This window comes from Halorarum salinum, from assembly GCF_013402875.1.
Lineage (GTDB): Archaea > Halobacteriota > Halobacteria > Halobacteriales > Haloferacaceae > Halorarum > Halorarum salinum.
On the sequence record NZ_CP058579.1, the window covers coordinates 2,301,102 to 2,355,371 of the forward strand.

General features: G+C 67.4%; 60 protein-coding genes (2 of these 60 running past the window's edge). 28 read left to right on the plus strand and 32 right to left on the minus strand.

Translation table 11 applies throughout. From position 1 onward, the window contains the following. Both HUG12_RS11300 and HUG12_RS11305 read right to left on the minus strand, forming a co-directional pair. Positions 1-387: the 5' portion of a cupredoxin domain-containing protein gene (locus HUG12_RS11300; RefSeq protein WP_179268865.1), read on the minus strand. 216 nt of this gene lie to the left of the window's left edge; only the first 387 of its 603 coding nucleotides appear in the window; the start codon lies at positions 385-387; its stop codon lies off the left edge, out of view. Positions 388-404: 17 nt separating this feature from the next. Beyond that, entirely contained in the window at positions 405-758 is a 354-nt protein-coding gene (locus HUG12_RS11305) for an SHOCT domain-containing protein (protein ID WP_179268866.1), read from the minus strand. Between the two features lie 220 nt (positions 759-978). Between HUG12_RS11305 and HUG12_RS11310 the strand changes: the two genes are divergently transcribed. Then, entirely contained in the window at positions 979-2,040 is a 1,062-nt protein-coding gene (locus HUG12_RS11310; protein ID WP_179268867.1) for a succinylglutamate desuccinylase/aspartoacylase family protein, read from the plus strand. 87 nt (positions 2,041-2,127) lie between these two features. Here HUG12_RS11310 and HUG12_RS11315 read toward each other — a convergent pair whose 3' ends face one another. Beyond that, positions 2,128-2,397: a hypothetical protein gene (locus HUG12_RS11315; RefSeq protein ID WP_179268868.1), complete on the minus strand. Its 270-nt coding sequence runs from the start codon at positions 2,395-2,397 to the stop codon at positions 2,128-2,130. 14 nt (positions 2,398-2,411) lie between these two features. Next, positions 2,412-2,936, minus strand: a complete 525-nt coding sequence (locus tag HUG12_RS11320) for a DoxX family membrane protein (RefSeq protein ID WP_179268869.1) — start codon at positions 2,934-2,936, stop codon at positions 2,412-2,414. A 574-nt stretch (positions 2,937-3,510) separates the two neighbouring features. Here HUG12_RS11320 and HUG12_RS11325 point away from each other — a divergent pair. After that, positions 3,511-4,212, plus strand: coding sequence for a DUF2270 domain-containing protein (locus HUG12_RS11325; protein WP_179268870.1), 702 nt, complete (start codon positions 3,511-3,513; stop codon positions 4,210-4,212). Between the two features lie 34 nt (positions 4,213-4,246). On the opposite strand, the gene HUG12_RS11330 is transcribed toward HUG12_RS11325, so the two are convergent. The 7 genes from HUG12_RS11330 to HUG12_RS11355 all read right to left on the minus strand — a co-directional run bounded on the left by HUG12_RS11330 (position 4,247) and on the right by HUG12_RS11355 (position 8,624). Next, positions 4,247-4,639, minus strand: coding sequence for a DUF302 domain-containing protein (locus HUG12_RS11330; RefSeq protein WP_179268871.1), 393 nt, complete (start codon positions 4,637-4,639; stop codon positions 4,247-4,249). A 93-nt stretch (positions 4,640-4,732) separates the two neighbouring features. Next, positions 4,733-5,137, minus strand: a complete 405-nt coding sequence (locus tag HUG12_RS11335; RefSeq protein ID WP_179268872.1) for a helix-turn-helix domain-containing protein — start codon at positions 5,135-5,137, stop codon at positions 4,733-4,735. Positions 5,138-5,236: 99 nt separating this feature from the next. Then, entirely contained in the window at positions 5,237-6,205 is a 969-nt protein-coding gene (locus HUG12_RS11340; protein ID WP_179270630.1) for a sulfite exporter TauE/SafE family protein, read from the minus strand. A gap of 29 nt (positions 6,206-6,234) precedes the next feature. Beyond that, the gene (locus tag HUG12_RS22200; protein WP_449405248.1) at positions 6,235-6,384 is read right to left on the minus strand and encodes a DUF7512 family protein; all 150 of its coding nucleotides are present in this window, start codon (positions 6,382-6,384) and stop codon (positions 6,235-6,237) included. A 94-nt stretch (positions 6,385-6,478) separates the two neighbouring features. Then, a complete protein-coding gene (locus tag HUG12_RS11345) occupies positions 6,479-6,943 on the minus strand; it encodes a YeeE/YedE family protein (protein WP_179268873.1) in 465 nt (154 codons plus the stop codon). Beyond that, positions 6,943-7,434 (minus strand): YeeE/YedE family protein, encoded by a 492-nt coding sequence (locus HUG12_RS11350; protein ID WP_179268874.1) that lies wholly within the window; start codon positions 7,432-7,434, stop codon positions 6,943-6,945. The genes HUG12_RS11345 and HUG12_RS11350 overlap by 1 nt, the downstream gene beginning before the upstream one ends. A 5-nt stretch (positions 7,435-7,439) precedes the next feature. Next, entirely contained in the window at positions 7,440-8,624 is a 1,185-nt protein-coding gene (locus tag HUG12_RS11355) for an MBL fold metallo-hydrolase (protein ID WP_179268875.1), read from the minus strand. A 203-nt stretch (positions 8,625-8,827) separates the two neighbouring features. Between HUG12_RS11355 and HUG12_RS11360 the strand changes: the two genes are divergently transcribed. The 4 genes from HUG12_RS11360 (at position 8,828) to HUG12_RS11375 (ending at position 12,399) form a co-directional block, all read left to right on the plus strand. Beyond that, complete coding sequence (locus tag HUG12_RS11360) at positions 8,828-9,070, plus strand: sulfurtransferase TusA family protein (protein ID WP_179268876.1); 243 nt, start codon at positions 8,828-8,830, stop codon at positions 9,068-9,070. Between the two features lie 3 nt (positions 9,071-9,073). After that, positions 9,074-9,676 (plus strand): DsrE/DsrF/DrsH-like family protein, encoded by a 603-nt coding sequence (locus HUG12_RS11365; RefSeq protein WP_179268877.1) that lies wholly within the window; start codon positions 9,074-9,076, stop codon positions 9,674-9,676. A 247-nt stretch (positions 9,677-9,923) separates the two neighbouring features. Then, positions 9,924-11,039, plus strand: a complete 1,116-nt coding sequence (locus HUG12_RS11370; RefSeq protein WP_179268878.1) for an MBL fold metallo-hydrolase — start codon at positions 9,924-9,926, stop codon at positions 11,037-11,039. 70 nt (positions 11,040-11,109) lie between these two features. Next, positions 11,110-12,399 carry an MFS transporter gene (locus tag HUG12_RS11375; protein WP_179268879.1) on the plus strand — a complete coding sequence of 430 codons (1,290 nt, stop codon included), beginning with the start codon at positions 11,110-11,112 and terminating at the stop codon, positions 12,397-12,399. An 863-nt stretch (positions 12,400-13,262) separates the two neighbouring features. On the opposite strand, the gene HUG12_RS11380 is transcribed toward HUG12_RS11375, so the two are convergent. The 3 genes from HUG12_RS11380 to HUG12_RS11390 are packed head-to-tail and all read right to left on the minus strand — an operon-like array spanning position 13,263 to position 15,331. Next, positions 13,263-14,108, minus strand: a complete 846-nt coding sequence (locus HUG12_RS11380; protein ID WP_179268880.1) for a VOC family protein — start codon at positions 14,106-14,108, stop codon at positions 13,263-13,265. A gap of 30 nt (positions 14,109-14,138) precedes the next feature. Then, positions 14,139-14,630, minus strand: a complete 492-nt coding sequence (locus HUG12_RS11385; protein ID WP_179268881.1) for a DoxX family protein — start codon at positions 14,628-14,630, stop codon at positions 14,139-14,141. Then, entirely contained in the window at positions 14,630-15,331 is a 702-nt protein-coding gene (locus HUG12_RS11390; protein ID WP_179268882.1) for an SDR family NAD(P)-dependent oxidoreductase, read from the minus strand. The genes HUG12_RS11385 and HUG12_RS11390 overlap by 1 nt, the downstream gene beginning before the upstream one ends. Before the next feature lie 61 nt (positions 15,332-15,392). Between HUG12_RS11390 and HUG12_RS11395 the strand changes: the two genes are divergently transcribed. From HUG12_RS11395 to HUG12_RS11405, 3 genes are all read left to right on the plus strand, one after another. Then, positions 15,393-15,749 carry a winged helix-turn-helix transcriptional regulator gene (locus HUG12_RS11395; RefSeq protein WP_179268883.1) on the plus strand — a complete coding sequence of 119 codons (357 nt, stop codon included), beginning with the start codon at positions 15,393-15,395 and terminating at the stop codon, positions 15,747-15,749. A 222-nt stretch (positions 15,750-15,971) separates the two neighbouring features. Continuing rightward, on the plus strand, positions 15,972-16,376 hold the full coding sequence (locus tag HUG12_RS11400) for a zinc-binding dehydrogenase (protein ID WP_246308038.1): 405 nt from the start codon (positions 15,972-15,974) through the stop codon (positions 16,374-16,376). 1,064 nt (positions 16,377-17,440) lie between these two features. After that, positions 17,441-17,854 (plus strand): VOC family protein, encoded by a 414-nt coding sequence (locus HUG12_RS11405; protein ID WP_179268884.1) that lies wholly within the window; start codon positions 17,441-17,443, stop codon positions 17,852-17,854. A gap of 91 nt (positions 17,855-17,945) precedes the next feature. Here HUG12_RS11405 and HUG12_RS11410 read toward each other — a convergent pair whose 3' ends face one another. The 5 genes from HUG12_RS11410 to HUG12_RS11430 are packed head-to-tail and all read right to left on the minus strand — an operon-like array spanning position 17,946 to position 21,512. Further along, the gene (locus HUG12_RS11410) at positions 17,946-18,239 is read right to left on the minus strand and encodes a chorismate mutase (protein WP_179268885.1); all 294 of its coding nucleotides are present in this window, start codon (positions 18,237-18,239) and stop codon (positions 17,946-17,948) included. Continuing rightward, positions 18,236-19,108 carry a shikimate kinase gene (locus HUG12_RS11415; protein WP_179268886.1) on the minus strand — a complete coding sequence of 291 codons (873 nt, stop codon included), beginning with the start codon at positions 19,106-19,108 and terminating at the stop codon, positions 18,236-18,238. Before HUG12_RS11415 ends, HUG12_RS11410 begins: the two co-directional genes overlap by 4 nt. A 57-nt stretch (positions 19,109-19,165) precedes the next feature. After that, positions 19,166-19,810: a hypothetical protein gene (locus HUG12_RS11420; protein WP_179268887.1), complete on the minus strand. Its 645-nt coding sequence runs from the start codon at positions 19,808-19,810 to the stop codon at positions 19,166-19,168. After that, positions 19,807-20,286: a hypothetical protein gene (locus tag HUG12_RS11425; RefSeq protein WP_179268888.1), complete on the minus strand. Its 480-nt coding sequence runs from the start codon at positions 20,284-20,286 to the stop codon at positions 19,807-19,809. Before HUG12_RS11425 ends, HUG12_RS11420 begins: the two co-directional genes overlap by 4 nt. Continuing rightward, positions 20,283-21,512 carry a hypothetical protein gene (locus tag HUG12_RS11430; RefSeq protein WP_179268889.1) on the minus strand — a complete coding sequence of 410 codons (1,230 nt, stop codon included), beginning with the start codon at positions 21,510-21,512 and terminating at the stop codon, positions 20,283-20,285. The genes HUG12_RS11425 and HUG12_RS11430 overlap by 4 nt, the downstream gene beginning before the upstream one ends. A 100-nt stretch (positions 21,513-21,612) precedes the next feature. Here HUG12_RS11430 and HUG12_RS11435 point away from each other — a divergent pair, with 100 nt between their 5' ends. From HUG12_RS11435 to HUG12_RS11445, 3 genes are all read left to right on the plus strand, one after another. Beyond that, positions 21,613-22,113, plus strand: a complete 501-nt coding sequence (locus HUG12_RS11435) for a DUF5796 family protein (protein ID WP_179268890.1) — start codon at positions 21,613-21,615, stop codon at positions 22,111-22,113. Then, complete coding sequence (locus HUG12_RS11440) at positions 22,110-22,343, plus strand: DUF7508 domain-containing protein (RefSeq protein ID WP_179268891.1); 234 nt, start codon at positions 22,110-22,112, stop codon at positions 22,341-22,343. Before HUG12_RS11435 ends, HUG12_RS11440 begins: the two co-directional genes overlap by 4 nt. Before the next feature lie 113 nt (positions 22,344-22,456). Then, positions 22,457-22,888, plus strand: coding sequence for a universal stress protein (locus tag HUG12_RS11445; protein WP_179268892.1), 432 nt, complete (start codon positions 22,457-22,459; stop codon positions 22,886-22,888). 9 nt (positions 22,889-22,897) lie between these two features. On the opposite strand, the gene HUG12_RS21880 is transcribed toward HUG12_RS11445, so the two are convergent. Continuing rightward, positions 22,898-23,032, minus strand: a complete 135-nt coding sequence (locus tag HUG12_RS21880) for a DUF7128 family protein (protein WP_281362294.1) — start codon at positions 23,030-23,032, stop codon at positions 22,898-22,900. Between the two features lie 41 nt (positions 23,033-23,073). After that, positions 23,074-23,526 carry a hypothetical protein gene (locus HUG12_RS11450; RefSeq protein WP_179268893.1) on the minus strand — a complete coding sequence of 151 codons (453 nt, stop codon included), beginning with the start codon at positions 23,524-23,526 and terminating at the stop codon, positions 23,074-23,076. Between the two features lie 139 nt (positions 23,527-23,665). On the opposite strand from HUG12_RS11450, the gene HUG12_RS11455 reads away from it, so the two are divergent. Beyond that, the gene (locus HUG12_RS11455; protein WP_179268894.1) at positions 23,666-24,733 is read left to right on the plus strand and encodes a S1C family serine protease; all 1,068 of its coding nucleotides are present in this window, start codon (positions 23,666-23,668) and stop codon (positions 24,731-24,733) included. Between the two features lie 83 nt (positions 24,734-24,816). Here the strand turns inward: HUG12_RS11455 and HUG12_RS11460 are convergent, their stop codons facing one another. The 4 genes from HUG12_RS11460 to HUG12_RS11475 form a co-directional block, all read right to left on the minus strand. Further along, positions 24,817-25,308 carry an acyl-CoA thioesterase gene (locus tag HUG12_RS11460; RefSeq protein ID WP_179268895.1) on the minus strand — a complete coding sequence of 164 codons (492 nt, stop codon included), beginning with the start codon at positions 25,306-25,308 and terminating at the stop codon, positions 24,817-24,819. Positions 25,309-25,372: 64 nt separating this feature from the next. Next, entirely contained in the window at positions 25,373-26,797 is a 1,425-nt protein-coding gene (locus HUG12_RS11465) for a methyl-accepting chemotaxis protein (protein WP_179268896.1), read from the minus strand. 99 nt (positions 26,798-26,896) lie between these two features. Further along, positions 26,897-27,367, minus strand: coding sequence for a bifunctional nuclease family protein (locus HUG12_RS11470; protein WP_179268897.1), 471 nt, complete (start codon positions 27,365-27,367; stop codon positions 26,897-26,899). 87 nt (positions 27,368-27,454) lie between these two features. Next, a complete protein-coding gene (locus HUG12_RS11475; RefSeq protein ID WP_179268898.1) occupies positions 27,455-28,855 on the minus strand; it encodes a glycerate kinase type-2 family protein in 1,401 nt (466 codons plus the stop codon). 692 nt (positions 28,856-29,547) lie between these two features. Here HUG12_RS11475 and HUG12_RS11480 point away from each other — a divergent pair. The 6 genes from HUG12_RS11480 (at position 29,548) to HUG12_RS11505 (ending at position 36,946) form a co-directional block, all read left to right on the plus strand. Then, the gene (locus HUG12_RS11480; protein ID WP_179268899.1) at positions 29,548-31,263 is read left to right on the plus strand and encodes a TraB/GumN family protein; all 1,716 of its coding nucleotides are present in this window, start codon (positions 29,548-29,550) and stop codon (positions 31,261-31,263) included. Continuing rightward, the gene (locus HUG12_RS11485) at positions 31,260-31,892 is read left to right on the plus strand and encodes a zinc metalloprotease (protein WP_179268900.1); all 633 of its coding nucleotides are present in this window, start codon (positions 31,260-31,262) and stop codon (positions 31,890-31,892) included. Before HUG12_RS11480 ends, HUG12_RS11485 begins: the two co-directional genes overlap by 4 nt. 146 nt (positions 31,893-32,038) lie before the next feature. Continuing rightward, on the plus strand, positions 32,039-33,439 hold the full coding sequence (locus HUG12_RS11490; RefSeq protein ID WP_179268901.1) for an NAD-dependent succinate-semialdehyde dehydrogenase: 1,401 nt from the start codon (positions 32,039-32,041) through the stop codon (positions 33,437-33,439). Further along, a complete protein-coding gene (locus tag HUG12_RS11495; protein ID WP_179268902.1) occupies positions 33,436-35,028 on the plus strand; it encodes an acetolactate synthase large subunit in 1,593 nt (530 codons plus the stop codon). The genes HUG12_RS11490 and HUG12_RS11495 overlap by 4 nt, the downstream gene beginning before the upstream one ends. Before the next feature lie 492 nt (positions 35,029-35,520). Then, on the plus strand, positions 35,521-36,555 hold the full coding sequence (purM, locus tag HUG12_RS11500) for a phosphoribosylformylglycinamidine cyclo-ligase (RefSeq protein WP_179268903.1): 1,035 nt from the start codon (positions 35,521-35,523) through the stop codon (positions 36,553-36,555). 136 nt (positions 36,556-36,691) lie between these two features. Beyond that, positions 36,692-36,946: a hypothetical protein gene (locus tag HUG12_RS11505; RefSeq protein WP_179268904.1), complete on the plus strand. Its 255-nt coding sequence runs from the start codon at positions 36,692-36,694 to the stop codon at positions 36,944-36,946. 24 nt (positions 36,947-36,970) lie between these two features. On the opposite strand, the gene HUG12_RS11510 is transcribed toward HUG12_RS11505, so the two are convergent. The 3 genes from HUG12_RS11510 to HUG12_RS11520 form a co-directional block, all read right to left on the minus strand. Next, positions 36,971-37,363, minus strand: coding sequence for a pyridoxamine 5'-phosphate oxidase family protein (locus HUG12_RS11510; RefSeq protein ID WP_179268905.1), 393 nt, complete (start codon positions 37,361-37,363; stop codon positions 36,971-36,973). Between the two features lie 84 nt (positions 37,364-37,447). Then, positions 37,448-37,987 carry a CBS domain-containing protein gene (locus tag HUG12_RS11515; protein ID WP_179268906.1) on the minus strand — a complete coding sequence of 180 codons (540 nt, stop codon included), beginning with the start codon at positions 37,985-37,987 and terminating at the stop codon, positions 37,448-37,450. A gap of 77 nt (positions 37,988-38,064) precedes the next feature. Continuing rightward, positions 38,065-38,427: a DUF555 domain-containing protein gene (locus tag HUG12_RS11520; RefSeq protein ID WP_179268907.1), complete on the minus strand. Its 363-nt coding sequence runs from the start codon at positions 38,425-38,427 to the stop codon at positions 38,065-38,067. Positions 38,428-38,774: 347 nt separating this feature from the next. On the opposite strand from HUG12_RS11520, the gene HUG12_RS11525 reads away from it, so the two are divergent. Continuing rightward, positions 38,775-38,960 (plus strand): hypothetical protein, encoded by a 186-nt coding sequence (locus tag HUG12_RS11525; RefSeq protein WP_179268908.1) that lies wholly within the window; start codon positions 38,775-38,777, stop codon positions 38,958-38,960. Positions 38,961-39,108: 148 nt separating this feature from the next. Beyond that, entirely contained in the window at positions 39,109-39,843 is a 735-nt protein-coding gene (psmB, locus tag HUG12_RS11530) for an archaeal proteasome endopeptidase complex subunit beta (protein ID WP_179268909.1), read from the plus strand. Positions 39,844-39,967: 124 nt separating this feature from the next. On the opposite strand, the gene HUG12_RS11535 is transcribed toward psmB, so the two are convergent. Beyond that, a complete protein-coding gene (locus tag HUG12_RS11535; protein ID WP_179268910.1) occupies positions 39,968-40,954 on the minus strand; it encodes an MBL fold metallo-hydrolase in 987 nt (328 codons plus the stop codon). A 203-nt stretch (positions 40,955-41,157) separates the two neighbouring features. Beyond that, the gene (locus tag HUG12_RS11540; RefSeq protein WP_179268911.1) at positions 41,158-42,705 is read right to left on the minus strand and encodes a hypothetical protein; all 1,548 of its coding nucleotides are present in this window, start codon (positions 42,703-42,705) and stop codon (positions 41,158-41,160) included. Positions 42,706-42,800: 95 nt separating this feature from the next. Between HUG12_RS11540 and HUG12_RS11545 the strand changes: the two genes are divergently transcribed. The 5 genes from HUG12_RS11545 to HUG12_RS11565 all read left to right on the plus strand — a co-directional run bounded on the left by HUG12_RS11545 (position 42,801) and on the right by HUG12_RS11565 (position 47,095). Beyond that, the gene (locus HUG12_RS11545; RefSeq protein ID WP_179268912.1) at positions 42,801-43,268 is read left to right on the plus strand and encodes a DUF6884 domain-containing protein; all 468 of its coding nucleotides are present in this window, start codon (positions 42,801-42,803) and stop codon (positions 43,266-43,268) included. Between the two features lie 87 nt (positions 43,269-43,355). Then, entirely contained in the window at positions 43,356-45,161 is a 1,806-nt protein-coding gene (ligA, locus tag HUG12_RS11550; RefSeq protein WP_179268913.1) for an ATP-dependent DNA ligase LigA, read from the plus strand. A gap of 68 nt (positions 45,162-45,229) precedes the next feature. Then, on the plus strand, positions 45,230-45,433 hold the full coding sequence (locus HUG12_RS11555; RefSeq protein ID WP_179268914.1) for a hypothetical protein: 204 nt from the start codon (positions 45,230-45,232) through the stop codon (positions 45,431-45,433). 25 nt (positions 45,434-45,458) lie between these two features. After that, on the plus strand, positions 45,459-46,169 hold the full coding sequence (locus HUG12_RS11560; protein ID WP_179268915.1) for an MBL fold metallo-hydrolase: 711 nt from the start codon (positions 45,459-45,461) through the stop codon (positions 46,167-46,169). 74 nt (positions 46,170-46,243) lie between these two features. Next, positions 46,244-47,095 carry a zinc ribbon domain-containing protein gene (locus tag HUG12_RS11565; protein ID WP_179268916.1) on the plus strand — a complete coding sequence of 284 codons (852 nt, stop codon included), beginning with the start codon at positions 46,244-46,246 and terminating at the stop codon, positions 47,093-47,095. Here HUG12_RS11565 and HUG12_RS11570 read toward each other — a convergent pair. Both HUG12_RS11570 and HUG12_RS11575 read right to left on the minus strand, forming a co-directional pair. Then, a complete protein-coding gene (locus HUG12_RS11570; RefSeq protein WP_179268917.1) occupies positions 47,092-48,210 on the minus strand; it encodes a DNA topoisomerase IV subunit A in 1,119 nt (372 codons plus the stop codon). The genes HUG12_RS11565 and HUG12_RS11570 overlap by 4 nt on opposite strands. Beyond that, entirely contained in the window at positions 48,211-50,619 is a 2,409-nt protein-coding gene (locus HUG12_RS11575) for a DNA topoisomerase VI subunit B (RefSeq protein ID WP_179268918.1), read from the minus strand. Positions 50,620-50,933: 314 nt separating this feature from the next. Here HUG12_RS11575 and gyrB point away from each other — a divergent pair, with 314 nt between their 5' ends. Both gyrB and gyrA read left to right on the plus strand, forming a co-directional pair. Next, entirely contained in the window at positions 50,934-52,868 is a 1,935-nt protein-coding gene (gyrB, locus tag HUG12_RS11580; RefSeq protein ID WP_179268919.1) for a DNA topoisomerase (ATP-hydrolyzing) subunit B, read from the plus strand. Between the two features lie 7 nt (positions 52,869-52,875). Further along, positions 52,876-54,270: the 5' portion of a DNA gyrase subunit A gene (gyrA, locus tag HUG12_RS11585; RefSeq protein WP_179268920.1), read on the plus strand. The gene runs 1,173 nt beyond the window's last position; only the first 1,395 of its 2,568 coding nucleotides appear in the window; it begins with the start codon at positions 52,876-52,878; the stop codon falls past the right edge of the window.

A 54,270-nucleotide genomic window follows, 5' to 3' on the forward strand; every position in this document is an offset into this window, starting at 1 on the left:
ATTGCGTTCATTGGCTACTTCGAGCAGTTCATGGAGATCGCCGCCCGAAGGCTCCGGGATGGCCCCCTCGTTTCGTTCCTCGAGCGCTTCGTGCTCGGGTAGCGCATCTCTGATGGACCGGGGGAGACGTTCGGTGGCTGCCGCGTTGACGTTGAATGCCACGAGCCGAACCGTGGTTCCCCGGTTGAGGCGGAGTTGCTCGATCTCCTGCCCGTCTTCGCGTAGCAAAACGAATCCCCAGTGGAACGACCCGATGTAGACGGTCCTTTGTACACCGATCGGAGTTCCCGGGAAGCGAACGGACGTACAGCCGGCGAGTCCCGCCAGAGAGGCGGCTCCAACCGAAGCAAGAAACGATCGCCGGGTTTCGTTGGCAGTCGAGACCATGGTTCGGTCCGCGTCCGCTACTCCGAGCGTTCGAGGCGTTCTCGCCGGCGTTCGAACTCCTCGTCGGAGAGGTCACCGCGAGCGTAAGCGTGGCGGAGTTCCTCGAGCGCCCGGTCCCGATTTGTGACGGGCCCGTGGGCGACGGCGCGATAGATGAGGTAGCCGATAGCGAGGAGGACGGCGAGCCAGACGAGCATCATGCCGACGCCCCACCACGGCGAGAAGCCGCCGCCGAACTGCCCCATCCCCCACCAGCCCATCCCCATCATGGGCATCGCGAACGCCATCATCAACAGTGGGAGCAGGATGATGATTCCGAGGACGAGGAACACGACCCGGACGAGTGAGTCGTCGCTTCTGTAGGTTGCCATAGGTGTATACCTACGTCGAACAATCCCTTAAGGAGTACGTCTAACGTATGACCAGTACGGGAACTGGCTCAGATGGTCTTGATTCGCGATTCGTGGGGTGAGTATACGCGAAGAACACACCCGATCGATCGGAGGTACTTATGCATGGAAATACAGTTTGTACAACCCATTCCACATCTAGGAATCGGGATCCGTACTCCATGACCAACGGAGGTAACCCATGACCAGGAAGACGTCACAGTTGATCGAAATCGGCGAGAGGACCGTCTCTCCGGGTGAGAAGTCCCAGTTCCGGTACGACGCTGCGACGACGTATCACGGTGACGCCGTCGAAATCCCGGTTACAGTCATTAATGGTGACAAAGCGGGTCCCACGGTCTTTCTGAGCGCCGCAGTGCACGGCGACGAACTCAACGGTATCAAGGTCATTCAGGAAGTAGCTGACACGTACGAACCCGCCGACGTCCACGGCGCGCTCGTCTGCCTCCACGTATTGAACGTGCCTGGTTTTCTCGCCCAGCAGCGTTATGTTCCGATCTCCGACGAGGACCTCAACCGGTCGTTCCCCGGAAACGCACGGGGCACGACCGCGAAACGGCTCGCGAACACGATCTACGAGGAGTTCGTCGTCAAATGCGACCTCGGCCTCGACTTCCACACCTCAACCCGGAACCGGACGACGATGTACCACGTCCGGGCCGACATGCGCGATCCGGCCGTCGAACGGCTCGCTCGCGCGTTCGGAATGAGCGTGATCCTCGACGGGGAGGGCTCGGAGGGGACGCTTCGGAACGTCGCGTGCAGGAACGGCGTTCCGACGGTCACGGTGGAGATGGGCCGCGCACACCAGTTCCAGATGGAGCATCTCGACCGAGCGTTGCACTGCGTCGCGAGCGTGCTCGCGGAATACGAGGTGCTGCCGGACCGACCGGTCTCATGGCCGGGTTGGACTCACGTCGTCGCTCGTGGCGGCGAGAAGACCTGGATACGCGCCGACACCGGTGGCCTCGTCGAAAGGGAGTGGGGCCCGCACCTACTCGTCGAAGAAGGAGAACCGTTGTTCACGATCTCAAACCACTTTAAGGACGACGTGGAGGTCGTTCGTGCTCCGTTCACGGGCCTCGTCATCGGTGTTCTTGAGAGTGCGATCGTGTATCCTGGCCATCCCCTCTGTCACTTCGTACGCGTCGACGAGTCGACCGCCGACATCATTCGAGACGACATCCAGCGGGGCGCGGTCGACGTCTACCGGGAGGGTGGCTTCCAGTGGCAAGGGCCCTGAAGACCACCCTTCCATCTCGGTCAGCATCGAGCGTGCCTCCGCCAGATTCGGTCGAGCATTCGTAGTCAACGTCGTCAAATTGGTCTACTAGCCCGCCGGCTCCGTCAGACGTCGGTTTGCGAGTCGGTACAACGCGTACAGGAACAGGACGACGAACCCGAGGGCGATGGTGTACGCGCGGAACGTCGGGCTGATTGAGGTGTGGATGACGACGTCTCCGAGACTGCCGTTCGGCTCCAACGCGTGTTCGGTGAAGAACGACTCGATGATTCCGCTGACCGTGGTCCCGAGGAGGATTAACCCGCCGCCGAGGATCATCGCGATCTTGTCCGCCGTATCAGTCGTGTCTATGGCCATGTGTGGTCACCAGGTTATCCGAGGAAGTACCGCAGCCACGAGTTCTCTTGCACAGTCACGGTCCGTTCGAGATATGCGTCGAAGCCCCAGACGCGTCCTGCCCCGAACACGATGAGCGTGATGAACAGAACCAGCGTCAACAGATCCCCGTTGACGAATCCGTGTTCCCACTCGGCGTTCCCGAAGTAGAAAAAGAACATCAGGACCGCCCCGAAGAACGACGCGAGGCGCGTCAACGCGCCGACGATGAGGCCGAGGCCGATGAGCAACTCGCCCAAGGGGATCATGACGTTCACGATCCACGGAGCGTTCTGCCCGAACCAGACCATCACGGGCCCGATGATACCCTCGCTCGCGGGACCGGTTAGCCACCACCCAGCGTCGAATGGTTGGTCCGCGAGGAACTTGTCCATCCCGGCGTGGAGGAACAGCGTACCGACGAGCACTCGGAGGAACGCGATCCAGTACGCTGCCCACGGCCACGACAGAGACAACGACGCATCTTCACCGAACAGTCGAGTTTCGATCGCGGTCGACATGGTACATCGTGGGTATACTGTCTGTAACGCCAAATGTTGAGTGGGGACGCTCCCAGCGACGATCGCGTCCGTTCGATCAGCGCGATGCATGGGATAGCACCCACGACCGGTCCCGTCACGAACGCCGTGTCGCGGACGGGAACAACCGTCGCCAAACTGGGCAGTTGGAATCAGCGAGACACCGAGGAAAACGTGCTGTATGCCGACCATCCAAGCGACGGAGTTTGCTGGAAGATGTCGCTACGCGGTGGATACGAGTTCGGAGGACGAGCCACTGGGCACCGCTAGGGCGACTACCGGCAGCCTGACCGAGTAGCGCCACGAATCTCCGAATGAGGAGTGACGGGGGTTCGCCCCCAGCCGGGATGGAGGGGATACTTACGAGCAACGTACTCGGGAGCATTCCGAGCGTCTAGGCGACGAACCTACGGCGAAGAAACGAGATCCGCGGCCAGTATGTCCCTCGTCGGTCTACTAGCCGGGACCGACTAACCCCGTGTGCTATCCAGTGTAATCTACGGTAGTATGGTGCAATCGTAGGACGATTATACAAGGCTCCCGTAGGGTGAGTACCATGAGCGAAAGTTCGAGCAAAGAAACCGATCCGACCGACCCCGAGCACCGGGAGGTCGGGCAAGGCCTTCTTGACGAGGAGATGGGGCCAAGCGGATCGATGGCTCATCTGTACCGCGGGGAAATCCACCGGATGCGCTTCTGGCGTGAGCGCCTCGATCGTACGACCAACTGGGCCATCATCGTGATAGCGGCGATTTTGACGTGGGCATTCTCGAGCGAGTCGAATCCCCATTACGTGTTGCTCGTCGGCGCGATGATACTCGGTACCATCTTGGTCATTGAGGCGCGCCGATATCGAGGATACGACATCTGGCGGTCGCGGTATCGGACGTTACAGAAAAACGTCTTCGCGTACGGCCTCGATCCCTCACAAGGGTTAGAAGAGACGGACTGGCGAGCCGAACTGAGTAGGGACTACCGACAACCACGACTCAAAATCTCGATGGAGGAAGCGATCGCTCACCGTCTCCGGCGGGTGTATCTCCCATTGCTAACCATCGTACTCGGTGCGTGGGTCATTCGCACCACCGCCTTTACAGACGTCCTGTGGCCAGCCAGTGCGGCAATCGGTACTGTTCCGGGAGTCCTCGTGATGGGCGTTGTCGCCCTCAGTTACGGCACCATGGTCTTCATCGCGGTTCGACCACGGACCTGGCATGCCGAAACCGAAATGATGACTGAAGACATCCGAGAAAAGTAGCTGAAAACCCAAGTCGATCGCTGTCGTCGAACACCTACCCCTCTACTTCGTCGAGGACCCGCTCGAAACTCCGGTGTACGTCTGTAGCCATTTCATTGAGAGCGTCGTTACCAGTGATCGAGACGAGCTGTTGAGGATCGACTGCGCTTACACCGATGGCTCCAGTATCCGTTTCATAGACGATGACGTTGCACGGCAGTAATGCCCCAAGCAGAATCTCCTCTTGGAGTCCTTTGTGAGCCTGTTCAGGATTGCAGGCTCCGAGAATACGGTATTGACGGAAGTCCGCGTCCAGTTTCTTTTTGAGCGTTGCCCGAACGTCGATATCGCAGAGAACACCAAAGCCTTCGTCCTCTAGTGCCGTTACCGTCTCCTCGACGATCTCCTCAAAACCACCGGAGACGGTTCGGTCGAGAGTATAACTCACAAGATCATAAAACGGTTTGGGCGAGCATTCGCCATGGTTACCTGAACAGACGTAGTAGAGTTCGACAGGAATGTGGAGAGCGATAGTGGAGAATTAGGCTTCAGTGGGGGGTTGCTGAGGGCCGTGGTGACCGTACTTGTCTTCGAACTCTTGGATGAGCTGTCCCATCTGTGCATACCAATCGTTGAGCATCCGCTGCATGTCGTCGGTGATCTTGCTCGGGTCCGTCGGGCGGTAGACGTGGTAGTAGCCACCTTGGTCGTAGTTGACCTGCTCCTTCTGGATGAAGCCGGCCTGGAGTAGTCGCTGGACGGCGCGGTATGCTGTCGACCGCTCTCGATCCACACGCTCCGCAATGTCATCAACCGTTAGAGGCTTCGAAGCCTCTACAAGCATGCGAAAGACCTGTTTATCGAGCTCTTTGAGGCCGTGGAAACACTCAAGAAGGCCTTCACATTCCATGTCCTTTTGGAGGAGTTCTGCCATCGAATCGGTCATATCATCCTATATTAGGCGATCGCCCACTAAAAGAGTTTTGTGGGGTTGGGGCAACACCGCACAGTTAGTACATTCAAAGAGGGAACCCGGAGAACGAATCTATGAGGTCGCTAGCCGGCACGAGGTCTCACCTCGTTCGTGCCGAAGTTTGTAGACGGCAGCGATCACCACCGCCGCGCTCACTACGATCGCTGCACCGAAGATGAGGACCATACTTACCGTGTTGAGAACCCCTATACCCAGGGGAGCACTCAGATTCTTCGCGGCAACAGCGAGACCCCCTGCAAGGAGCATCACTGCGAAGTAACCCTTGATCTCGCCCTCATCGACGAGCGTCGATGCTCCCGCACCGATGCGAGCGCCAAGGGCGCTCCCAGCGAGTAGCGAACCAACAACGGGGAGTGCAACCGCGCCAGCACGCGCGTAGACGAACGCACCGAACGCGCCAGAAATGGTGATTTGAAGGATGTCCGTCCCGACAGCGATTCCAGCAGGAACGCCAAGTCCGTACATCATCGCAGGCATCAGTAGAAATCCACCACCAACGCCAAGAAACCCGGAGAGAACGCCGATCACTCCGCCAATGGCTAATACGATCCACAGTGAAATCGTGGCGCCGCATTTCAGCGAGACCATTGGCGGGACCTCAACTGCTTGTACCCGGTCGGCTAGTCCGAGTTCGATGCATTCATCGCCTTCGCAACGCGCATCGCGAAGAGTGAACAGTCCGACGAGGGCAAGGAGACCGACGTACGCAGTACTGATTACGATGTCAGCTGACCCGAGTTCCTCAAGTTGCAGAACGACCCGTTTACCACCCTCAATACCGGCGGTCATAGCCACGGTCATCAGCGCGGCAAGCTTGTAATCAACTTGTCCGTGATCGCGATGGCGGAGCGCACCGATAACGCTCGTCCCAAATACGAACGCAAGCCCGCTTCCAACTGCCACTTTCGCTGGATAGTCCAGCATGAGCAACGCCGGTGTGACGAGGAACGACCCGCCCATTCCGAAGAATCCGAAGAGGATTCCGATCAACAGACCAAACCCGGCGAAGATGGCAATCATCGCAACGCTCAGTCCGAGTACCTCCACGGTTACTCACCCCCGAGCCATTCATGGACTGTCGGACCGGAAATCTGTGTGAGCGCACCGTATCCAACATACAGTACGATGGCCTCAGCGAGGACAATTCCGACAGTCGCCGTCGCTTGGGCAGGTCCGCTTAGCAGTTCGAGTCCAAACATCTTCACTCACCGCCCCCGATATCGGATAGCAATCCGTCTTCTCTACCATACTGAAGCCACGCATGTGGCTGTGAGTGTTGTAGAAACATGGTACTTAGTTGGAAGTCGCGTCTGTCATGCTCTCGGTAGCTGGACGGAGCGCACGCCAGTAGCCCTGAGCGTATGCGCCGATGAACATCCCAGCGATAGCCCAGAGGATCTTGTAGTTCCCAATCCCGAGGCTCGCATAGCCAGCACCAGGGCAGATGCCCGAAAGACCCCACCCGACGCCGAAGACGAGGCCGCCGACGATGACGTTCCTATCGAAGGACTTCTCGCGGCGTTGGTAACGGGTACCCGTGAACGGGGCAGTTTCGAGGAGGCGGGACCCGATCTGAATCGCGATTCCTGCGACCAGCGCAGCACCGCCCATCACGAACAACAGCCCGAGGTCCTCCAACTGGAGGAAGTTGAGCACGACTTCCGGACGAGCCATCTGGCTGTACGCCAAACCGAACCCTTGGATGAGTCCAGCGACGACGATGAGCGCCGTAAACAGCGGATGGCGGCTCGTACTCATTACGGATTCACCCCTAGTGCGGCGACAGCAAGCGCGGTCACGATAGCGACACCGACGAACAACCCAACGTTCACGAATGACGTTCGGGATAGCGAGGCGATGCCGGAGACGCCGTGCCCCGCCGTACAGCCTTTGCCGAGCCTGGTTCCGACGCCAACGAGGACACCACCGCCCAGCAACCGCCACCACTGGACATCGGTCACGAAGATCCCCGGGGTGAGGACGAGCCCGTAGAGGGCCGCACCAGCAACGATGCTGAGCGCGAATACGACGCGCCAGTCACGCGAGTCAACGTATTTCTTACGTTGGAACCGGGGGAGATCCGATACGTACGACAGCGTCGTCTCGAGGAACGTGCTGTTGCCCGCAATGATCCCCGTCCCGAGGTAAAAAACGGCGATACTGAGGCCGACGAATAATCCACCCACGAGGTAATGGGTAATCCCACGTGGGAACGACTCGGTCGCGATGGAGAGTAGCATCGTGTCCATGGATCTCAGTCGCCGGTGAGTGCGTCTTGGCTGGCCGCGCAGTTGTTCGGCCCGAGTTCGAGTTTGAACGCCTCTTCGTCACCGGTCCTCTTCTGGCCGAGATTCGTCGCGATGATGTCCTCGTAGTTAGCCGGTCGAGGCGGCATATCCGAGAGGATGAATTCGACGAATTCCTCGCGCTCCGTCGAAAGGACGTCCATCGACTCGGTGAGGTCGCCGAGTCGGGCTGTGTGGGTCCCATCCTCGGCGAGCGTTGCTGAGTCACTGAAGTGAGCCGGCGCAATCGCCGTCTCAGCAGGTAGCGGAAGGATCGTCTCGTTAAGCGTATCGTACAGGGTCCGAGCCGCCTCGCGCGCGGCGTCTTCGTCTTCAAGGTCAGGACGGGCGACACTCTCAGTGAAAAGACCGTCACCAGTGAACAGGACCTCTCCGACCTGATAACTCGCCATACCGGACGTATGCCCAGGCGTGTGAACGACCTCGATGGTCGTGTTTCCGACTGAGAGTTCATCACCGTGTTCAACGGTCGTGTACGCTTGTTCGTACTCAATTCCGCGCTCGTCAGCAGGTGCAGGGAGCACGATTTCGGCCCCAGGGTTGGCTGCGAGGCTTCGGACACCGCTGATGTGATCGGCGTGGATGTGCGTGTCGATCGCGTGGGTAATCTCCGCGCCGAGCGCCTGCGCATCCCGGATGTATTCGTCGACGAACGCGCGTAGTGGGTCGATGACCGCAGCTTCGTCGTCGTCGATGATGAGGTAGGTGAGACAGCCGCTCGAGGGGCGCTGGTACTGAGCGATGGTCGTGTCCGTGGCCACGTCCAACTCGTGGTACTCGTGGATACGCGCCCAGCCGTTCATCCCCCTTGCAAGGTGACTGACGTCATATCCCTCCTCCTCGAGGAGCTCAGCGACCATCTCGCTGGAACCGCCCTTCGCACAGAGCACTGTGATCCTTTGGTCCCTCGGAAGGTCAACGAGCAAGTCCTCGGGAATCCCGTCGAGCAGCTGGAAATAGGGATAGTTCACGATTCCGACGTTCTCACCGTCGATATGCCATTCGTCGAAGTCACCTTCCGAGCGTGCATCGAGGATGAAGATATCCTCGCCGCTGTCGATGCACTCTTTCAGTTCCTCGGGCGCGATTGATTCGACCTCTTCTTCGGCGTCAAGAGGGGTTCCTTCGGTCATCGTCACTCCCATCTAACGGTGCGTTCCAAATAAGGCTTTGCATAGTAGACTACCAATTGCACAATACCATTTGGGGCGGCAGTACTCTACGCCCTGTACACGCTACTCGTCCAGTATTCCGGAAATCGGTTGTGTTGGGGGAGTGAATTTCCACCGGTACTCTTTTACAGCCGGCTCCAATATTGGGCAGTGAAGTCAATATCATGACGCAGTACGAAGTCACCGAAACGTCGGACGTGAAAGGAGAGAACTGCCCGATGCCGGTCGTCAAGACCAAGCAGACCATCGACCAACTCGCCGAGGACGACGTGCTCGAAGTTCTCGCGACCGACTCGGGAAGCGTGAGCGACATCGCCGGTTGGGCAGACACGACTGAGGGCGTCGAACTCGTCGACCAAGAAGGGGACGGCGACGTCTACAAACACTACGTGCGGAAGACCGAGTAATCGATGAGCTCTGATGCTGACCAGGCACCCGAGACGACGGCTTCTCCGACCCAGGGTAAAGAGTCTCTCAGTCGTGCAGAGCTGGAGGCTCGTATCGATGAGCTCGAGGACCGCCTCGCGGACGTCGAGGCCGAGTCGGACGACAGTACACCGAAGATGTCGATCATCGCGACGAAGGGTACCCTCGACATGGCGTATCCGCCGCTCATCCTCGCGAGCACTGCTGCCGCGTTCGGTTGGGAGGTCACGGTCTTCCACACTTTCTGGGGACTCGACATCCTTCACGAGAAGCGCTCAAAGAACCTCAAACTAAGTTCAGTCGGCAACCCGAACATGCCGGTTCCGAACGCAATCGGTGCGCTCCCCGGGATGGATCGGGTGACGACAAAGATGATGGAAAAACAGATCAGGGACAACGACACCGCTACCATAGAGGAACTCCTCGAGACGTCGCTGGATATGGGCGTCGAGTTTCAGGCCTGCCAGATGACCATTGACCTGATGGACTACGACGAGGACGGCTTTTACGACGGCGTCACCACTGACGTCGGTGCCGCCACGGCGATTCAGGACATGGCCGACGCGGATATCCAGCTGCTCATCTGATGGGGTTCCACACCTTCGGCTTATTTCCCGTATTCAGCTGAGCCACTCTACGGTAGGGTGTGCAATTCATCCACGAGACAGTAATGGATAGTATTCGATAGAGCGTACATTAATTCTCCAGCAACGACACACCTTCAATGGACGGATACAGAGCGTCTAATAGCGGGAATACGCGAGGAAAACGCTAAAATTCCTTTGCCGAGTCGCCAACAGCTTTTTACACAAGCACCCCATAGTATTGGGTGTAATGAGCAATACCAAACATGCCGACCACACGATGAGTCCCGAGGAAGTGGCGGCCCGTCGCGACGATGGGGACCTGTTCGTCCTCGATGTCCGTAACCGGGACGACTACGAGGAGTGGCAGATCGAGGGCAGCTACAACGTCCCGATATACGACGAACTACTCGACGAGGATTTCACCGGTCTCAAGGCTTCCCTCGACGAAGTTCCGAAAGATACGGAGATCGCCGCCGTGTGCGTTGGTGGTGTCACGTCGGCCCGCGCCGCATCGTTCCTCCGGGATCGAGGGTACGACGCTAAGTCGATGGAAGATGGCATGGGCGGCTGGGGACGCGTGCACGTGACCTACGAGATCGAGGACATCGACGGCGTGACCCAGATCGTTCGCCCCGGGACGGGTTGTGTCTCCTATCTCGTCCACGACGGCGGTGAGGGCGTAATCGTTGACCCGAGCATCTACCTAGACGAGTACCTCGACGTCGCGGACCGGCATGATGTCGAAATCATCGCTGCGATCGACACGCACGCCCATGCCGACCACGTCAGTGGCGGTCGTCCCCTCGCCGACGAACTTGATGTCCCGTACTACCTCGATCCGATCGACGCTGGCGAACTTGACGATTACGCGGCGATGGAAGACGGTGACACCATCACCGTCGGCGACCGCGCCCTCGAAGTGATTCACACGCCCGGCCACACGCCCGGCAGCGTTTCGCTCAAATGGGGTACCGCCCTCCTCTCGGGCGACACCCTGTTCATCCGTAGCGTCGGTCGACCCGACCTCGAAGGGAGCGACGAGACCGATGTCAGAGAGGGCGCAGACGAACTCTTCGAGAGTCTGGCCACACTCGCCGAACTCCCTGACGAAACAGTCGTCCTCCCGGGTCACTTCAGCGATGAGGAGATCCGTCCACTGGCGACTACGCTTGGTGACCTTGAGAAGAACAACGAACTGGTTCGCATGGAGAGTCGTGAGAAGTTCATCGAGACAATCGTCGAAGGTCTCTCCGACGAGCCTGCCAACTATAACCGGATTAAAGCCATCAACTGGGGCAAGGAACCGCTGACTGACGAGGCAGCAGACCTCGAATTGGGCCCTAACAACTGCGCTGCAAATTAACTGGAACTGAAACGGGCAGGAGTTGGCTGACCTCGGACTGGGTTTTCAGCCTCCGTGTTCCGAGTAAATGATGAGTAAGGAAACGGGATTCAAACAGGGAATCCGCGAGCATCTCGGGCAGTTCTCGCTGCACGTCTTGCTCGTGTTCGCGACTGGACTAACCATTGGGTCCGAGCGTGCCGTCGTCCCCGTTTTGGGCCGCGACGTGCTCGGCGTTGAGTCGTTGTTCGTTATCGGCTCTTTCGTCGTCTCGTTCGGCTTCGTCAAAGCGTTGCTCAACCTCTACGCTGGCAAGTGGGGCGAGGAACACGGTCGCAAGCCGGTACTTGTCCTCGGGTGGGCGACCGCACTGCCACTCCCGATCATCCTCATCTTCGCCCCGAGCTGGGGCTGGATCACCGTGGGGAACATCCTGCTGGGCATCAACCAGGCGCTGACCTGGAGTATGGCTATCAACGCCAAGATCGACCTTGCAGGTCCCGAGCAGCGGGGTCTAGCCGTCGGTATCGACGAGGCGTTCGGATACACCGGTGTTGCTGTCGGTGCGTGGATTACCGGCGTCATAGCTGCCCAGACGAGTTTGCGACCCGAGCCGTTCTACTTCCTCGGCGTCGTCGTCGTGCTAGCGTTCCTCATCTCGATCTTCCTGGTCAAGGAGACGGTACAGTACGCACACGGGGAGGCCGACGACGACCGCTACGATGCGAACCTCCCGTTCGGTGAGGTCCTGAAGCGCGCGACTTACGGTGACCGGACGTTGTTCGCTGCCGCTCAAGCGGGCCACATCGAGAATTTCGTTGACACGCTGTTCTGGATCGCAGTTCCCCTGTATCTCACGAGTCAAGGGATTGGAATCGCATCTGTAGGTTTTATCGTTGGCGTCCACAGTGCGATGTACTTCCTACAGATCGGTACTGGCGGGCTCGCGGATCGAATCGGTCGGCGTCCACCCGTCGTTGTTGGGATGTTCATCGCCGGTGCAGGGGTCCTCGGGATGGTGCTCGTCGAGGGGTATCTGCTGTGGGCCGTCCTAGCCGGTATCTCTGGACTGGGGATGGCGCTGCTCTACCCGAATCTGATGACGGTCCCGGGTGATGCGTGTCATCCGTCGTGGCGTGCAACCGGGATGGGCGTCTACCGGATGTGGCGCGACTCGGGCTACGGCGTCGGCGCGATCCTGATCGGCCTCTCGATGGAGTTCGTGAACCTTGAGGCGGCGTTCATCGTGACTGCGGTATTGATGTTCCTCTCCGGTGCGGTCGTCTATCTGTGGATGGAGGAGACCCATCCGGAGTTCGGAACACACGAACCGCCAGCACCTGCTCCCGAATCGCCTGATCGGACAGCCTCCGATGATTGAGGGACGTCCGTTCTGAACTCAAATCGACGATCTACTCGTAGACCCCTAAACTGTGGTAGCTGCCGAGGTTCGCAATCTGCGACTACACTCGAACCGGTGAGTGGGCTGATTTGGCTCTGTCGAAACCCTCCGGACGTGATAGGAATAGCGTGTTGAATACAGAGTATACATTCAGCACCACACAATCGGTCGTGGTAGTCGATTCGCTACTAAACGACTTACTCGGTAGACGTGTAAATATCTCGAATCTGCGCGGTTTATTCCGATGGATTGGAGGATACATCGTAACGAAGGGCTTGATAGAGCACGTCATACCCTTTTCTTGATTTGCGTGGAGTATCTCCAGGTTTGGTCCCTACAGGCTTCCAGTTGTTCCAGTTTGTTTCCCAGTTGATAGCCCCCATCGCAGTCTTCGCGCTTGCGATGGCCGCATTTCCTCGCCAGACGACCCAATGCCAGATGCGTGGCCCCGACGACACTACACAAATCGAACCGAGTCGGATGCGGCTTCTCATGACGTGTTTCATGGTATCTCTGTCGCGGCTATTGCCCTCCACGTGGCGTTTGGGAGTCGCGTGATACTCCTCTGAGAGACCCCTCGAAGAGATAACTAGGCCGGCTGTCGGATCGGCTCTATTGACGGTTTGGAGCTGTATGCGCGAGTGGCGAGCGAGAATGGCCGCCTACGATCTGGGGGAGGGCGGACCGCGGTCGCTTATTGAAGGGCTGTAGAGACGGATTGCTGCGATTGATCGGCCTAACGAGGAACCCCTTTCAAGTCAATCCAAGATCGATACCGCCGACTTAGGAGCTCGGGCATGTAAATTCGACCGTCAAAACGACCCCCAGTTTTCTATAACTGCCTAGTTTGCTGACTCTACCCGAACTCGAACCTCAATGCTATCCGGGTCCGTGACTACGATACCGTCGTCCAACTCGGTAACTGGAATCTCACCGGCTGCGAACCGCTCTCGAACTGCATCAAGTACACCCGGATCCGGGACAATCACCTCGAACCACGACAGCCCTCGTCCGTCGCTTGGTGTCGTCCGGTGGTGCCACGTGTTTGCTGCGATATGATGGTGATACCCACCCGCCGACACGAAGGACGCAGCTGGCACGGTTGTTTCCACCTCGAATCCGAGGGTGTCCACGTAGAAGTCCCTGAACTCGTCCAGCGAGGAAACCTCGAGATGGATATGCCCGACGTCCGTTCCAGGCGGTGCCTGACTTCCACCTGCGGAAGCAGCTTCGATGCTGGCGAGGTCAAGCGGTTCAGTGCTGATCCGAACGCTGCCATCGTCGGCGAAGGGCCACTCGCCGCGGGAGTAGTCGCGGTAGACTTCGATTCCGTTCCCTTCCGGGTCGGTGAGATACAGTGCCTCGCTGACGCCATGGTCAGAAGCACCACCGAGCTGCCAGTGATCTCGTATCCGACCGAGCGCGTCACCGAGCGCCTCACGTGAGGGCACTCTGAATGCATTGTGGTAGAGCCCGGTGCCCGACACGCGTCGTGCGAGTGCGTCCGCATCCTCCTCGAGGACGAGGAGGGGCGTTTCGTCTACTCCGAGAACTGCGGTGGTATCGGATCGGTGTAGCACACTGAGACCGACGATATTCCGATAGAACCCAGTTAGCTCCTCGAGGTCCGAGATTCGGAGCGCTGTCCGTCCGATACGTGTTCCTTGCGGGAGTACGTCTGTATTCATTGAGGCCGTTAAAATAAACGCGAGCGCTGCTTATCCGTCTGTGGCCCTCGACTGAGACGAGTCAGGGGAGCGGTCCTCTTGGTCGAACAGTGCATGTTCGATTGAGAACGCTCCAGGGCCACTCAGGACAAGCGCTACTGCGATCACGGTTAGCGTGAGCGTCAATTCGATACCGTTACTCGTGACCGGATACCCATTGGGAAGGTGGTACAGGACTGTCGCGACGAGCATGTCGATGGCGATCACCGCGCTTGCGAGTCGAACGGCCAAGCCGACTAGCAACAAGATGCCGCCGACAAGTTCGACGAGACCGACTCCCCACGCAGCAATCGTGGGAAGTGGAACGCCAAGGCTCGCCAAGAAGCCTGAGAAGCCCGAGATACCCATCGGTTTCGGCCCGACTGCGAAGACTTTCCCGACGCCTGCGATAAGCATCGGAATCCCAAGGGCGAGTCGAACGAGGGTCGTGCTCCAGAGCGCAGCCGTCTCGGATGACAGTTGACGTGATACGGTCTGGGCCATTATTCCTCCGGCTCCGGCTGACCCCCAGTCATCTGGATGATCTGGCCCGTCACGCCTTCGTTCGAGAGCAGGTGGACCACTTCATCGACGACAGCCGCGGGGGCCGTCCACTCGGAGAAGTCGGCGTCGGGCATCGCCTCGCGGTTCCCCGGCACGTCGATGAGGAACGGGGCGATCGCGTTGACGCGAGCATCGAGTTCGACGTCGAGCGACTCGGTCAACGTCCTGACCGCGCCCTTGCCCACGTTGTAGGCCAGCGTGCCCGGCACCGGATCGATCGCCCGGTCAGAGCTGAACAGGACGATACCGCTGCGTTCACTGAGCTGGTCCGCGAACGCCTTGACGGTCAGGAACGCCGTCGTCGCGTGGAGGCTGAGTGCGGATTCGAATGCGTCTCCATCGGTTTCGTTGACGCCACCCATCGAGAATCCGCCAGCGAGGCCGACGATGTGATCGACCGAGCCGTGTTCCTCGGTGACGGCCTCGGCGAAGGCCTCAACCGCCGGTTGGTCGGTGAGATCGACTTGGTGGTATGACACCGCGTCGGCGAACTCAGCACGGGTTTCGATACCGTCTCTTTCGGTTTCGGTAACGTAGGTGCCGATCACATCGGCGCCCTGGTCAACGAGCTGGTCCGTCACGTACGGGCCTATGTTGCCGGTGGCACCGGTCACAAGCACCGTCGAGTTTTGTAGTTCCATTGCATTACCTGGTTGGCTCCCAAACCTCATATAGCTCAGGCAACAACAGTGTGACCAAGTAATGGCGACCCAACCACCGACGTCTGAATCCGATACAGAATCGGACATCGAGCAACGGAATGCGGATGTTTGCAATGTAGTGGGGTCGATCGAGGAGATCGGTTCGAAGTGGAAGCTCATCGTCCTCAACGATCTGCGAGACGGCGAAAAGCGGTTCAACGAGCTCAAGCGATCGACGGGCGCGAGTTCGTACACGCTCTCGCGCGTGCTTGACGACTTGGAGGATGAAGGGCTCATCGAGAACCGCAAGGAGTTCGAATCGCCGGTCGCGAGCTATTACAGGCTGACTGAGAAAGGCAGTGCGCTTTGCCCAGTCTTCGACGTATTAGACGAGTGGGGTGAAGACTGGCTCAAATAGCCTAGCTGTTGATTTTGGCGTGTCGAGATACTGAATACGCCTCCGAGGGCGCTCGATTGCCTACCCACAGAACAAGTGAAAGCGACCGATTCGCGTCGCCACGGTCTGAAACCACTATTCGATGTGGTTCGCTTGGTGTAGTTGGGCTGACCGCTCAATCTTCGACGTGTAGGCAGTCAGGTAGTCGGCGGTATCGACGAGGAACTCGGTGCTACGGAGACCGTGAATCCGAAGGAGGTAGACGACGTAGTCGACAGGATTCGGGAACTCACTGGGGGTGTTGACTACGCACTGGAGACGACCGGCGTGCCAGCTGTCGCCGAGCAGGCAACCGATACCCTCACGCAGTTCGGTACGCTCGGCATCATTGGCGCCCCACCGCTTGGGACGAGGGCCAGTTACGACGTGAACGACCACATCTCCGGCGGGCGGAGCATCACCGGTATCGTGCAAGGTGATCCTGACCCCCAGCAGTTCACCCCCGACCTTATCGAACTGTATCGGCAAGGGAAGTTCCCGTTCGACGAACTCGTCACCTACTGCGGCTTCGAGGACATCGAACAAGCCGTTGAAGATTCAGAGAGCGGTGAGACGATCAAACCAGTTCTGCGCGTGGGAGACGCCTGAGAGTGCACGGATGATTAGATTTGTCGAATCAAAGAGCGTGGAGTCGGAATCGGACCAATTCACACGTACTACGATGACGTTGAGAAGGAGTACCGTGCCGGGATTTTCAAGCTCGGTCTCTAACTGCTCGATCCTGTTGTAGTGGTGTCTCGTTGAGATAAACCCTACCTAAACAGCTTCTGCTCAAAGTCGTCATCCCCACGCTGTCAATCTGTTTCCGCGGTACGTCTTTGCTCCACCTCGTTCAGGTAGCTCAGATCCGTAACACATCCGAACGTAATTAACTCGTCTTTGAGGATTCAGGCGCTTAAAACGAGCGATAGAGGCGCTTTAACGAGCCCACATATAAAAGAGGGTGCGTCAACGGCGATGAAGCCGCGTCAGTCGGCGAGATACTGCCCGGTAGTGCTGAGTACAAAGAGCGTATCGCTCGCGCGTTGTCGTAATTACGTCGTGGACAGTCTCTGCCAACTGGGCAGGTAACTGTGGAAGCGCTCGTTGCCAGCACAGCAGGTTGAACACGTCTCCTCCGGCGACCGTCTCACTCCCTGCGATGTTCTCTCGCGCTCGCTCGGTCGCCTGGCGAAGAAAATCCTCCGAGACGTGATTCGAGAAATGATGGAGGTACCCCACAGGTTCCGCGCTCGGATTCGGCCATTCCTCCTCGGTGGGTGGTTCGACCGTCTCGACGTGCCACCACGGAGCATGTGGCGCGTCGTTCACTTCCGGTGGCGTCGAGGGCCAGTACTCCCCCTCTTACTCGTACGCGTCGACCAAGTATTCGACTGTTCCTCGAACGACGGGGCGGTTCTCGTCGGCATCGACCCCGGTGCAGTATTGAAGTCCAGTTGACGTCACCATCGGGGACGATGCACTGAGTCTGATTTCAGGTCCGCCGCGGAGTCGGATGGTGCCATCACATTCCCGGAGCTCTTCCACGATATTAACACTATTCAAACACTTTCGTGGGGGAGGGGTGTGTTCTTTCGGCGGAACTCGGGGAGTCGTGAATCATATAGCCGTCAATAGCAATAGCTATAGACGAACACATTTCGTATAAAAATATGGACATCGAGTCGTCTTCAACGCTTACCTTCACCCATACACGATTACTAGTCACGGGTTATCAGGAGTGTTTTCGCTTCTACCGGGACGTGCTGGGGTTCGAGGTCGGGTGGGGTGACGAAGAGAGCTATTATGCCGACTTTGAGGCCGGAGATGCGACCCTCGCTCTGTTCGGCAGGGAGGCGATGGCGGATGCGGTCGGCGTGACCGAAAAGCGGTCTGAAACCCCTCGTCAGGACGAAGTCGCGCTGATTTTCCGGGTTGAAAGCGTAAACGAGACCTATCAGGAACTGCGGGAGAAAATCGAGTTCGTCACCGAACCCCACGACCGGCCCGACTGGGGCATCAGAGTCGCACACTTCCGCGACCCCGATGAGAACCTCATCGAAATCAACCGTTCGTTGGAAGCGTAGTTCGGTTCATTACTGCTCCGCTGAATAAGAGGATTGAACGATAACCGGAAGATAGTCCTTCAGGACTTCATAGTGCCGAAAACGGTGCTTCTCAGCGGGACTCCCTTTGCTCCACCTTGTTCAACTCGATGAGCAGGCGGAAGATCGCCTTCACCAGGTTCGCGTCCACGTCGAACCGCTCGGCGTTCTCGCCCGCGCGGTCCATCACGCGCTGCTCCTGCTCCTCGTCGGTCGTCGGCAGGTCCCGGTGGGACTTCACCCCGGCGATGGTGTCGGCGACGTACGTCCGCCGGGCGATGAGTTCGACCAGTTCGCGGTCGATGTCCTCGATCTCCGCGCGCAGTTCGTCCAGTTCCATCTCGTCTGGGTCGGGTGTGTCGGTCATGTGATTCGTGCTCCCGCGTTCCTGGTTCGCGTCTCGATCGTCTCTCCCTCGCGCTCGGCCCACCGCTCGCGGACGCGTTCGAGGCCCGACGCGTCCCCGACGGCGACGACGCTCGGGCCGGTGCCGGACAGCGACACGCCGGCGCAGTCGGGCATCGCTTCGACCGCCGGGTCCGCCGTGAAACCGAGCGCGGCCGAGAACGCGAGGCCGTTGACGGTCATCGCGCGGACGTGGTCGCCGTCCAGTGCCAGTTCCGCGGCGAGGTCGGCCATCGGCGCGACCCGCTCGCAGCGGCCCACGTCGGCGTCGGCGCTGTACGCCCGGGCCGGCGGGGTCCACACCAGCGCGTCGTGCTCGAACGGGTCGCGGGCGAGCAGTTCGTCCGCCGAGTTGTCCGTCACCGTGACGCCGCCGAGCATGCTCGCGGAGGCGTCGTCGAACGCGCCGGTGACGGTGACGCCGGCGTCGCGGGCCGCGGCGACGCCGATCCGACACGCCTCGGTCCTGGTCACGTCGGCGTCGGGGTCGTCGGCCACCTCCCAGCCGAGTGCTTCGAGCGTCGCCAGCACCGTCGCGTTCGCCGCGGCGCTCGAGGACTTCAGGCCGGCGGCCGTCGGCACCTCGCTCTCGGTCCTGACGACGCCGCCCTCGTCGCCGCCGTACCCGTCGACGACGCGCTCGACGCACCGCTCGATCAGCGTCGTGTCGCCGTCGGGGTCGCCCGCGATCTCGCCGGTCACGGCGTCGGCATCGGGGTCGAGGCGGACCTCCGCGACCGTCTCGATGTCCAGCGCGAACGCCGAACCGACGCCGGTGGCGAGCGCGTTGACGACCGTCCCCGCGCCCGGCGCGACTGCGCGACCCTCCATGGCGGGAGGGGCGCACGCCCCGGATTTGAGTGTGGCGGTACTCACACCGTTCGCCGCCTAGCGGTAGGCGACGCGGCGGTACGCGAACTCGACGTCGAAGCGCTCGTCGTCGGTCGAGCGCTCCGCGCGACCGTCCCGGTCGAACTCAATCGCGGCCCGGACCGTCCCGGTCTCGCCCGGCGCGAAGCCCCCGTCCCGTTCGTCCCGAAAGCCGGCGGTGCCGTAGGCGGTCGCCACGCGCGTACGGTCGCCGTCGACGGCCGTGTAGAGGAGGTCGAACCGGAGTTCCAGCACCTCGTACGTCACCGGGGTCGGCCCTCCCACGTTCCGGAGTCGAACGAACGCGTCGCCCTCGGTGCTGCCGCCCCCGGCCGAGACGCTGACGCCCGAGTCGACCAGTCGGAGCGACCCGTTCGGCGGAACCGCCGCGGCGACCGGGGTCGCCGTGGGCTCCCGCGTGGCCGTGGGTGTCGCCGTGGCCGTCACGGTTCGCTCCCGGGCCGCGGTCGTCCCGTCGTGCTCCGTCCGGGTGGAGGGGGAGGACGTCGCCCCGTCGCCCGCGACCGGTTCGCCGCCGCCGGAGCTACAGCCGGCGGTCACAGCCAGTCCGGCGACCCCGGCGAGCGACGCCAACACCCCTCGACGGCTCCGCGGCGCGTCGTCGCGACGCCCGCCGGCCGGAACGTCGGCGTCCGCCGTCATCTCACCACCTCGGCGGCGAGCGCGCCGCAGGCGCCCGCGGCCAGCGCCGCGCCGAACGCGCTCGCGAGCAGCGGCACGACGGCCGACCCCGCCGCGTAGACCTGCGTCGCCCCGTCGCCGCCGACGCCGACGAGCACGCCCGCCACGGCGAGCAGCCCCGCGAGCGTCGCGCCGACGAACGCCCCGCCGCCGGTCACCGCTCCGGCCCGCTCCGGGACCGCGTACTGCGACCCGACGAGCGAGCCGAGAACGCCGCCCAGCACGACCGCGGAGAGCATCGCCGCGCGGGTGGTCGAGAGGGCGGCGGCGGCCAGGAACACCGGGCCGAACGTCTCGACCGGGCCTCCCGTCGCGCCGGCGACGAACTGTCCGCGCGCCCAGGTCGCGGCCGCGAACCCGGCGACGGCGAGGCCGACGCCGACCGCGCCGTACGACCCGACGACGACCCCCGCCGCGCGGGCGTCCTCGGCGTTCACGCGCCCACCCCCGAGAGCCAGGTTCGGCGGTGGACCCGGTCCCAGTCCACCCGCTCCTCCCAGGCGGTCTCCCCGGCGCCGGTGGCGAGCAGAAACTCCCCCGCGCGACAGCAGAGCGCGTAGGCGACGTCGCCGGCCCGCCGGTAGTACACCCGCCGCCACGTCCCGTCGCCCATCGCGTACTCGCCCTCCCGGGTGACGCGGGAGGCGACCTCCGAGAGCGCTCGTGCGGCGGCCCGTTCGTCGGCGTACCGCTGGAGCACCACCGTCCGCGTCGGCGTCGCCTCGGGTCGCCGGGTCGGGAACGGTCGCCCGCCGGAGCGGTCGACCTCATGGACCGAGAGGGTCGCCGCGGCGGTCCTGTCCGCGGGTTCGTGGAGCGGCCCGTACCAGTCCGCCATCGCGCGGGAATCCCCGTCGGTCACCGGCGGTCGGAGGAGGTCCCCCCGCTCGGCCCGGTAGGCGTACGCCTCGAAGCGCTCCCCCCCGGCCGACGTCCGGGCGAGTTGCCAGAGCAGCGTCCGTTCCGGGTCGTACTCGTCCGCACGGAGGAAGGCCGTCAGCCGGTTCTCGATCGGGTTCCGGGAGAGCGACCGGTCGGCGTAGACGTCGGTGGCGAACCCGCCGGCGAACGCCGCGAGCCGGCCGAGTTCCTCGTCGGTCCGGTCGCGGTCGCCGCGCCCGGCGAACTTGCGGACCACGGCGAGGTGGTACTCCACCCGGTCCTCGATGCCGTCGACGACGCGGAAGCGGCCGTCCAGCGCGTCCCTCGCCCGCTCGAAGGCGTCGTCGTACGTCGCGGCCAGTTCGTCCACGTCGGCGACGCCGACCGTCCCGGCGTCCTTCAGGTCGCGCGTCGCCCGGGTCGACCGCCGCATCGCCGTCCGGAACTCCGCGATGGCCTCGGGGTACGTCTCGGCGAACCACCGGAGTTCGTCCGCGACCCGCCGGGTCCGTTCGGCCAGCGCTGGGTTCGCGGGGTCCGGCGCCGCGTCGGTCTCGGGCGGCGCGTCGGTCGGCGATCCCTCGGTCGAGCCGTCGCCGGCCGCGTCCCCGCCGTCGGTCGCGCCGTCCCGGTCGTCGGCCGTTCCCGCTTCCGTGTGCCGGTCGGTGGACGTCTCGACCGACGGGTACCGGACGTTCGACCCCCTCGCGAGACACCCGCCGGTGAGGCCCGCCAGCCCGGCCCCGACCCCCCGGAGGAGTGCACGTCGTCCGCGTGTCATGTCAACTGGCTACTTCCTGCGGGGATAAATATCGGGGGGACGCCCGCGAGGCGGGGCGTCCGTCGCGGGGCTTATTCCCCCGCCGCGAGTACCGCCGTCCATGAGCGCGCCGAACCGGAGCGACGTCGCCCCCGCGACGGTCTCGGTCGCCCTCCGCGAGGAGGGGATCGAGGTCGAGTACCTGGACGGCAGGGTCACGTTCTACCACGGCGTCCCCGAGGCGGTCGAGGGGTCGCTCACGACCCCGCCGGGCAAGGAGACCCACGTCCTCGTCACCGACCCCACGGAGACGGAGGGCGTCCTCGTGTACGTGAACGACCTGAAGACCCACGACGACATCCTCCGGGACACCGGCGTCGGCCGGGTCATGCTCGGCGAGGGCGAGGAGGAGGAACTGTTCCCGGGCGTCACGGCCCGCCGTCCCGGCGGCCAGCGCACGGAACTGGAGGCGGACCCCGAGGTCGCCCGCGGCCGCGTGTTCGTCTTCGCCGAGGACGACTGGGGCGAGCACAGTTACGAGTTCGTCGAGGGGACGGACGCGGAGTCGGCCGAGGCCACCGACGCCGTGGAGCCGTCGACGCCGGACGGGGGGGAGGAGTGAGCCTCCGTCGGCGGTGGCGGGAGTTCGACCGGGGCGCCGTGGGGGCGGCGCCCGAACGGTACGGGGTGTACGAACTCGGCGACGCCGAGGGGGAGTCGCTGGGCTACGGCGTCGGCGTGCTGCGGGACGAACTGAAGGAGGAACTGGCGTACGGCGAGGCCGCGAAGGTCCGGTGGGTGGCCGCGGAGTCGCGCGAGCACGCGGAGCGCATCGCCGAGGAGCAGTTCTGAGTCGGTCCGGACGGCGCGGTTCCGGGTCCGCTCGGCCGGCGCAGTTCCGAGTCCGTCCGGATCCCTACTGCTGGCCAGCAGGTCGAAGTAGCCACCATCCGTATCCTCCGCACATGTACGACGACGTTCTGCTCCCGGTCGACGGCAGCGACGGGACGGGGGCCGCGCTCGCGCACGCCGAGTCGCTCGGGACGACGTACGGCGCGACCGTCCACGTCCTCCACGTCGCCGACACGAACCGCGACAGCGTAACCACCCTCGCCGCCGGGAACACCGTGGACGTGCTCTCCGAGAAGGGGACCGAACTCGTCGAGGAGGTCTCGGCCGCGCTCGACCCGGCGGTGAGCAGGCGGACGGAGGTGTTGCAGGGGGACCCCCACGACACCATCGTGGACTACGCGAACGAGTACGGGATCGACCTGATCGTGATGGCGACGCACGGCCGGCGGGGGCTCGAGCGGTTCCTGCTCGGGAGCGTCACCGACCGGGTCGTCCGGACCGCGGACGTGCCCGTCCTGACCGTCAGGCTGGACGAGGCGGCGTAGGGGACGGGGTCACTGCAGGTACGACGGCTCCTCCGCGTCGCAGTTCTGCTCGTGTTGACGGGCGTCCTCGCGGTCGTCCAGCATGAGCCCGCACCGCTCACACCGGTACCACGTCATGTCGTCCCGCTCCGTCTCCGTGACCATGCTCGAACGTTGGACTGCTCCGGTAAATCGCTACCGGCGGCTCAGAAGTCGGGCAGGTCCTCGGGTTCCTCGAACTCGCTCTCCCACTCGACGTACTCCTCCTTCAGCACGTCACAGACGATCTGGCCGAGTTCGGTGAGGGTCGCGTTGATGGCCGACACCTGCGACCACGAGTCCAGCCAGTCGTGGAGGTCGCGCTCCTTCCAGTCCTCGGGGATGCCGGGCGCGTGATAGCCGACGCGGTCCGCGAAGTCGTCCCAGAAGAAGTCGAACCGGCTCACGAGGTCGAGGTCCTCGACGACCGTCCACTCCCCCTCGTCGAGGTCAGTGTGGGCGGCCCACTGGTCGAACGCGTCCGCCCAGGCGCCGTCCTCGAGGTACTCGGACAGTTCGTCCCGACGGTAGTCGTCGCCCCCCACCTCGGTGTCGTCGTACGTGCTCGGGTCGACGGTGCGGAGCGCCGGCGGGTCTGGCCGGTCCACGTCGAGGCTCATGCGGTGACGTTCCCCCCGCCCGGGCAAAGACTTGCCGACGGGACCGGCCGGGGCGGCTTCGCTCGGTCCGGACCTCCGTCGGGGCGGAACCTGCCCCGCCGGGCGCCGGAATTAACAGGGATCCCACGAACCCGTGGCTATGCCGACTCGACGCGACGTCCTCGCGTGCGCCGGGGCCTCGACCCTCGCCGGCGTCGCCGGCTGCGTACAGGTCGGGAGCTCCGGGCCGCCGCAGAACGGACCCGACGGCACGACCGCGACCGACGTCTACGAGGCGGTCCTCCCCTCGGTCGTCGGCGTGCAGGTCTACGGGCGTTCCGGACCCTCCCGGCAGGGCTCCGGCTTCGTCGGCCCCGGTGGCCGGGTGATCACGAACGAGCACGTCGTCGCGGGCGCCGACGAGGTGAGACTCCGCTTCGACGGCAACGAGTGGCGCGGCGCCGAGGCGCTCGGGACGGACACGTACAGCGACCTGGCCGTCCTCGACGCGACTGACCCCCCGGCGTCGGCGACGTCGCTCCCGTTCGTCGACGCGGACCCGGAGCCGCCGGTCGGGACGCCTGTGCTCGCCATCGGCTCGCCGTACGGGTTCGCCGGCTCCGCCTCGGAGGGCATCGTCAGCGGCGTCGACCGCCTGCTCCCCGCGCCGAACCAGTTCCGCATCGCCGACGCGGTCCAGACGGACGCCGCGCTCAACCCCGGAAACAGCGGGGGTCCCCTCGTCACCTTCGACGGCGAGGTGGTCGGCGTCGTCAGCTCCGCCGGCGGGGAGAACGTCGGGTTCGCCATCTCGGCGGCGCTCGCCGGGCGCGTCGTCCCTGCGCTGGCCGAGGGCGGGGAGTACGAGCACCCGTACCTGGGCGCGAGGCTCCTCGAGGTCACGCCCGCGGTGGCCGAGGCGTACGACCTCGACTCCGTCGGCGGCGTCGTCGTCGTGGACGCCGTCGCCGACGGCCCCGCGGAGGGCGTCCTCGACCCCGCCACGGGGACGACGACGGTTCGGGGGACGGAGGTCCCGACCGGCGGCGACGTGATCGTCGCGATCGCGGGCGTCCCCGTGGGTACCCAGGCGGACCTCTCGACGACGCTGGCCCTGGAGACGAGTCCCGACGAGACGGTCACCGTCACCGTCCGCCGCGGGGGCGAGGAGCGGACCGTCGAACTGACGCTCGGCGCTCGACCGGAGCCGTCCGAAACCGACCGCTGACGGGGCTCCGTCCGCGCTCCGATACCCGACCCTCCGATCCTCGACCCGATCTGCACCGCCCGGTCCGTCCCGGTTCGGGCCGGTCAGGTCCCGAGCCGGTCCGCGACGTCCTCCAGTTGCTCGCGCCGCTCCGCGACGGCGCCGTCCCGCAGTTCCTCCTCCTCCCCGGTCGGACAGACGAGGTCCGGGACCGGCGTGGGCCGGCCGTCCCCGTCGAGCGCGACGAACGTGAAAAAGGAGGTCGTCGTCCGCCGCTCCTCGCCCGATCGGGGGTTCTCGGCCCGCACGTCGACTTTCACGTCCACGCTCGTCCGGCCGGTGTTGAACACGTACGCCTCGACGACGGCCACCTCGCCGAGGTCGATGGGGGAGATGAAGTCGACGTGGTCCATCGAGGCGGTCACGACCTGCTCGGAGGCGAAGCGCATCCCCGCGATGGCCCCGCAGATGTCCATCCAGTGGAGCACCGTCCCCCCGAGCGCGCGGCCGAGGTAGTTCGTGTCGTTCGGCAACAGCAGTTCGGTCATCTCGGTGTACGACTCGGCCAGCGGTACCTGGTCGGGGTCGCCGGTCATGCCAGTCCGTTCGGCCCGCCCCGTATCAAATCCCGTCCCTCGCGACGGACGGCCGCCGGCCCGATCACTCCTCCCGCAGCTCGTCGACGCTGGCCTCGACCTCGCGGACCTGCCGGCGGCCCTCGGCCGCCGTCTCCGCGACCGCCTCCAGGCGGCCCTCCAGCGTCTCGATCGCCTCGACCGACGACTCGACCATCGCGGCGACCTCCTCGGCGGAGGCGGCCTGGTCGTCGGTCGCGTCCGCGACCCCCGCGGCGCCGTCGGCCGTCTCCTCGACGGCCGCCGATACGTCCGACAGCGACTCGGTCACCCCCTCTATGCGCTCGATGGCGGCGGCCACTTCCCCGGTCGTCGCGTCGAGCAGGCGCGCCGTCTCGTGGGTCCGGTCCTGCATGTCGCCGACGAGCGTCTCGATGCGCTCGGCGTGCTCGCGGCTCTCCTCGGCGAGCGACTTCACCTCGTCGGCGACGACCGCGAACCCCTCGCCCGCCTCGCCCGCGCGGGCCGCCTCGATGCTCGCGTTGAGCGCCAGCATGTTCGTCTGCTCGGCGATGCCGTCGATGAGCTCCACCACCTCGCCGACCTCGTCGGCCCGGTCGGTCAGGTCGTCGACGGCACCGGCGACCTCCTCGGCGGCGCCCTCGACGCTCCCCATCGCCTCGGTGGCCTCGGTCGCGGCCTCGTCCCCGTCCTCGACGAGCGACCGCGTCCTGTCGCTCGCGACCGTCACCTGCTCGGCGCTTGCCGCGATCTCCTGGACGGTCGCGCTCTGTTCGGTCATTTCGTCGGCGACCTCGCGCATCCGTTCGGCCTGCTCGGCGGCGAACTGGTCGGCGTCGTCGGTGAACTCGGCGACCTCCTCGACCGCGTCGGCGAGGTCGGCGGTCCGCTCCCGGACCGCGCCGCTCACGCGCGACTGGAGCCGTTCGAGGTCGCGCTGGCGCCGCACGTGGTCGGTCACGTCGGCCGCCACCGAGAACGCCCCGACCGGTTCGCCGTCCGGCGCGTCGAGCGGGACGGCGTACACCTGGAGCGCCTTGTCGCTGGCCGGGATCTCGCGGATCGCGTCCTCGGCGATCGTCTCGCCGACGCGCACGACCTCCTCGGCCAGCGTCTCCTCGGCCCCCTCGGTGCCGAGCACCTCGTGGGCGTTGTTGCCGACTGCCTCGGCCTCGGCGATGCCGACCATCTCGGAGTGGGCCTCGTTCCAGTGGGTGATCGTCCCCCCGTCGTCGACGACGAGCGCGCTCTCCGGGAGGGCGGCGACCAGCCCGTCGAACAGTTCCCGCCAGAACGCCGCCTCGGCCCGGTCCCGCTCCGCGCGGTCGTCGGGTTCGATCCGGTCGAGGTACGCCTCCGCGAGGCGCTCGGCCCCGCCGACCCCCTCGGCTCCGCCGGCGTCCCCTGCTGGCTCGTCGTGCTCGCCGTGAACGCCCTCGGCGCCGTCCACGGGTCCCCGCTCGGCGGGCGCGTCGTCCGTCTCGCTCATCCTGCCGGCGGATGCGCGCGCCCCCTGTTATAGCTTCCCCGACGATTATTCGTCGTGATTCTCGGCGCCCCGCCCGGCCGGCACCCCACCTCGCCGCCCCTAGAGCCCCGGGTCGTCGTCGCCAAACTCCTCAGGGCCGTTCATCTCCACCGACTCGGGCGACTGGCCGGCGGCGTCGATCACCTCGTCGCTCACGAGGATGGGGCACTCGAACCGCGTCGCCAGCGCGATGGCGTCGCTGGGGCGCGCGTCGAAGACGAACTTCTCCGGTTCGCCGTCCTCGTACCGTTCGGCGTCGATCTTGCCGTAGAAGGTCCCGTCGGTGATGTCGTCGATCCGAACCGCGTCCACGGCGCCGCCGAACTCGGTGAGCATCTCCACGAACAGGTCGTGGGTGAGGGGGCGCTCGAACACGCTCCCGTCCATCGCGAGCCGGATCGACTGCGCCTGGTCGCGCGTCACGAAGATGGGCAGCAGCTCCTCGCGCACGCGGAGCACGACCGCGGGGACCTCCTCGCCGTCGGGGCCGACACCCACGCCGATGCCGGCGACCTCCGCCTCGTGATCCATACGTACACGTTCGTGAGGCGGGTAGGAATACCTACCGCGTGTTCGGTCGGCGAACGGCGACTCCGCTTCGCGTTCCCCGACCCCGCGTCAGCGCCCCCGTCCCCCCTCGACGACCCACGCCCGGAGATCGTTCACGTTCGTCCCGGTCGGCCCGGTCCGCAGGGCACCCCGCCCCTCGAGAAAGCCCAGCGCGTCGTTGCGCGCGAGCGCCTCCCGGGCCTCGTCCGGGTCCTCGACGGTCGTCCCGTCGACGACCGCGCCGGCCGCGTCCGTCGAGCCGTCGAGGCCGTCCGTGTCGACCGCCGCGAGCGCGGCCCCCTCGCCGACTGCCTCCCCGTCGCCGTGAGCGCCGTCTCCGGGGTCCTCCCCGCTACCATCGTCGCCGTCGTCGCCGTCGCCGAGGTCGCCCCCGGCGAGGGCGATTCCGGCGGCGAGCGCGTACTCGCAGTTGGGGCCGCCCCGGCCGTCGCCGCGGACCGTCACGGTCGTCTCGCCGCCCGAGAGGAGGACGGTCGGCGCGTCCCCGCAGTCGCGAGCGGTCCGGGCCAGCGCCGCGGCGGACCTCCCCCGGTCGCGCGCCTCGCCGGTCACGCCGGTGGAGACCACCCGGGCGTCGTAGCCCCGGTCGGCCGCGGCCTCCCGCGCTGCGTCGAGGGCGGTCGACGCGTCCGCGAGCACGACCGTCCGGACGCGGTCGAACGTCGGGTCGTCCGACGTGGGTCCGGGGTCGGCGTCCGCCAGGAACGCCCGGATCTCGTCGGCCGTGACGTCGTACTCGTCCAGCACGGCCAGGGCCGCCCCAGGCGTCGACCCCGCGGGCACGGTCGGGCCGCTGGCGACGACGGCGGGGTCGTCCCCGACCACGTCGCTCAGGAGGAGGCCGACCACGGTCGCGGGGGTGGCCGCGGCGGCGAGCCGTCCCCCCTTCACCGCGGAGACGGCGGTCCGCACCGCGTTGATCTCGTCGATGGCGGCGCCGGCGTCGAGCAGGTCGCGGGTGACCGCCGTGACCGCCGACAGCGACACGCCGTCGGCGGGGGCCGCGAACAGCGCGCTCCCGCCGCCGGTCACGGCCGCGAGCACGAGCGTCCGCTCGTCGGACCCGCGCGCGAGTTCCAGCGCGCGCCGGGTCGCCTCGACCCCCTCGTCGGTCGGCGTGGGGTGGCCGCCGGGGGCGAGCGTCACCGGTCCTGCCTCGCCCGCGTCGGACTCGGGGACGAGCACGACCCCGTCGTCGACGCGGTCGCCGAGCAGGCCGACGAGCGCCCGGGCGAGTCGCGCCGACGCCTTCCCGCCGCCCACGACGAGGACGCGGTCGTAGGCGTCGAGGTCGTACGTCTCCCCCCGGACGGCGAGCGTCCCGCCCGAGAGCGAGAGGGCGCGCTCGACGGCCCGGTCGGGCATCGCGGCCTCGATTCCGGCCTCGACGCAGGCGAGTGCCGTCTCGCGCGCCGGGGTGGTCGCCAGCGCCTCGCGGTTTCGGATCATCGAGTTGGCCGAGGTGTGGAGCGCTTCCCCATAAGCGAATCGCCGATTCGTCGTGGGTGGCCGTCGATCGTCCTCCGCATCCGAACGTCCCAGGACGGCGACTGCCGAGGTGGCGACGACCGCGAAAGCCCCCGCGGGTCTCGGGTCGCGTGGCACACGCTGTGCTCCTCGGGCGCTCGCTTCGCTCGCGCCCCGTGGTGCTTGCGGTACCAGGCTTCCCCGAGACCCGCGGCCCCTTTCAGTCCCACCCGGGCCAGGTCGGGCAAGCGTCGTGGTCGGACTGCCGACCGGTGGCTCGTCGGGCAGTCGGTCGTGCGTCGCTGAGCCATTGCTCCGGCGGACGCGCGGCGGTCGACCCACTGCCGACGCCGACTGGCGGACTACCGATCACGGCCGTGAAGGGGTAGTCGGGCCAGCGTCGTCCGGCCGAACGTCCGGCGGGTGGGACTGAAAGGGGCCGGGCGCTGGGCTCGGTGCGGCCGCCGCGCTCCTCGCACTCGCTCCCTTCGGTCGCTCGCGCTGCGGTGCTCGTCGGTCCGCGCCTTCGCCCAGCGCCCGGGGGCTTTCGAGGTGTTCCGCTCGCTTACCATGTCGTCCTTCCAAACGCCCAACTGCGTCGAATCACACCCACACCAGCACCACGACGAACGACTCCGACACACGTAAACGGGGTCGGGAGATACTGACCGCCAATGAACGACGACCCCGCAGACGCCGCTCCGACCCCTCCGCGGCCCTCCAGGGCGGCGGGCGAGGGGAGCGTCCGCATCGTCGGCACCGCCCACGTCTCCGCCGAGTCCGTCGAGGAGGTCGAGGCGGTCGTCGACGAGGAGCGGCCCGACGTCGTCGCGGTCGAACTCGACGAGGGGCGCTACCGGCAGATGAAGGGGGAGACGCCCGACGACCTCGACCCGGGCGACCTCCTGCAGGGGAACACCGTCTTCCAGTTTCTCGCCTACTGGATGCTCTCGTACGTCCAGAACCGGCTGGGCGACCGCTTCGACGTCGAACCCGGCGCGGACATGCTCGCGGCCGTCGAGACGGCAGAGCGGCTGGGGCTCGACGTGGCGCTCGTCGACCGGGACATCCAGACCACCATCCAGCGGTTCTGGGCCCGGATGTCGCTCGTGGAGAAGGCCCGGATGGTCGGCGCGCTCGCGTTCGGGGTCACCGACCCCCGCATCGCCGGGGTCGCCTTCGGCCTGCTCGTCGGCGTCCTGCTCGGCCCCGTCTTCGGGCTGTTCGGCGGCGCGCTCGGCCTGACCGACGCGCTGCTGGCCCGGGTCACGACCGGCGCGTGGGCCGGCGTCGTCGCGGCGATGCTGGCGAACTTCCTCGCGGCGGAGTTCGAGTTGCGCTCGGTCCCCGGGGTGTTCGCCTCCCTCGCGGTCGGCGCGCTCGTCGGCGTCGCGGCGTTCCTCACCGGCGCGGGCGTCGACGCCGTCACCGGCCTGCTCTCGCCGTTCGTCGTCGGCGCGATGGGGAGCATCGTGCTGGGGCTGCTCGTCGGCTTCGGCGTCGGGCTCCTCGCCGCGGTCGTCATGAGCGTCACCGGCGTCGGACTCGCCGCCGAGGAGGACCTGGACGACTTCGAGGGGTTCGACCCCGCGGAGTTGACCGACGCCGACGTGGTGACCGCGATGATGGAGGAGTTCCGCCAGTTCTCCCCCGGCGGCGCGGCGGCGCTCATCGACGAGCGGGACGCCTACATCGCCCACCGGCTCGTGAGGCTCCGGGAGTCGGGGTTCTCGGTCGTCGCCATCGTCGGCGCCGGCCACCGCGAGGGGATCGAACGGTACCTCGAGTCCCCGGGGACGCTTCCGCCGATGGAGTCGCTCACGGGCACCGCCGAACCCGGGGGCGTTCCGTGGGGCAAGGTCGTCGGCTACGGCGTCTCGGTCGCGTTCCTGGCCTTCTTCCTCCTGCTCGCCATGGCCGGCGTTCGAAACGAGCGGCTCCTCACCCTGTTCGGCGCCTGGTTCCTCATCAACGGGGCGTTCGCGGCGGGGCTGGCCAAGGCCGCGGGCGCCCGCTGGTCCTCCGCGAGCGTCGGCGGGCTGGTCGCGTGGATGACCTCCATCAACCCGCTGCTCGCGCCGGGCTGGTTCACCGGCTACATGGAACTGCGCCACCTCACCGTCAACGTCGCCGACATCGGCCGGCTGAACGACCTCCTCTCGGACGAGACGCGCCCGCTCGGCGAGGTGATCGCGGACATGTTCGACGTGCCGCTGTTCCGGCTGATCATGATCGTCGCGGCCACGAACGTCGGGAGTATCGTCGCGAGCGCGCTGTTCGCGCTCTACGTCGTCCCGCAGTTCTTCGGCGCCGCGGACGTGAACGTCACGCAACTGATGCTTGAGGGCGCCCGCGAGAGCGCCCGCGTCGTCTGGGGTGTGCTGGCGTGAACGGCCTCTCCTTCTCCGCGGCCGAGCGGCGCGACCTGCTCGTCGCGTGGCTGGCGCTCGGCGTCGCGTTCGCGCTGTTCTTCCTCGGCGGCGGCCCGGCGCTGACGAACGCGCTCTCGGCCGGCGAGGTCGGGGCGCTCACGTCCGCGTTCGTCGTGAGCCTGCTCACCGCCGGCGTCGCGTTCCTCCTGCACGAACTCGCCCACAAGGTCGTCGCGGTCAGGTTCGGCCAGCAGGCGGCGTTCCGCGCCGACTACGGAATGCTGTTCCTCGCGGTCGTCTCCGCGCTGGCCGGCTTCCTCTTCGCCGCGCCGGGTGCGGTCCACCATCGGGGGCACATCACCCCGCGCCAGCACGGCCTCATCGCGCTCGCCGGCCCCGCGACGAACGTCGTGCTCGGCGCGCTGTTCCTCCCGCTGTGGGTGGTCGGAACCCGGATCGGCCTCGGGCCGCTCGGGCTCGTCGGCTCCTACGGCGTCGCCGTGAACTTCTTCCTCGCGGCGTTCAACCTGATCCCGTTCGGCCCGCTCGACGGCGCGACCGTCCGGAAGTGGAGCACGCCGATCTGGCTCGTCAGCTTCCTCGTCAGCGCCGTGCTGGCGGTGATCCTCGGGCTCAGCGTCCTGTGACGGCTCCACGTTTCCGATCCCGTCTTGACCGGTCGTGATTCGCAGTCGCGCCGTCGTTGTCCGGTTCCCCACCAGGTGGTCGACACCCGAACACGACCGCGTTACCACGGGCCACACCTTTGCCGCTGGTCGACGTACACCGTTCCATGGAGAGCGTGAACCCGGCGACCGGCGAGACGCTGGAGACGTACGAGGAACACACCGATGCCGAGGTGGACGAGGCGCTCGACGCGGCGACGGCGGCGTTCGAGGAGTGGAGCGACGAGTCGTTCGCGCACCGCCGGACGCTGCTGACCGAGGTCGCCGACCTGCTCCGCGACCGGGTCGACGAGTACGCCGAACTGATGGTCGCCGAGATGGGGAAACCGATCTCGCAGGCCCGGGCGGAGGTGGAAAAGTGCGCGACCGGCTGTGACTACTACGCCGAACACGCGGAGGAGCACCTGGCCGACGAGGTGATCGGCACGGAGGCCGACGCGCACACGCTCGTCTCCTACGAACCGCTCGGGCCGGTGCTGTCGGTGATGCCGTGGAACTTCCCGTTCTGGCAGATGTTCCGCTTCGCCGCGCCGAACCTCGCCGCCGGCAACGTGAGCCTGCTGAAACACGCCTCGAACGTCCCGGGCTGTGCGGTCGCCATCGAGGAACTGTTCCGGGACGCGGGCTTCCCGGAGGGGGCGTTGCAGTCGCTGCTCGTCGGGTCGGACGAGGTCGACGATGTCATCGAGGACGAGCGGATCCGCGCGGTCACGCTCACCGGCAGCGTGGGGGCGGGCCGCTCGGTCGGCGAGACCGCCGGGGCCGAACTGAAGCCCTCCGTGCTCGAACTGGGCGGGAGCGACCCGTTCGTGGTGCTCGAGGACGCCCCGATCGACCGGACCGTCCGGAGCGCGGTGTACGGCCGCTGTCAGAACAACGGCGAGTCCTGCATCGCGGCCAAGCGGTTCGTCGTCGTCGACGACGTGTACGAGGAGTTCCTCGACCGGCTCGTCGAGGGGATGGAGGGGTTGACGATCGGCGACCCGACGGACGAGGGGACGGAGCTCGGACCGATGGCACAGGAGGGGCTCATGGATGGACTCCACGAGCAGGTGGAGGCGACCGCCGACGCGGGCGCGACGGTCCACGTCGGCGGCGAGCCGATGGACCGCGAGGGGAACTACTACCCGCCGACGGTGCTCTCGGAGATCCCGGACGGGTCGCCCGCGGACGACGAGGAGCTCTTCGGGCCGGTCGCGTCCGTCTGGCGGGTCGACGACGAGGCGGAGGCGATCGAGAGGGCGAACGACACGCAGTTCGGCCTCGGGGCGAGCGTGTGGACCGGCGACCCGGAGCGGGGCGAACGGGTCGCCCGCGAGTTCGAGGCGGGCTGCTGTTTCGTCAACGAGATCGTCAAGTCCGACCCGCGGCTCCCGTTCGGCGGCGTCAAACACTCGGGGTACGGCCGCGAACTCTCCCGACACGGCATCAGGGAGTTCGTGAACCGCAAGACTGTGTGGGTCCAGCACGGCGACTCGCCCACGGGGCTGGACTCCCTGTCGGAATGACCGTCTCCGATCTCGTCGTCCGCTGTCTGGAGGCCGAGGGCGTCGAGTACGTGTTCGGCCTCCCCGGGGAGGAACTGGAGGACCTCCTGTTCTCGCTGCGGGACTCCGAGGTGACGTTCGTCCCGACCCGCCACGAACAGGGCGCCGCGTTCATGGCGAACGTCCACGGCCGGCTGACCGGCGAGGCGGGGGTGTGTCTCGCCACGCTCGGCCCCGGCGCGACGAACCTCATCACGGGCGTCGCGGACGCCCAGCTCGACAAGGCGCCGCTGGTCGCCATCACGGGCCAGGGCGGGCGCGAGCGGCTCCACAAGGAGAGCCACCAGCGGCTCGACGTCGTCCACGCGTTCGAGCCGCTCGTGAAGTGGAACGCGCAGCTCTCGGACGCGGCGGCGACCGCCGAGACGGTCCGGAAGGCGTTCAAGGTCGCCGAGTACGAGAAGCCCGGCGCCACCCACGTCGAGGTCCCCGAGGACGTCGCGGCCGAGTCGACCGGCGCCGAGCCGCTGCCGACGCGGGACGCGGTGACCAGACCCGCCCCCGCGGAGGGGGCGATCTCGGCGGCGGTCGAGACGCTGGAGGCCGCCGAACGCCCCCTCGTGCTCGCCGGCAACGGCGCGGTCCGAACGGACGCGGCGGACGCGCTCCGCTCGTTCGTGGACTCGACGGGGATCCCCGTCGTCGCGACCTACATGGGGAAGGGGGCGCTGTCGGACCGGGACGAGCGCTCGCTGATGACGATCGACTCGGGGCCCGACGGGGAGGCGGCCGGCGCGGTCGAGCGCGCCGACTGCGTGCTCGCGGTCGGCTACGACATCGCGGAGCACGACCCGGCCGGCTGGAACCCCGACCGCGACAAGCGGGTGGTCCACCTCGACTCCGAGCCGGCGGAGGTGTACGCCCACTACGTCCCCGACGTCGAGATCGTGGCGGACCCCTCGACGGGCCTCTCGCGGCTCGCCGAGTCGATGGGGAGCCGGTGGGACGCGTGGTGCGTCGACGCCCACGAACGGGTGTACGAGCACGCGACCGAGCGCCCGCAGGCGGCCGACCCGGTGACGGTGACCAACACGCTCCCGTTCCTCCGCGAGGCGATGGCCGACGGGGACGTGCTGATCTCGGACGTCGGGAGCCACAAGCTGGCCATCGCCCGCGACTTCCCGACGTACGAGCCGGGCCGCTGCGTCATCTCGAACGGGCTGGCGAGCATGGGCATCGCGGTCCCGGGCGGTCTCGCGGCGGACCTCGCGCTGGAGGACGACGTGGTCGTGGCGACCGGCGACGGCGGCTTCCTGATGAACGCCGCGGAACTGGAGACGGCGACGCGGCTCGGCTGCTCGTTCACGGTCGTCGTCTACCGCGACGGCGAGTACGGGGTCGTCGCGGAACACCAGCAACAGCACCGCGGCGAGTCGGTCGGGACCCGGTTCGGGAACCCGGACCTCGTCGCGTTCGCCGAGAGCTTCGGCGTCTCGGCCACGCGAGCGGAGACGCTCGGGGGGTTCGCGGACGCGCTCGACGCGGTCGAGGCGGACGAACTGTCCCTGGTCGAGGTCGTCCTCTCGGAACCGCCGGACCGGCGCGCGTGACGGCGAGCCCCTCGTGGGGGTCTCGTGAGTGAAGCGAACGAGAGCACGCGGGTCGAGCGCAGCGAGTCCCGCGAAGCGAGCACGCGCGCGGGACGAGCACCGCAGGCGAGCGACCGCAGGGAGCGAGCCGAGGAGCGCAGGAGGCTGGTCACGCGAGCGAGCCCGTGAGCGAGGGTGAGTTCCGAGGGGCTCGCTCCGAGGTAAGGGGGGGTGAGGTGCGGTGCTGTCGGGCGGGACTGAAAGGGGACGCGGCTGTCGGCGAACGCGGACGAAGTAAGCACCGTAGGCGGGCGAACGAAATGAGCGAGCCGAGGAGCGCAGCGAGGCCCCGGAGCCGACAGCCGCGGGGGCTTTCGCGGTCGTCACTGCGGTGGGGGCTGAGGGACTCAACGAGACGAGCCATCGGGCTGGGAGCCCTCGAACGAGTGCGGTTCTCTCTACTGTCGAACCCGGGTCGGAGGGCTTTTGCCCCGCCGCCCCGCCCCCGCGAGCATGGGAGACGACGGCGGGAACGGGGACGCTGGGAGGACCACCGAGCGCGCCGACGGGGACGCCGAGGAACTCACCTACGCCGACGCGGGCGTGGACATCGACGCGAGCGAGGCGGCGACGGCGGCGCTCGTCGGCGCCGCCGCGGGCGGCGACCTGGGCGCCGACGGAAGCGACTACGCCGGCCTGCTGGACATCGGCGACCGCTACCTCGCGCTCGCGACCGACGGCGTCGGCACGAAACTGCTCGTCGCGGAGGCGCTCGGGGACTACTCGACGGTCGGGATCGACTGCATCGCGATGAACGCGAACGACCTCGTCGCGGCGGGCGTCCGTCCGGTCGCGTTCGTCGACTACCTCGCGGTCGAGGAGCCCGACGAGACGTTCGCCGAGCAGGTCGGCGAGGGGCTCCGCACGGGCGCGGAGGCGGCCGACGTCGCGCTCGTCGGCGGCGAGACGGCGGTGATGCCCGAGGTCGTCCGGGGGCTCGACCTCGCCGGGACCTGCGCGGGGCTCGCACCGAAGGACGCCGTGTTCGACGGGACCGCGGAGCCGGGGGACGCGCTCGTCGGCTGGGAGTCCTCGGGGATCCACTCGAACGGGCTCACCCTGGCCCGGGAGGCCGTCACGCGCGAGGGCACCTACGCGGACCCCTGCCCGCTCGAGGGATACGACACGCTGGGGGAGGCGCTGCTGGAGCCGACGCGGCTCTACACCGACCTCCTCGACCCGATGCGCGAGCACGGCGTCCGCGCGGCCGCACACGTCACCGGCGGCGGGTGGACCAACCTCGAGCGCATGGGCGGGCTTCAGTACGAGATCGAGGACCCGTGGCCGGCCCAGCCCGTGTTCGAGTTCGTGCGGTCGGCGGGGAACGTGAGCGAGGAGGAGATGCACCGGACGTTCAACGTGGGGACCGGGTTCGTCGCGGCGCTCGCCCCCGCGGACGCGGAGGCGCTCGCGGCCGAGACCGGCGGTCGGGTCGTGGGCCGCGTCGAGGCGGGCGAGGGCGTGGCGATCCGCGGGCTTGAACTGTAACGCGGTTCGCTGCCCGACGAAGCGTGGTCGAGGGAGCTTCCGGTCCACTTGGTCACAGTACGATCAGTTCCCGGACGTCACCGCGGAACTGCGTTGATGGCCCTGCGAGGCGAACGTGCGGACGCTCCGTACGAACATGTCACGAACGATGACGCCGGGACGGGCCGTTACGCTCCTCGTCGCGATACTGGTGGCGGTACTGCTGACGATCGTCTACACGCTCCTGTCGACGATGGCGGAGGCCGGGACCCCACCGTTCGTCGTCGGCAGCGTACTCGTGCTCGCGCTCGCGCTCCTGTGGTACGGCAGGCGGTCGTCCCCGAACTCGGCGGGGACGGTTCGGTCGACGTTGGACGCCCCCCGTCCCGAGACGAAGGACGACCTCGAGTGACGTCACCGCCGGCCGATCCGGGGATCACTCGTACGTGCGGTGGGTCGCGGAGCCGACGTGGATGCGGACGAGTTCGTTCCCGGACCAGGCGTCCTCCTCGACGCCGTACTTCCGGTTGAGCCGCCGGTTCGCCTCCCTGGCGGCGTCCTCGTCCTCGACGATCGTCGCCGTCCCGCGGAGGGTGACCGTCCACCGCGGGAGCCCGCCCTCGTCCTCCTGGACCGAGAGGGCGACCCGGGGGTTGTTCCGGACGTTCTCCAGCTTTCGCCCCGTGGTCATGATTTCGACGACGCCGTCGTCGTATCGGAACCAGAGGGGCGCGACGTGCGGTCTGCCGTCACGGCAGGTGGCGAGGTGTGCGACGAGCCGTTCGTCGACGAGTCGCTCCTCGATATCCGGCGGGATTCCGGCGGACATACCGGTGCCAGTGGCCCGATCCGCAAAAGCGGGCTCCCTGCAGGGGAAACGTCCGGTCCGCCCCCGACCGTCGTCGATCGGCGCCTACGACAGCTGTGCGGCCAGGTCCGCCTCGGTGATGATGCCGATCGCCTCCCCGCCGTCGGTCACCATCACGGCCTTGTAGTGGTCGAGGAGGTTGCGGATCTCGTCGACGGTCGCGTCGGGGCCGACCGTCGGGAACGACTCGGACATCACCTCGCTCACGGGGAGGTCGCCCGCGTCCTCGCCGGCGTGGATGACGTCGGATTGGGAGATGGAGCCGACCGGGATGCCACCCTCCAGCACCGGGAGCTGGGAGTACGCCTCCGCGTCCATCTCGTCGACGGCGGCGCGGACGCTGTCGTCGGGCGCGACGCTGATGATCTCCTCGTGCATGAGGTCGCGGGCGCGGACGACGTCGCCCTCCACCCGGTCGAGCGCCTCCACGATGCCCCGCAGCGTCGAGAGCCGGGGGTCGACGTCCCCGCCCTCGATGCGGGCGATGAGCGGCTGGGAGACGCCCGCCCGCTCGGCCAGCGCCGCCTGCGTCAGATCGAGGGCCGTGCGCCGTTCGCGCAGGTCCTGTGGCGTGGGCAGTTCCATACCCGCGGGATAACCTCGGGTAATTAAAAAGTGTTCGGTCGACGCGCGGTCGCGTTCGGAGTCGTCTCCCCGGCTCCCTACTCGTCCTCGTCGCCCTCCTCGGTCTCGATGACTTCGACGACGTCGAGCGGGACGTCCCGCAGGGCGCCGCCGACCTCGCTCTTTGCGATGCGGCTGGCGTGTTCCTCGCCGTCCGCGTTGAAGATCTCGATCTCCAGCATCAGGCCGACCAGCGAGGTGCTCGCCGCGATGAACGCCGAGTCGAACGGCTCGCCGCAGGCGGGACAGCCCGTGGCGCCGACGTCGACCTCGACGTACTCCTTGTCCTGCTGGTTCAGCCGCTTGCCGGCCTCGCTGACCGCGACGCCGATGGCGTCGTCGATGTCCTCCACGTCCCGGACCAACCATGCCGCCTCGAGCACGACGAGGTAGTTGCTCATACGTCCGGGAGGGCGGGCAGGGTTTCGACTCTTGTGGTTCTGCCGTCGCGTCCGGCCTGCTACCCCGGCGCACGTCCGGTCGTCCGCGGACGCACGATTACCGCCGCTCCGGGGCCGTCATCCCCCCCGTTCGGAGCGACGTGGGAACGCGGACCCGACCCGGGGCTTTCCCATAAGTTACGCCGATGACTCCCGTTGGCGTCAGGAATGGCCCGGTTCTCGCGAGCGAGAGCGCGAGGACGCGCCGTTTCGGGGGGACTCGGAAAACCGGCTGACTGCGGCGGTGTCCGATCTATACGTTGGCCGAAACTGTTTTATACACGCCCCGGCTGGGAGTCGAGCACGCAATGACCGCGACCGATTCAGTCCGCCGTGCCGGGCTGTTCACCCTGCATCAGTTCACCGTCCTCACGGGCATCCTCCTGTTCCCGCTCGTGCTCACCACGCGTCGCGTGGGGGTTCGACTCGGGTTCGACCGCGCGGTGGCCCGCGTCTCGCGGGCCTACGCGGAACAGCGCGAGGCCGACGAGTAACCGAGACCGACGAGTAGTCCTACCTTACCGCTCCACGATACCGGCGAGCAGCCAGCACCACCGGGGGCAGGACCTCCTCCCGGTTCGGACGCGGGGAGCCCTTCCCGAAGGAATGACTTTATCAGCGGCCGACCCGTACCGAGGTCCAATGCGACCATCCCGCGACATCGGCGACCTCGACCCGCTTGGTGGCGACGAGACCGTCTTCGGTCCGGAACTCGGCGAGTTCCCGAACGCGGACGACCGCGCCCGGGCGGTGGACGAGGGGGAGGCGATGAAGACCGGCACGACGACGGTCGGCCTCCGGACGGAGGGCGGCGTCGTGCTCGCGACGGACATGCGGGCCTCGCTCGGCCACATGGTCTCCTCGAAGGACGTCCAGAAGGTCGAACAGATCCACCCGCGGGGTGCGCTCACCATCGCCGGCTCGGTGTCGGCCGCCCAGAACCTCATCCAGACGCTGAAGGCCGAGACGAACCTCTACGAGGCGCGTCGCGGCAAGGAGATGAGCATGCGCGCGCTCTCGACGCTCACGGGGAACCTCCTGCGCTCGGGCGCCTTCTACATCGTCCAGCCGATCCTCGGCGGCATCGACGAGGAGGGCGCACACGTCTTCTCCATCGACCCCGCCGGCGGCATGACCGAGGAGGAGTACACGGTCACCGGTTCGGGCTCCCAGTACGCGCTCGGCGTGCTCGAACAGGAGTACGACGAGGACATGTCCGTCGAGGAGGCCAAGACCGTCGCCGCCCGCGCCATCAAGTCGGCCGTGGAACGCGACCTCGCCTCCGGTAACGGCATCAACGTCGCCGTCGTCACGGAGGAGGGCGTCGAGATCACCCGCCACAAGGAGATCGACGAGCTGCTCGCCGCCGAGGCGTAACGGACCACGAGGAGGACGGGTTTCACGGGAAGGGGAGGAGCGATCGGTGCGGTCCGCGTCCGCGCCTCCGATCCCCTCACTCCGTTCGTTTTTCCGTTCCGGCGTCCCGCCGGCATCCCCACCGTCAGAAGTCGCCGAGCGTCGCCTGGTTCTTCCGTAATGCGGTCGCCGGGAACCCGCGGGCGGTCAACTCGGTCGCCAGTTCGTCGGTGAACCCGTGGGTCGTGTACGCCCGATCGGGGTCGGCGGCCTCGACCAGTTCACACAGCTCGCGGAAGTCGCAGTGGTCCGAGAGCGCGAACGTCGCGTCGTAGTCGCCCCGATAGCGGAACGACTCGTCCACCGCCCAGCCGGAGAAGCCGGCGACGAGCGCGTCCCGTCGGCTCCGCAGGCGGTCGGCGAGCCCCCGGTTCCGCTTCCCGCCCGGTAACACGAGCGCATCGCCGGGCCCGAGTTCGACGTCCGAGTCGTACGTCGGCGCGTCCAGCGGCGCGTCGACGTGGGGCGCCATCGCCTCGTTCACGCTCGCGACCGGGTCGGTCACGAACACCCGCTCCCTCCGGGCCCACGACGCAAGCACCTGGAGCTTCTGGGCCCGACCCAGCGAGTAGCCGAACAACAACACCGGCCGGTCCATCGTCTCCTCCAGCCAGTCGCCGATCTCCGCCTCCACCTCCGCCTGCGGCGGGAGGACGTACTCGGGGGTCCCGTACGTGGCCTCGACGACGAGCACGTCGACGTCCGGCGGCTCGAACCCGTCGAGGTAGAGCCGGTCCCGCGTCGAGACGTCGCCGGTGTAGCAGTAGGTGGTGCCGTCGGGGTCGGTCACGACGGCGGCCCGCGACCCGGCGACGTGGCCCGCGTTCACGAGTTCGACCCGCGGGTCGCTCGCCCGCTCGACGGTCGCGCTCGACCGGCGGCACCGCGCGATGTCGGCGGTGGCGGCCGAGCAGACCACTGGGCCGGGGTTCCCGCGGAACAGGTGGTCGCCGTGCGCGTGAGTGAGGACGTTCACGTCGCCGGCGGGAGAGCCGGCGTCGGCGACGACGGTCGTCCCGTCCGAGAGGCCGACGTGGACGCCGTCGTGGAGGGAGACGCCAGTTCCGGTCACGGTTCGGATAGGGGGTCGAGGGGTATGACGGTTACCGTCCGGGGGTGACGACGCTCGGAAGGAGGCGTGAACGGTCGATCGCCCCGGCAGCCGCGGTCCCTTTCAGTCCCGCTCCGTGGGACGGTCGGGCGAGTGTCGTGGTCTGTCCCCGGGCGATTGGCTCCCCACCACTCGCCCCGACTCCTCGAAAACGCCGTCCCGACCTACCACTCCGCGAAGCTCCCGTCGAGCAGCGTCTCCGACTGCGTCGAGATGTACTCCCGCTGCATCCCTCGCACGGCCTCCGGGAAGGGGTCGCCGTCGTCGAGTCGCTCGCGGACCTCGCGTCGCTTCCACCCGGCGGGGGTCACGCCCGCCTCCGCGCGGTGGCGCAGCGGCGCGAGGTGGCGTTTGGCGGTCTCCTCGCTACACCCCGCGTCCTCCAGGCCCGCCTCGGCGTGCGAGAGCAGGTCGTCGAACGCGACGTCCGAGTGGGTCGTCTCGGCCGCGTCGGTGGTGAACCACGTCAGGTCGGCGTCGATGCCGTCCCGCATCGCGGCGTAGAAGTTCTCCTCCGCGGTCTCCCACGGGAGGTCCGCCACGGGGTGGCGACGCCGGGGCAGGCTCTCCATCAGGCCCGCGAACGCCGCGAGGAAGGCGACCGAGTCCCGGACGGTCGGCTGTGCCGCGATCGGGCGGAACTCGATGCGGGCGTTGGCCGCCGAGCGGGTCGCGCCGTCGAACACCGGGCGGACCCACCGCCAGTACGTGCCGTGCTTGCGCCGGAGCGTCGCGAAGGCGTCGTCGAAGCGGTCGCCGTCGCCGACGTCCATCGGGACGACGGTCGCGTCCGCGGCGATGCGGTCGACGGCCTCCTCGACGCTCCCGAGGTCGTCGGGGAACCGGACCTTCTCGGCGCCGACGCCGGCGTTCATCACCGACTCGAAGACGGCGATGCGGTTCTCGTGCCAGCCGTCCGCGAGGACCGCCTCGGGCGTCGTCCCGGCCGCGTACAGGTCCGGCGGGAAGAACGGGGAGTTGACGCCGAGCGCGAGCAGCGGGCCGGCGACCCTGAGCGCCAGGTTGTGGTACGTCGGCAGGTCCTCGGCGTTCGGTACCTGGTAGTGGGGCTGGATGGAGGTGATGAGGCTCTCGGGCATCACGGTGTCGGCCGCGAGGTCGACGTGCGGGGCGTCGACCGTGAACGTGTCCTCGACGGTGGGGCCGTTCGCCATCGCGTGGTACCGGACGGAGTCGCTCATGTTCGTGGCGATCCGGACGCCGTCGTCGACGATGGAGTCGGTCAGGTACTCCCTCGCCGTCTCGCCCGCCGGCGGGATGGTCCACATCCCGTCGCTCACGAGCCGCATCCCCTCCGCGCTCGTCGTCTCCTCGGCGGCCGACAGGCGGGCGCGGACCTCGGCGTTCTGCGCCCGGAGGCCGGCGGCGTTGAGCGGCTGGGGGCTCGTCGTCATCTCGGCGTTGTGGAGCCCCAGCTCCTTCTCGAAGCCGATGAGGCCCAGCAGGCGTCGGGGGACCCGGCTCAGCCCGTACGTGTCGCCCGGTCCCTCCTCGCCGCGCCAGCGCCCCTCCGTGACGGCGTAGAACTCGTACTCGAGGCCGACGATGGACTGGTGGTTGTCGAACGCTCCCTCGGCGAGCAGCGCCTTCACCGTCTCGGCGTCGGCCTCGGCCCGCTCCCCGAACGCCCCGGCGTCCACGTCGAGCACGTCCTCCACCCGCGGGGCCATGTCGGCGTCGCCGTCTGCCATGCCCTCCCCTCCGCCCGCACCGCCCTTCAACTCGTCGGCGGGGGCCGCGTCCGTAGTGAGAACCGTTATGTTCCTCCGTTCGAAACCGCAATGAAATGGTGTCACTCGGGCTCGTGCAGGCCGGCCCGGAACCGGCCCGGACCTGGACGCCGGCCGCGGAGGCGTACGACACCGAGTTCTTCCGCCTGAAGCGGGAGTTCGCCCGGAGGAGCTACGACGAGTGGCTGGTGCTCTCGGCGGCACACGGGCTCGTCGAGCCCGACGAGGTGATAGAGCGTGACGAGGTCGATTTCGCGGACGTGAAGCCGGCCGAGGGGGCCAGGTGGGCGATGGAGACGGTGTCGGAACTCGCGGCCCTCGTCAGGCGCAACGAGTTCGAGGAGGTCGCCGTGCTGGCGAGCAGGCCGGTCCGCGAGACGCTGGTGGAGCGGGGCGGGCTGGAGAGCAGGATGGCCGCCGCGGGAGCACGGACGGTCGAACCGCTCGCGGGGCTCGGCGACGAGGACCGGCAGCGCAACTGGCTCGCCGAACAGCTCGAGATCCGCCGGGACGCCGGGGAGTGAGCACGGCGAGCGGGCCGGGGTCCGCCCCCGTCGGCCGGGAAGCCGCGGAGTCGGCGGGTTTATTCGCGGCGGGCGGCGACCGACGGTATGGACTTCGCGGCCTTCGCCGAGCGGGCGGACGAACTCGAAGCCGAGGAGGCCGACCTCGCGACCGTCGGCCTGGTCGCGGGCGCGCTCGCCGACGCGGACGGGGACCTGGACGTCGTCGCGCGGTTCCTCCAGGGCCGGGTGTTCCCCGGCTGGGACACCCGGAAGCTCGCGGTCGGGCCGTCGCTCTGTCACGAGGCGATCGCCCGGGCGGCGGGCACGAACGTGACCGCCGACGACGTGGAGGACAGGCTGGCGGACACCGGCGAGATCGGCGCGGTCGCCGCGAGCTACGACTTCGGCGGGCAGACCGGGCTCGCCGCGTTCGGCGCCGGCGGTGCCGAAGGAAACGGCGGTATCCCCGCCGGAGCCGACGGGGCCGACGACGCGACCGGCGGGACGGACCTGACGGTCCGCGAGGTGTTCGAGTCGTTCGAGCGCGTCGCGGCCGCGGAGGGCGCCGGGAGCGAAGACGTCCGCCGGGACGTCCTGTTCGGCCTGTTCAACCGCGCGTCCCCCGCGGAGGCGAAGTACCTCGCGCGGCTCGTGCTCGGCGAGATGCGGGTCGGCGTCGGCGGCGGGACCGTCCGCGACGCGGTCGCCGAGGCGTTCCTCGGCGCGGACGTCACCACCCCCGTCGAGGACCGCCCGGAGGGCGACGATGCGGACGAACTGGTCGCCGCGGTCGAGGCGGCCCTCCAGGTGACCAACAACTTCGGTCGGGTCGCGGAACTCGCCCGGGAGGAGGGCGTCGACGGCCTGCGCGACGTCTCGCTGGAGGTCGGCCGGCCGGTCCGCGCCATGCTCGCGCAGGCGGGGACGGTCACCGGCGCGCTCGCGGAGTGGGACGAGGCGGCCGTCGAGACCAAGTACGACGGCGCCCGCGTCCAGTTGCACTACGACGGCGAGGAGGCGTCGGTGTACTCCCGGAACATGGAGGACGTGACCGACGCGCTGCCGGAACTGGTCGAACACGCCGAGACGCACCTCGCCGTCCCGGCCATCGTCGACGGCGAGGCCGTCGCGGTCGGGGAGGACGGCGAGCCGCTCCCGTTCCAGGAGATCCTCCGGCGCTTCCGCCGGAAGCACGACGTGGACCGCCTCCGCGAGGAGGTGACCGTCGAGCTCCGGGCGTTCGACTGCCTGCACGCCGACGGCGAGGACCTCCTCGACGCCCCGCTCACGGAGCGGTACGCGCGGCTCTCGGACGCCCTCGCCGAGGGCGTCTCGGAGCTGCTCGTCACGACGGACCCGGAACGGATCGAGGCGGTCGAGGCGAAGGCGCTGGCGGCGGGCCACGAGGGCATCATGCTCAAGAACCCCGACTCGACGTACTCGCCGGGCAAACGGGGGAGGAACTGGCTCAAGCGGAAGCCGGACGTGGAGACGCTCGATCTCGTCGTCACGGGCGCCGAGTGGGGCGAGGGGCGGCGCGCGAACTACCTCGGGACGTTCCTCCTGTCGGCGCGGAACGGCGACGCCTCGGGACGGAGCCCCGATGCACGCGAGACCGGGTCCCGCAAGGGGTTCGAGACCATCGGCAAGGTCGCGACGGGCATCACCGACGAACAGCTCGCGGAGCTGACCGAGCTCCTCGAACCGCACGTCGTCCGGGAGGAGGGGACCGACGTGGAGATTCGCCCCGAGGTCGTCTTCGAGGTGGGGTACGAGGAGATCCAGGCGTCGCCCACCTACTCGTCGGGCTACGCCCTCCGCTTCCCGCGGTTCGTCGAGGTCCGGACCGACAAGGACCCCGCGGACGCCGACTCGCTGGAGCGCGTCGAACGGCTCGCGGACGCGCAGTGACGTCGGAACGGGTTCCGACGCCCGGACGGGACGACAAGACACTTCACCCGACCGCACCGACCCCGACCATGACCATCCGCGCCGTCGTCGCGGACAACCCGCTCCCGACGACGTTCTCGCTCGCGTTCGTGCTCGCGCTGCTCGCCACGGCGGTCCACGCGTCGACGGCCGACTCGTTCGCGACGACGCTCCGGCTGGCCGCGCTCACCGCGGTCCTGTTCCTGTTCGCGGCGGGGTTCTGGGTCGGCCCGGTCGGGGAGCGGTACCTGTAAACGGTCCCGAACCGCACCACCGTCCATGACGGTTCGCCACGACTCGCTCCGGGTGGAGTGGCTCGGCTACGCGACGGTGCGCATCGAGACGGAGTCGGGGTTCGTCGTCTACCTGGACCCCGGCCGGTACGGCGTGCTCTCCGACTACCCGAAGGACGGCGACCTGGTCTGTGTGACCCACGACCACCACTACGACGGCGACGGCATCGAGCGCGTCGCGGCGCGGGACGCCACCGTCGTCGCCTTCGAGGGCGTCGACGCCTCGCGGATCGGCCGGGACGTCGTTCCCGTGGGGGAGCTCGACCGGGAGGTCGTCCGCGTCGGCGAGGAGGATCACCTGTCCGTCGGGGGGGTCGACCTGTGGACGGTCCCGGCGTACAACGACCCCGAGGGACCACACGCCCGCGCGGACGGCTCCGTCTCGCACCCCCGCGGGCTGGGCGTCGGCTACCGGCTCGCTATCGACGGCGTCTCCGTCTTCTGGCCCGGCGACGGCGACGCGCACGACGCGTACGCCGAACTCGACGTCTCGCTGTTCCTGGCGAACGTCGGCGGCGGCCCGGTGTCGGACAGACACGAGGCCGCCGACCTCGCCGAGCGGATGGACCCGGACCTCGTGCTCCCTGTCCACTACGACACCATCGAGATGCTGGAGGCGGACTCCGCCGCGTTCGCGGCGGACGTCGCCGGTCGCGGGATTCCGGTCGTGCTCGACGAGCGCGGCGTGGGCCAGTAGGGACGGGTGTGACGGGGGCGCCCCGGTGAGGTTCGCGTAAGGTTCTTCGCCCCGGCTGTTCGAGTGCTGGTAGCGTGCCCTCCGACGATCGGTTCTGTTCGGCCTGCGGCGCACGGCTCTCGCCCGGCGACCGGTTCTGCTCGCAGTGTGGGGACCCGGTCGCGGCGGCGGACCCGGGGAGCGTCGCGGAGGCCTCGTCGTCGCCGGGCGACGCCGACCGGGCGTGGCTCCGCCGTCGCGTGGCCGACTTCCGGGTGCGCGGCTGGACGGTCGAGCACGACCACGGCGACCGCGTGGTGCTCGCCGACAGGGGGTTCGGCTCGCTTCCGGTCCACGTCCTCCTGCTGGTGCTCACGGGCGGGGTCGGGAACGTCCTGTACGCGTGGTACCGCCACACCTCCGGGGCGCCGCGCCGGGAGATCCGCGCGGACGGCACCGAGCGGTCCTCCCCCGACGACGCGGGCCTCGGCGTGGACCACTGGACCGCCGCGGGCGCCACGTTCGGCTTCCTGCTCGTCGTCGCGGCCGCGGTCGTGCTCGCGGCCGGCGCTACCTCCGCCGCGTCGGGTCCGCTCGTGCCGGTCGCGGGGCTGCTGTTCGTCGCGATCGCGCTGGGGGTGACGTACTTCCCGCTCGCCGCGCGGCAGGGGGACGTGCCGCTCACGACTGTCGGCCGGAAGCGGACGGTCTCGACCGACCGACTGCGGAACCCGCCGGAGCCGTGTGCGGCCTGCGGCGACCGGATTCGGTCGGGCGTTCGTCGCGGTTACGCCGACCGGTGGTACCTCGCGGGGCTCCCGCTGCGGACCTACGAGTCGGGCGAGAACGTGTACTGTCGGGCGTGTTTCGAGGGCGGGAACGCCGGGGGCGACGTGGCTACCCCCGACGTCGACGCCGACGTGGACGGGGCGACCGAGCGCGCCTAGAGCACGCCCATCTCCTCGAGCCGGTCGGGGAGGTAGGTGTCGGTCACGAAGTCGAGCCCGCGGGAGGCGAGCGCCTGCTGTTCGGACTTCTTCCCGATGTCGAGCTGGAGCTCGATCTGCTCCTCCCAGAAGTCGGTCTGGAAGCGCGGGTCCTCGAGTTCGGACTCCAGCGCGTTCACGTCCGAGTCGGAGAGCGGGTCGGTCGGGAGGTCGTAGTCGACGATGTCCTGCGGGCGGATGCCGACGTACTCGGCCTCCGGGGTCGCGAGGTACTCCGAGAGGTGCGCGGACTTGATGGAGCCGTACGCGACCGAGCCGAAGATGCGGTAGGACCACGGGTCGCCGTCAGTGAACACCAGCACCGGGAGGTCGAGTTCGTCGTGGAGCCGCTTGGTGATGCGGCGGGTCGCCCGCGCCGGCTGGCCCTTCAGGTGGACGACGAGGCAGTTGTACTCGTCGTCGAAGCCGTTCTCGACGAGCCGGTCCCGCATCCCGCCGGTCTCGACGCACATGACGAAGTCGATGTCGTGGTCGAGAAAGTCGATGGTGTCCGGGTTGTTGGGGATCTGGTAGCCGCCCTCGCCGACGTCCTCCTGACAGTGGATCTCGCGCTCGCCGCGCCGGGTCTGTTCGCGGAGCTCCAGCGGGCCCATCAGCGTCGCGCCCGACTCCTCGGGCCGCATGTGGAAGTCCTCGCGGGTGACCTCCGAGACGATCTCGAGGTCCTCGACGAGCTGGTTCGACTCGTCCTGGTCGCTGAACTGCGCCTCCTTCGAGTCCCACGACTCGCTGAGGTAGTACAGCTCACGCAGGGTGGACGAGCGGTCCTCCTCCAGTTGCTGGGCGAGGAAGTCGACGGTGTAGATCGCCTTGAGGAGCTTCCTGGCCCCGCGGACGGAGTTGGCCGTCCGCGAGGAGGTGCGGTCGCCGTACACCCAGACGTCGCTGTCCTCGTCGAAGACGATGTTGCTCTTCGTCCGGGTGGGAAGCGTCATCCGCGGGACGTCCCCCTGGTCGAACTGGTCGTAGAACTCCGCGGCCAGCTCGACGAGCTGTTCGCGGGCCCGTTCCTCGTTCAGTCGCGCGTCCGTCTCGGAATCGGAATCAGTGCTCATCTATGCGTTCACCGTGAGTTTCTCCGCCTCGACGCCGTCGACGTTCACGTCGAACTCGGCGTCGTCGGTCACCGTGTACTCGAGGGTCGCCTCCTCGCCGCCGGGGACGCTGGGCGACCACTTCACGAACCACTCCCCGTCGAGGTCGACGACCTCGGCGCCGTCGGACACGTTCGCCGGTTCGGCGGAGACGATGTCGGTCACGTCGGGCTCCTCCGTCCGGTCGGAGTGGTTCTCGACGACGAGCTTGACGGTGTCGCCGTCGCGCTCGCGCTCGACGCTGACGTTGTTCATGATCCGGGCCATCGCGCCGTCGATGTTCGGGCGCTCGCGGTCGACGACGTCGGCGACCTTGTCGGCCATCTCGGGGAGGATGCGCCCGAGGACGTCCTGCTTCTGCCGGCGCTTCTGGAGCGAGCGGCGCTTGTTGAGGTACGACTTCAGTTCGCGGGCTGCCTCCCTGACCGCGAGTTCGATCTCGTCCTCGATGGCCGGGATGTTCGCGAGCGCGTCCTTCGACTCGCTCGTGAACGGGACGTTCGTGGAGGCGACGTGGATGGAGATGACGGCCGGCCCGCTCGGCATCCCGGAGCCGCCCGGCTGGTCGAGCCCGTAGTTGCGCCAGCCGATGGACTTCACCACGTCGGTCGTCGCACACGCGCCCCGCTGGTAGACGAGCGGGACGCGGTTGGCGAACCGGAGCAGGTCGACCGACCCCTCGGCCTCCAGGTCGCCGCCGTAGGCGATGCCGGCCTCGACGATGAACGGGTCGCCGCCGTGGACGTCCGCGTCGCGGGTCGCCGCGGCGTAGAAGTCGGCGTCGAACTCCTTCTTCAGCCCCGCCTCCACCAGTTCCGAGGTGATGGGGGCGAGACAGTCCGTCGGCGGCGCGAGGATGTCCGTTTCGCGCATCCCCTCCAGCAGCGCGGAGGCGGCGTCGCGGTCCCCGGCCACGTCCCGGACCTTCGGGAGGTCGTCGGGGACCGTCGCCATCCGGCTCCACAGCGCCTCGACGACGTTCTCGCGGGCGGTCCCGCCGAACGTGGCGTCGTCGTACTCCTCCGTGTCGGCGGCCGCCTCGTCGACCCAGGCCCGGAGGGTCCGCCTCGTCGCGCGGTGTCGGTCGCCGTCGGCGGCGACGCGGCGGGCCAGTCGCTCGGCGACCCCGTGTTTCGTCGCGTCGTCCTTCCGGGTCGAGGTGGCCTCCTCGACGACCGCGTAGAGGTCCGGGGTGAGCCGATCGACGTCCTCGTCCGGGTCGTAGGCGGTCAGTTCCGTCCACGCGGCCTCGACGGCGTTTTCCCTGACCGTGCTCCCGAACGTGACGCCGTGCTCCTCCTCGGTCGCGTCCGCGACGTTGTCCACGACCTCGACGAGTTCGTGGTGGGCGGTGTGCTCGCGGGACGTGAGCGTCCCGGCCGCCTCCTCGGCGAAGAAGTCGGTCGCGCTCGCGCCCTTGTTCGTCACGGCCTCGACCAGCGCGGCCTCGAGGTCGGCGTCGACCCCGGCGCTCCAGCACATCCCGCGGCCGAAGTGGCGGTCGCGGAAGCCGGCACACACCTTGTCGGCGGTCTTCTTCCCGACCCGGGTGAACTCCTCCTGGAGGAAGCCGGAGACGCTGTACGACTCCGTGGCCTCCAGCATCTTGATGAGCGTCCCGAGCTCGACGCCGTGGGGGTGCGGGCGGATCTCCTCGGTCTCGGCCGGGAGCCGGTCCGTCCCGCGCTCGAACTTCATCGGCTCGTCGCTCCCGGGTTCGCGGAGTTCGAGGCGCGCGTGGGGGTTGACGACCGCCGTGTGCTTGATGTAGTCGTGGAGCTGGGTCCGGGCGCGCATGTTCGCCTCCATCTCGACCTCGATGCGCGTCCCGTGCGGGCGGTCCCAGGAGGTCGGCTCGTCGGCCTTGATCTCCGGCTCGTTCGTGTCCGTGTCGATGATGAGCTCGAAGTACTGCGCCTGGGCGTCTCCCTTGGGCCGGCTGGTGATCTTCGCGGGCTTTCCGGAGGTGAGCTGGGAGTAGAGGACGGCGGCGGAGATGCCGATCCCCTGCTGGCCCCGGGACTGCTCGCGGGCGTGGAACCGGGAGCCGTACAGGAGCTTCCCGAACACCTTCGGGAGCTGTTCCTTCGTGATCCCGGGCCCGTTGTCCTCGACGATCAGCCGGTAGTAGTCGCCGACCTCCCGGATCTCGACGTAGATGTCGGGCCGGATGCCGGCCTCCTCGCAGGCGTCGAGGGCGTTGTCGACCGCCTCCTTGACGGCGGTGACGAGCCCGCGGGCCCCCGAATCGAAGCCCAGCATGTGCTTGTTCTTCTCGAAGAACTCGGCGATGGAGATCTCCCGCTGGCTCTCGGCCAGCTCGTCGGCGATCCCCTCCTCCTCGCCGAGCTGCGACTGGAACGACGTCATTCTCGTGAGGGTCCCTACCGGGCGGGGGCTTAAAACGGCTTCTCCAGCGGAGTGTAAGTGAAATCGGGAGGCGACGCGCCGACGAACAGCCGCGTTCGGGGCGACGAGCGGACCGTTGGCACGCCCTGCGGGCGGGATTCGGCCAGGGCGTCCGGCCGCCCATCGGACGCTGCGCGCGTCGGGTTCCGGGTGGCACCCGTCGGGCGTCGGGGAGACCTGTCGGGCACGAGGTGGATGTCTTGCGGCCGTCGCACATGTGCGCGCGCGTGCGGGGAATTTATAGGAGGGGACCTACTAGAGATGGTAAGGTTCCTATGTCAGGTTCAGGGGATAGTGAGTACGGCGCCGGGCAGATTCAGGTCCTGGAGGGACTCCAGGCCGTTCGGAAGCGTCCGGCGATGTACATCGGCTCTACCGACACCCGCGGACTCCACCACCTCGTCTACGAGGTCGTCGACAACTCCATCGACGAGGCGCTCGCGGGTCACTGCGACGAGATCGGGGTAACGGTCCACGACGACGGCTCCGTCTCCGTGTGCGACGACGGGCGCGGCATCCCGGTGGACACCCACGAGAAGTACGACCGCCCCGCCCTGGAGGTCATCATGACGGTCCTCCACGCCGGCGGGAAGTTCGACAACAAGTCCTACCAGGTCTCGGGCGGCCTCCACGGCGTCGGCGTCTCCGTGGTGAACGCGCTGAGCGAGACGCTCACGGTCGAGGTGAAACGCGACGGCGCGGTCTGGCGCCACGAGTTCGACCGTGGGGAACCGGTCGAGGGCGCGTTCGAACGCGTCCGCGGGATGGACGCGGACGAGGAGACGGGGACGCACATCCGGTTCTGGCCGGACACGGAGATCTTCGAGACGACCGACTTCTCGTTCGACACGCTCGCGAACCGCCTCCGCGAACTGGCGTTCCTCAACTCGGGCGTCGAGATCACGCTCTCGGACGAGCGCGACGACACCGCCGAGACGTTCCACTACGAGGGCGGCATCCGCGAGTTCGTCGGCTACCTCAACGAGACGCGCACGCCGCTGCACGGCGACGTCATCTACTTCGAGGCCGAGGAGGTCGTCGAGGACGGGCCCGTGCAGGTCGAGGTCGCGCTGCAGGCCACCGACGAACTGCAGGGGTCGGTCCACGCGTTCGCGAACAACATCAACACCCGCGAGGGCGGGACCCACCTCACCGGCTTCAAGACCGCGCTCACGCGGGTCGTCAACGACTACGCGAACGGGAACGACCTCATCGGCGACATCGACGGCAACCTGAAGGGGGAGGACGTGCGCGAGGGGCTCACCGCGGTCATCTCCGTCAAGCACCCCGACCCCCAGTTCGAGGGGCAGACGAAGACGAAACTCGGCAACTCGGAGGTCCGCGGCGTCGTCGAGTCCGCGGTCCACGAGGGGCTGGGGACGTACTTCGAGGAGCACCCCGACGTCGCCGAGGCGGTCGTGAGCAAGGCGGCGGAGGCCGCCCGCGCCCGGCAGGCGGCAAAGAAGGCCGAGGAGCTGACCCGCCGGAAGTCCGCGCTCGAGTCGACCGCGCTCCCGGGGAAGCTCGCCGACTGCCAGTCGCGCGACCCGAGCGAGGCCGAACTGTTCATCGTGGAGGGCGACTCCGCCGGCGGGTCGACCAAGCAGGCCCGCAACCCGGAGAACCAGGCGGTGCTTCCCATCCGCGGGAAGGTGCTGAACGTCGAGAAGCACCGGCTCGACCGCGTGCTGGAGAACGACCAGATCCGGAACATCGTCACCGCCGTCGGCACCGGCATCGGCGACGAGTTCGACGTCGACGACGCGCGCTACCACAAGATCATCATGGCGACCGACGCGGACGTGGACGGCGCCCACATCCGGACGCTGCTTCTCACGTTCTTCTACCGCCACATGCGCCCGCTGCTCGAGGCGGGCTACCTGTACGCGACGAAGCCGCCGCTGTACCGCATCCGCTACCGCGGGGAGACGTACGACGCGATGACCGAGGAGGACAGGGAGCGCATCATCGAGGAGAAGTGCGACGGCAACCCGACCCAGGTCCAGCGGTTCAAGGGGCTCGGCGAGATGAACCCCGAACAGCTCTGGGACACGACGATGGACCCCGAGAAGCGCATCCTGAAGCAGATCACCGTCGACGACGCGGCGGCGGCCGACCGGATGTTCAACGTCCTCATGGGGGACGCCGTCGAGCCGCGAAAGCAGTTCATCAAGGACCACGCTCCCGAGGCGGAGTGGGTCGACATCTGAGGAAGACATGAGTTCAGAACCACCAGTCGATCCGAGCGACGTCAGAGCCGCGCAGGTCGAACACGTCCGCATCGAGGAGGAGATGGAGCAGTCGTACATCGACTACGCGATGTCCGTCATCGCCGGCCGGGCGCTCCCGGACGTCCGCGACGGCCTCAAGCCGGTCCACCGGCGCATCCTCTACGCGATGCACGAGATGGGACTCACCGCGGGCTCGGGCCACCGGAAGTCCTCCTCCATCGTCGGCGAGACGATGGGCGACTTCCACCCGCACGGGGACGCGGCCATCTACGACACGCTCGTCGGCATGGCCCAGGAGTTCTCCATGCGGTACCCGCTCGTCGACGGGCAGGGGAACTTCGGCTCGATGGACGGCGACCCGGCCGCGGCGCCCCGGTACACGGAGGCCCGGATGGCCCCCATCGCCGAGGAACTGCTCGCGGACATCGAGCGCGACACAGTCGACTTCTCCCCGAACTACGACGACCGCCTCGAGGAGCCGGACGTGCTCCCCGCGGCGTACCCGAACCTGCTCGTCAACGGCTCGACGGGCATCGCGGTCGGGATGTCCACGAAGGTCCCGCCGCACAACCTCGGCGAGGTGATCGACGCGACCGTCGAACTCATCGAGAACCCCGACGCGACCGTCGCCGACCTCATGAGACACGTCAAGGGGCCGGACTTCCCGACCGGCGCGAACATCGTCGGCCGGAACGCGGTCCGCAAGGCGTACGAGACGGGCCGCGGTCGGGTCCGCGTCCGCGCCGAGTTCGAGACCGAGGAGTTCGACGGCGACCGGCAGCGCATCGTCGTCACCGAACTCCCCTACCAGGAGAACAAGGCACGCCTCGTCGAGCGCATCGCGGAGGACGTGAACGAGGGCGTCATCGAGGGCATCTCCGACCTGCGCGACGAGTCCGACCGCGACGGCGTCCGCGTCGTGGTCGAGCTGAAGCGCGGCGCCAACGTCGAGGTCGTGAAGAACCAGCTCGTCGAGCACCACCTCGAGACGACGTTCGGCGTGATCAACCTCGCGCTCGTGGACGGCCAGCCGCGTGTGCTCTCCCTGAAGGAGACGCTCGAGGAGTACGTCGAGCACCGAAAGGACGTCGTCACCCGTCGGACCGAGCACGAACTCGGCGAGGCCGAGGACCGCGCCCACATCCTCGAGGGCCGGCTCAAGGCGCTCGACAACGTCGAGGACGTCGTCGAGACCATCCGGAAGAGCGAGGACCGCGACGAGGCGCGCGCCGCGCTCCGCGAGACGTTCGACTTCTCGGAGGCGCAGGCCCAGCACATCGTCCGGATGCAGCTCGGCTCGCTCACGTCGCTCGAGTCCGCGGAGATCGAGGAGGAGTACGAGGAGGTCACCGCCCGCATCGAGCGCCTCGAGGAGATCCTC

Coding starts and splice junctions, on each gene's coding strand:
- HUG12_RS11405 (WP_179268884.1), top strand. CDS start 17,441: ATGGACATCGAGTCGTCTTCAACGCTTACCTTCACCCATACACGATTA.
- HUG12_RS11410 (WP_179268885.1), bottom strand. CDS start 18,239: ATGACCGACACACCCGACCCAGACGAGATGGAACTGGACGAACTGCGC.
- HUG12_RS11505 (WP_179268904.1), top strand. CDS start 36,692: ATGTCACGAACGATGACGCCGGGACGGGCCGTTACGCTCCTCGTCGCG.
- HUG12_RS11415 (WP_179268886.1), bottom strand. CDS start 19,108: ATGGAGGGTCGCGCAGTCGCGCCGGGCGCGGGGACGGTCGTCAACGCG.
- HUG12_RS11555 (WP_179268914.1), top strand. CDS start 45,230: ATGACCATCCGCGCCGTCGTCGCGGACAACCCGCTCCCGACGACGTTC.
- HUG12_RS11375 (WP_179268879.1), top strand. CDS start 11,110: ATGAGTAAGGAAACGGGATTCAAACAGGGAATCCGCGAGCATCTCGGG.
- HUG12_RS11510 (WP_179268905.1), bottom strand. CDS start 37,363: ATGTCCGCCGGAATCCCGCCGGATATCGAGGAGCGACTCGTCGACGAA.
- HUG12_RS11495 (WP_179268902.1), top strand. CDS start 33,436: ATGACCGTCTCCGATCTCGTCGTCCGCTGTCTGGAGGCCGAGGGCGTC.
- HUG12_RS11490 (WP_179268901.1), top strand. CDS start 32,039: ATGGAGAGCGTGAACCCGGCGACCGGCGAGACGCTGGAGACGTACGAG.
- HUG12_RS11315 (WP_179268868.1), bottom strand. CDS start 2,397: ATGGCCATAGACACGACTGATACGGCGGACAAGATCGCGATGATCCTC.
- HUG12_RS11455 (WP_179268894.1), top strand. CDS start 23,666: ATGCCGACTCGACGCGACGTCCTCGCGTGCGCCGGGGCCTCGACCCTC.
- HUG12_RS11390 (WP_179268882.1), bottom strand. CDS start 15,331: ATGGAACTACAAAACTCGACGGTGCTTGTGACCGGTGCCACCGGCAAC.
- HUG12_RS11460 (WP_179268895.1), bottom strand. CDS start 25,308: ATGACCGGCGACCCCGACCAGGTACCGCTGGCCGAGTCGTACACCGAG.
- HUG12_RS11380 (WP_179268880.1), bottom strand. CDS start 14,108: ATGAATACAGACGTACTCCCGCAAGGAACACGTATCGGACGGACAGCG.
- HUG12_RS11475 (WP_179268898.1), bottom strand. CDS start 28,855: ATGATCCGAAACCGCGAGGCGCTGGCGACCACCCCGGCGCGCGAGACG.
- HUG12_RS11515 (WP_179268906.1), bottom strand. CDS start 37,987: ATGGAACTGCCCACGCCACAGGACCTGCGCGAACGGCGCACGGCCCTC.
- HUG12_RS11335 (WP_179268872.1), bottom strand. CDS start 5,137: ATGACCGATTCGATGGCAGAACTCCTCCAAAAGGACATGGAATGTGAA.
- HUG12_RS11345 (WP_179268873.1), bottom strand. CDS start 6,943: ATGAGTACGAGCCGCCATCCGCTGTTTACGGCGCTCATCGTCGTCGCT.
- HUG12_RS11480 (WP_179268899.1), top strand. CDS start 29,548: ATGAACGACGACCCCGCAGACGCCGCTCCGACCCCTCCGCGGCCCTCC.
- HUG12_RS11365 (WP_179268877.1), top strand. CDS start 9,074: ATGAGCTCTGATGCTGACCAGGCACCCGAGACGACGGCTTCTCCGACC.
- HUG12_RS11340 (WP_179270630.1), bottom strand. CDS start 6,205: ATGATTGCCATCTTCGCCGGGTTTGGTCTGTTGATCGGAATCCTCTTC.
- HUG12_RS11435 (WP_179268890.1), top strand. CDS start 21,613: ATGAGCGCGCCGAACCGGAGCGACGTCGCCCCCGCGACGGTCTCGGTC.
- gyrB (WP_179268919.1), top strand. CDS start 50,934: ATGTCAGGTTCAGGGGATAGTGAGTACGGCGCCGGGCAGATTCAGGTC.
- HUG12_RS11445 (WP_179268892.1), top strand. CDS start 22,457: ATGTACGACGACGTTCTGCTCCCGGTCGACGGCAGCGACGGGACGGGG.
- HUG12_RS11430 (WP_179268889.1), bottom strand. CDS start 21,512: ATGACACGCGGACGACGTGCACTCCTCCGGGGGGTCGGGGCCGGGCTG.
- HUG12_RS11450 (WP_179268893.1), bottom strand. CDS start 23,526: ATGAGCCTCGACGTGGACCGGCCAGACCCGCCGGCGCTCCGCACCGTC.
- HUG12_RS11320 (WP_179268869.1), bottom strand. CDS start 2,936: ATGTCGACCGCGATCGAAACTCGACTGTTCGGTGAAGATGCGTCGTTG.
- HUG12_RS11305 (WP_179268866.1), bottom strand. CDS start 758: ATGGCAACCTACAGAAGCGACGACTCACTCGTCCGGGTCGTGTTCCTC.
- HUG12_RS11560 (WP_179268915.1), top strand. CDS start 45,459: ATGACGGTTCGCCACGACTCGCTCCGGGTGGAGTGGCTCGGCTACGCG.
- ligA (WP_179268913.1), top strand. CDS start 43,356: ATGGACTTCGCGGCCTTCGCCGAGCGGGCGGACGAACTCGAAGCCGAG.
- HUG12_RS21880 (WP_281362294.1), bottom strand. CDS start 23,032: ATGGTCACGGAGACGGAGCGGGACGACATGACGTGGTACCGGTGTGAG.
- HUG12_RS11525 (WP_179268908.1), top strand. CDS start 38,775: ATGACCGCGACCGATTCAGTCCGCCGTGCCGGGCTGTTCACCCTGCAT.
- HUG12_RS11420 (WP_179268887.1), bottom strand. CDS start 19,810: ATGACGGCGGACGCCGACGTTCCGGCCGGCGGGCGTCGCGACGACGCG.
- HUG12_RS11575 (WP_179268918.1), bottom strand. CDS start 50,619: ATGACGTCGTTCCAGTCGCAGCTCGGCGAGGAGGAGGGGATCGCCGAC.
- HUG12_RS11370 (WP_179268878.1), top strand. CDS start 9,924: ATGAGCAATACCAAACATGCCGACCACACGATGAGTCCCGAGGAAGTG.
- HUG12_RS11385 (WP_179268881.1), bottom strand. CDS start 14,630: ATGGCCCAGACCGTATCACGTCAACTGTCATCCGAGACGGCTGCGCTC.
- HUG12_RS11360 (WP_179268876.1), top strand. CDS start 8,828: ATGACGCAGTACGAAGTCACCGAAACGTCGGACGTGAAAGGAGAGAAC.
- psmB (WP_179268909.1), top strand. CDS start 39,109: ATGCGACCATCCCGCGACATCGGCGACCTCGACCCGCTTGGTGGCGAC.
- HUG12_RS11355 (WP_179268875.1), bottom strand. CDS start 8,624: ATGACCGAAGGAACCCCTCTTGACGCCGAAGAAGAGGTCGAATCAATC.
- HUG12_RS11470 (WP_179268897.1), bottom strand. CDS start 27,367: ATGGATCACGAGGCGGAGGTCGCCGGCATCGGCGTGGGTGTCGGCCCC.
- HUG12_RS22200 (WP_449405248.1), bottom strand. CDS start 6,384: ATGTTTGGACTCGAACTGCTAAGCGGACCTGCCCAAGCGACGGCGACT.
- HUG12_RS11350 (WP_179268874.1), bottom strand. CDS start 7,434: ATGGACACGATGCTACTCTCCATCGCGACCGAGTCGTTCCCACGTGGG.
- HUG12_RS11545 (WP_179268912.1), top strand. CDS start 42,801: ATGGTGTCACTCGGGCTCGTGCAGGCCGGCCCGGAACCGGCCCGGACC.
- HUG12_RS11540 (WP_179268911.1), bottom strand. CDS start 42,705: ATGGCAGACGGCGACGCCGACATGGCCCCGCGGGTGGAGGACGTGCTC.
- HUG12_RS11465 (WP_179268896.1), bottom strand. CDS start 26,797: ATGAGCGAGACGGACGACGCGCCCGCCGAGCGGGGACCCGTGGACGGC.
- purM (WP_179268903.1), top strand. CDS start 35,521: ATGGGAGACGACGGCGGGAACGGGGACGCTGGGAGGACCACCGAGCGC.
- HUG12_RS11395 (WP_179268883.1), top strand. CDS start 15,393: ATGGCGACCCAACCACCGACGTCTGAATCCGATACAGAATCGGACATC.
- HUG12_RS11325 (WP_179268870.1), top strand. CDS start 3,511: ATGAGCGAAAGTTCGAGCAAAGAAACCGATCCGACCGACCCCGAGCAC.
- HUG12_RS11570 (WP_179268917.1), bottom strand. CDS start 48,210: ATGAGCACTGATTCCGATTCCGAGACGGACGCGCGACTGAACGAGGAA.
- HUG12_RS11310 (WP_179268867.1), top strand. CDS start 979: ATGACCAGGAAGACGTCACAGTTGATCGAAATCGGCGAGAGGACCGTC.
- HUG12_RS11520 (WP_179268907.1), bottom strand. CDS start 38,427: ATGAGCAACTACCTCGTCGTGCTCGAGGCGGCATGGTTGGTCCGGGAC.